Source organism: Actinokineospora diospyrosa, from assembly GCF_024171925.1.
Taxonomy (GTDB): domain Bacteria; phylum Actinomycetota; class Actinomycetes; order Mycobacteriales; family Pseudonocardiaceae; genus Actinokineospora; species Actinokineospora diospyrosa.
Window position 1 is genome coordinate 439,122 of record NZ_JAMTCO010000009.1, and the last position, 42,943, is coordinate 482,064.

A 42,943-nucleotide genomic window follows, 5' to 3' on the forward strand; every position below is an offset into this window, starting at 1 on the left:
TGCTCGAGCGCAGCAGGTAGGTGCGGCCCGCGGCGGCGTCGGTCAGGCCGGCGGTGCTCCCGTGGTAGCGCAGCGTTCCGCCGCTGAGCACGCACACCTGCGGACAGGTCTGGGCGACGTCGTCGAGGATGTGCGTGGACAGGATCGTCACCCGGTCGCCGCCGAGTTGGGCGAGCAGCGCGCGGAAGCGCATGCGCTCGTGCGGGTCCAGCCCCGCGGTGGGTTCGTCCACGACGATCAGCCGGGGGTCGCCCAGCAGCGCCTGCGCGATGCCCAGGCGGCGGCGCATCCCGCCGGAGAGCATGCCCACCCGGCGGGACCGGTGCTCGGTGAGGCCGACCTGCTCGAGCAGGTCGGCCACTTGGTGCTCGCGGGCGCGCTTGTCGTCGATCCCCTTGAGCAGCGCGATGTAGTCCAGGGTTTCGCGGGCGGTGAGGTCCGGGTAGAGCGACAGCTCCTGCGGTAGGTACCCGAGGACCCGCTTGAGCGCGGTCCGCCCGCTCGAGGTGGCGAGGTCGTGGTCGCCGACGAGCACCCGCCCGGCGGTGGGGCGCAGGATGCCGGTGAGGATCCGCATCAGGGTGGTCTTGCCCGCCCCGTTCGGTCCGAGGAGCCCGGTCATGCCGGGCTCGATGCGCAACTCGACCCCGTCGAGCGCGGCCTGCCCGCCCCGGTAGGTCTTGCCGAGGCCCTCGATGACGATCCTCACTGGACTCCCTCCTTGGTTCGCACGCCGTCGCCCGTCGCCCGGCCACCCGCGCGCCAGGCGACGACCACCCGGGCGGCGAGGAAGAACAGCACGGCGCAGGCGAGCACCAGCACCAGGTTGAGCACGGCTGTCCCGGAGCTCGCGGCCGGGCTGAGCGGGCCGCTCTGGTCGCGGTCGGCCCAGATCCCGCGGGCGCCGAGCCAGGCCACCGCCTGGTAGCCGCCCAGCGGGGAGAGCACGGTCCCGGTCGGTGTCGGGATCGGCACCACGGCCGGGCTCAGCTGCGTCGCCCAGAACCAGGCCGCCACCACCAGCACCCGCGCCAGCGCGACCGGCAGCAGCAGCCCGAGCAGGCAGGCGAACGCGGTGATCGCGACCGCCGCGGGCAGCACGACGGTGAGCGCCCCGACCACGGCCACCACCAGCGGCGACACCTGCCCCGCCTGGACCGCGACCACCGCGCCGAGCAGCAGCACGACCAGGAACACCGGGGCCAGCGCCACGCCGAGCGCACCGGCGAGTACCCCCGACATGCGGGTCGTGCGGCGGGCGGGCGTGGTGTCGAGCAGGTCGGCCAGCCCGGGGCGGGTGTGCTGCGTCAGCCGCCCGGCGAGCGCGACCCCCACCCCGACGACGGCGAACGTCGTGACCACCAGCACCGCCGTGCCGACCCGGCCCGCCGGGTCGGCGACCCCCATCACCGCGGGGGAGGACAGCGCCAGCAGCACGGCGAGCGCGGTGAGCGGCGCCAGCGACAGCCACAGCACCCGCCCCCGCGCGGCCATCCGCGCCTCGTACCACGCCGAACCCCGCAGCGCCGACCAGGTGCCGCTCATCTCCGTGCCCCCTCGCTGAACTCGCGTCCATAGCCCAACAGGTGTGCCGCCCGCGCGGCGAGCACGACGGCGAGCACCAGGTCCACGGCCACCCGGACCCCGAGCGCCGGCAGGACCCGCTCGAGCACGAACAGGTCGGCGAACCACGCCGCCAAGACAACCGTGGACGCTCCCGCGGTCGAGCGCAGCGCCACCGCCGCCCACGCGCCCACCCCCATCAGCAGCACCGCCAGACCGCACACCGCCGCCAGCCGCGCGTAGCCCGCCGGGGCGGGCAGCAATGCCAGCGCCAGGGCGACCGCGCTCAGCAGCGTGCTCCCGCCCAGCAACGCGACGCGGCGGGCGAAGGTGGTCGGCAACGGTGTCGGCAGCGTGGTGTGCAGTTCAACCGCGGGTTCACCGGCGACGACCGCGGCCGTCGCCAGACCAGCGACCAAGGGCGCGAGCACCCGGGCGAGCCAGTCGCCGGTGAACCCCGCTCCCGGCGCCGCCAGCCCGGTGACCAGCAGCGCGATCGCCAGCAGTGGCGGCGCGGCGAGCAGGTGCCTGCCCGCGCGGCGCGCCTCGTACCGCCACACCCGCACGTCGTTCACACCTGGGGTGTAGCCGCCGGGCGCGCCGCGGTTCACGCCGGTTCCCACCGCCGCGCGGGCAACTGCCGGACCTGGTGGGTGGCCAGGGCGAACAGGGCGAGCGCGACGACCACCGTCCACGGCGTGGTGCCCCACACGTGCGCGAAGACCCGGCCGAGGCGTTCGGCGATGCCGCCGCGCGACAGCGAGGTCACCGACCCGAGGCACCAGAGCGCGACGGCGGCCGCGGCGCCGACACCGGGGGAGTAGCGGACCGCGCAGACGACCGCGGTGGCCGAGGCGAGCAGGGACTGGCCCAGCCACCCCGCGACCAGGTCCGGCACGCCCGTGCCCACCCCTGCCGCGTGCACCGCGACCGAGCAGCCCAGCGCGAGCAGCACGTCCACCGCGAGCACGAGGACGAGCCGGGCAGCGAAGACGGTGACCGGCGAGATCGGCAGCGCGTGCAGCAGGTCGGTGCGCGGGTCGGCGCGCCGGGTGCAGGTCGCGAGCGACCCGAGCAGCACGGTCAGCACCACGACGGCGGCGAAGCCGTGCGTCGCCATCCGCGGGTCCGGGGTGAGCAGCGCGATCGCCGTGGCCGCCGCGAGCCCCAGCACGCTCGCGGGCAGCAGCAGGCGGGGCATCAGCCGCGCCTGCCACCGGACCAGCAGGGCACCGGTGCGCCAAGCCCGGACCCGCCGCGGGGTTTCGGCCGGACGGGCCTCGGTTGCACGGGGGGCGGGTGCGGCGATGGCGGGCAGCAGCAGCGAGTCGAACGGGGGCGGCGCCAGCGGGGGTGCCAGCGCGTCGGCCGCCAGCCGGGTGGCCGCGGTGAGCCGCTGCCAGGACTCCCACCGCAGGCGGCACTCGGCGCAGGTGGCGACGTGCTGGGGGCGGTCCTGGCCGCGCAGGTCGTCGTCGGCGAGGTGGGTCATGGCGTGCTCCTGGGAGCCTGGGACGGGCTGAGCCGACCGGCCAGCCGTCGTCGGGCGTGCGACATCCTGCTCTTGACGGTGCCGACCGGGATGTCGAGCGCGGCCGACACCTCCGGGTAGGACAGGTCCTCCACGAGCACCAGCACCAGCACCTCCCGCAGGTGTTCGGGCAGCTCCGCCACCGCGGTGGCGAGCGCCTCGCGTTCGACCCCGGCCAGCACCCGGTCCTCGACACCGGGCGCCTGGTCGGCGAGCTCGGCCGCCTCGTCGAGGTCGGTCTCCACCGGGGTGGCCTTGCGCAGCCGGTTGTGCGCCTGGCGGCGGGCCACGCCGTAGAGCCACGCGCGGGCCGAGGCTTCGCCGCGGAAGCTGCCCGCTGACTGCCAGACTGCCAACCAGGTCTCCTGCAGGATCTCCTCGGCGACCCCGGCGTTGGCCGTCAACCGGCGCAGCAGCCGGAAGATCCCGCCGCTGTGCCGGTCGTACAGGCCGCGCAGGGCGTCCTGGTCGCCACCCGCCACGGCGGTCATGAGCTGCTCGTCCGACCCCACACACACCTGTGTAGCAGGTGCCGCCCGCGCGGTTCACGGCTGTGGCGCCGGTCCCACCGCCGGGTGGCTGCCGCCCCGGCTGACGTGACTGCCAGTTGTCCCCTACCGCCTTGAAGCGCCGCCCGAGCAGGGGTTCTGTGGATGTCGGTGGCCAGTCGAGGCCACCGCCGCGCGGGGAGTGACGGAACCGGGGCGCAGGCAGCGCGCTGGGGACCGACGAAGGAGACGCCATGCCAACGATCGAGATGACCGCCCCTGCCGGGGCCGAGCTGGACCTGTTCGACCTGGACCTGGAGGTCAGCGTCGAGCAGATGTCGCTGACGCCCGCCATCACCAGCATCTCGCTGTGCACCCCCGGGTGCACCAGCGCTGGCGGCGGCAGCAACTGCAGCTTCTGCTGCTAAACGGTGCGTCGCGCCGGGTCGGGGGGACGCCCCCGGCCCGGCGCCACCCGACTCGACCCCTGGGGGCTGACCGATGGACCCGCTGTTGCGAGCCTGGCCGGTGTTCCTGGTCCGCGCCCCGCTGGTGCCCGAGGCGGGCGGACCCGGTGTCGCCGACCAGGACGACCACCTCGGCGTGCTGCGCGCCGCCGTGGCCGACCCGGTGCTGACCGAGGCGATCACCCTGGCCAGCCCGACCCTGGGCGCGGTGCTCGCCAGGGTCGCCGCGGGCGGGGCGGCCGGGCTCAAGGCCAAGCAGGTGCGCCGGGCCGCGCTCTCGGTGCTGCGCTACGACATCCGGACCCGGACCCGCCCGACCCCGTTCGGCCTGTTCGCCGGGGTGAGCGCGGGCGGCTTCGGCGCGCCGCAGGTGCTGCGCGGCTCGGCGCACCGGCACCGCACGCACGTCGACATGAGCTGGCTGGCCCGGGTCGTGCACCGCGCCGAGGCCGACCCCGGGGTGCTGGCCGGGCTGCGCGTGCGCGCCCACCAGGCCCTGGTCCACCGCGGCGACCGGGTGGTGCTGGAGACCCCGTCCGGGCTGGGCGCGGTGCCCGGGCAGACGACCCGCTCGTTCGTGTCCGCGCGCCGCTCCCCGGTCGTGGCCGCCGCGCTGGCGCTGGCCGCCACCCCGATCGCGGTCACCGACCTGGTGGCGGTCCTCGCCGAGCGGTTCGCCGGTGGCGCGGCCGCCCCGGCGGCGAAGCTGGTGCGCTCGCTGGTCGAGCAGGAGTTGCTGATCACCGACCTGCGCCCGCCGCTCGACGGCGGCGACCCGCTGCGCCACGTCCTGTCCCGGCTGCCCGAGGGCGACCTGCGCACCCGGCTGACCGAGCTGGACCGGTTGCGGGAGAAGTACGACGCCCTCGCCCCCGGTGAGGGAACCGCGGCGCTGGTCGAGCTGGTCGACGCGGCGCGGGAGGTCGAGCCGTTCGACACGCCGCTGCACGTCGACACCCGGGTGGACCTGCGGGTCACCGCGGCGGAGGCGGTGCGCGAGGAGGTCGAGCGGGCCGCGACCGTGCTGTGGCGGCTCTCGCCACCCCGGTTGGGCATGCGGCCGCTGCGCGGGTTCCACGGCCGTTTCCTGGAGCGCTACGGCGCCGACCGGCTGGTCCCGGTCCTGGAACTGCTGGACACCACCCGGTCCCTCGGCGCCCCGCCCGGCTACGAGTGGCCCCCGAGCGAGGCGGTGGCCGAGACCGCGGCCGAGCCGTCGAGCACCCGGCGCGATCGGGCGGTCAGCCGGTTGGTGCTGGACGCGTCGCGCACCGGGTCGCGCGAGGCCGTGCTGACCGACGAGGTGCTCGCCGAACTCGCCCACGACGACGCCGATCCCGCGGATCTGCCCAACTCGTGCGAGCTCTACGTGCACGTGGTCGAGCGGGCCGATGGCGACTTCCGGGTCGTGCTCTCGCCCAGTCCCGGGTCCCACCACGCCGGGGCGACCACGGCCCGGTTCCACGACCTGCTCCCGCACTGGCCGCACGAGCCGCACCCGGTGCACGTCGAGGGGGCGGTTCTCGCGGACTTGGCCTTCACGCCGCGGTCCGGTCGCGCGGCCAACCTCGCGCACACGCCGCCGACGACCGGGCGGCGCATCGCGGTCGGGCTGCCGGACGCCCCTGGCGTGGAGGAGATCCCGCTGGCCGAGGTCGCCGTCGGCGCGACGCTGGAGCGCCTCTACGCGGTGCACGTGCCGACCGGCCGCGAGCTCGTCCCCGTGCTGCCGAACATGGTCAGCCCCGCCGTCCAGGCGCCCAACGCCATCCGCCTGCTGTTCGAGCTCGGGATGGAGGGGCAGCGGCTGTGGGAGCCGTGGAACTGGGGGCCGATGGCGAACGCGCCCTTCCTGCCCCGGGTCCGCTACGGCCGGTCCATCCTCGCGCCCGCCACCTGGCGGCTGGACGAGCTGCGCGGCCACGACGACGAAGCCGACTTCGACGCGGGCCTGGCGCGGTGGCGCGAGCAGTGGGCCGTGCCCGACCGGGTGCTGCTCGTCAGCACCGACCAGCGGCTGCTGGTCCACCTGGACAACCGGTGGCACCGGCGGTTGCTGCGCGACGAACTGCGCCGCGACCCCGACCTCATCGCCCAGGAGGTCGCCGGTGGCGACGAGACCGTCGGCGACGGCCACACCCGCGAGCTCGTCGTCGCCCTGGTCCCGCGACCGCACCGGGCACGGCCGCCGCACGTCGCGCACGTCGTCGACCGCCCCGCGCGCTCACCGCTGGCGGGGGACTGGCTGTACCTGCTGGTCCACGGTTCCCGGCAGGGGCAGGACGACCTGCTGCGCGACGAGGTGCCCGCGCTCGTGCGACTCGCCGCCGACACGGGCGCCGACCGGTGGTTCTTCATCCGCTACACCGACGCCGACGGCCACCACCTGCGGCTGCGGTTCCACGGCGACCCCGCCCTGCTGTGGTCGCGTCTGCTGCCCGCGGCGAGCGCTCTGCTGGCGCGGTGGCAGGAAGACGGGCTCGTGGGCGCGCACCGGGTGCAGCCGTATGAGCCGGAACTGGAGCGCTACGGGGGTATCGACGCGCTTGAGGCGGCGGAACGCGTCTTCTGCGAGGACAGCGCCGCGGCCATCGCGTTGCTGCGGTTGGCCAAGAGCTCCCCGTTCTCGTTGGACGCCTTGGGGGCGATCTCGGTCGCGTCGTTGGCGCACGCCTTCGGGCACCCGCCGCCGGGGACGCCGTGGATCACCCCCACCGGGGAGGCGGCCGAGTCCTGGCTGACGATCACCGGCACCCGGCGCGACCTGCCGCAGGCCTACCGCGCCGACCCGGCCCGTTGGCAGGGGTGGATCGACCCGGCGGCCGGGTGGCCGGGGCTGGGCGCCGATGGCGCGCCCGTGCTCGCCGCGCTCGCGGCTCGGGACGCGGCGGTGCGCGACTACGCACGGCTGGTCGCCGATCTGATCGCCGAGGGGCGCAGCGCCGCACCGTTGGCGCGCGTGGTCGGCAGCCTGCTGCACATGACGTGCAACCGGCTCCTCGGCGGCTCGTCCGAGCGCGAGCGGGCCGTGCTGGGCATCGCCAGGGGAGCGGTGCAGGACAACGGGAACAGGCGGAGGCACCGAGCATGACCGGCGCAGCGCAACGACTGTCCACAGCGGAGGCGGTGGCGCTGGTGGCGCACCGGCTGGCCGACCCGGACGCGGTCGCCGCGATCGCCGACCGCCCGGACAACGTGGAGCCGATCTACGGCGCGTCCCAGTGGGGGCCGCTGACCCTGGCCAACGGCCTGCCCGGCATCGCGTTGCTGTACGCCGAACTGGCCGCCACCGACGACCGCTGGTCCGCGGTCGCGCACCGGCAGGTCAGCCGGGCCGCCGAGCTGATGTCGTCGCAGGCCGCCAACGGGCTCTACGCCGGACCCGCCGCGTTGCTGGCCGCTGTCCTCCGACTGCAACCGCACTACGCGACTTTGCGCCGCAAGCTGATCGCGTGGGTGGCCGACGACCAGCGGACCCGACTGGAGGCGTGCGCGGCGCGCCGGGACCTGGGCGTGTCCTGGGCGCACTATGACGTCGTCAACGGGCTTTCCGGTACTGCCCGGTTGTTGCTCGACGCCGGTCCTTCGGTGCATGGGGTCGTCGAGGATACCTTGCGGTACCTGGTAACCCTGTGCGAACCGATCACTGTGGACGGTGTGCGCGTGCCCGGGTGGTGGGTGCCCGCCGAGCTGCAGCCGGTCGCGCGGGACGCGGAGCAGTACCCGCGCGGGGACTTCAACCTCGGCCTGGCACACGGCATCGCGGGCCCCCTGGCACTGTTCGCCGCCGCGCTCGACCGCGGCCACGAGGTACCACGCCAGCGCGACGCCATGCGCCGGATCGCCACCTGGCTGCTCGACCGACGCAAGCACGACACGGCTGGCGTCTACTGGCCGTGCAGGCTCTCCTGGGACGAGGAGACACACCCGGGACCTGAGCCGGTCTTCACCCGCGCAGCCTGGTGCTACGGCGCCCCTGGTGTTGTCTCCGCAGTGCACCAAACGGGCCTCGCCCTCGGCGAATCGCAGTGGTGCGCCGCCGCCGTCGAGGGCCTACGGACCACTGTGGACCGTCCAGAGAACGAGTGGAACCTCGACGGCCCAACGGTATGCCACGGCTACGCGGGCCTACTCCAAATCGTGCGCCGAGTCGGCACAACCTCCGGCGACCCCGCACTACTCGCCGCCATCCCCGGTCTGGTCGACCGCACCCTCAGCTACGCCACCCCCGACGCACCGTTCGTGTTCCCCCACCTCGTGCCGGACTCACCCCTGGGCAGACACGCCGGCACCGGCTACCGCCGCCTCAACGTCGCCGGAATGCTCGAAGGCGCCGCCGGGGTCGCCTGTGCCCTGCTGCCCTCAGCCGGGGCCTGGGACACCGCCCTGATGCTGGCCTGAGGAGAACACCATGCCCACCCCACCCGCCCAGCCCACCCACCCCAACCCGCCACCCACCCACTCCAGCCCACCCGCCCAGCCCGCGCACGCAAACCCGCCCACCCATCCAAGTCCGCTCACCCCGCCCCGCAAGCTCCTGCTGGGCGTCAGCGGGTCGGTTGCTGCGCTTGGGTTGCCCGGTTACCTGTATGCGTTCCGGGCCGCGGGCGTCAGCGAGATCATCGCTGTGGTCACCACCTCCGCCCTGCAGTTCTTGCCGGTGACTGGGTTGGCGGCGTTGTGCGACCGGGTTTGCACCGACGGCGACTCGTCGCTCGGCCATGTTGCGCTGGCTCGGTGGGCTGAGCACACGCTGGTGCTCCCGGCCACCGCGCACCTGCTCGGCTGCCTGGCCAACGGGTTGGCCCCCAGCCTGCTGGCGACCACCCTGCTCGCGGTGGACGGCCCGGTCACCCTCGCCCCCGCGATGAACGCGGCGATGTGGCGGCGGCCCGCCGTGCGGCGCAACGTCGCTACCCTGCGCGCCGATGGCCACCAGGTCATCGACCCGGTTCCGGGCGCGGTCTACGAGGTCGCCAGCCGCGCCGTGGTGGCGGGCATAGCGGTGCCGCCGCCCGCGGTTGTGCTTGAGCGGATCAGCGCGTGAACGCCGCGTTTGACGTGCGTGACATCGTGGTCCGCTACGGGCGGCGCACCGCGGTTGACGGGGTGTCGCTGAGCGCCGCGCCCGGCACGATCGTCGCCCTGCTGGGCCCGAACGGGGCGGGCAAGTCGACGCTGCTGCGCGCGGTGTCCACCGCCGTGCCGCCCGACGAGGGGCGGATCGAGGTGTTCGGCCACGACGTCGCCCGCGACCCGGTCGCCGCGCGCGCCCGGATCGGGGTGGTGTTCCAGGAGCGCACCCTCGACCCCGACCTGTCGGTGTGGCGCAACCTGTGGTTCCACGCCCGGCTGTTCGGCCTGAGCAGACCGCGCGCGCGGGCCAGGATCGACGAGGTGCTCGAGCGGTTCGGGCTCGCCGACCGGCGCGAGGACACCGTCGCGCAGTTGTCCGGCGGGCTCGCCAGGCGCCTGGAGATCGCCAGGGCGCTGGTGCACCGGCCGGGCCTGGTCGTGCTGGACGAGCCGACCACCGGCCTGGACCCCGACGCGCGCCGCGACGTCTGGGCCGACCTGCGGCGCCTGCGCGACGAGCACCGGGTCAGCGTCCTCTACGCGACGCACTACCTCGGCGAGGCGGAGCTGGCCGACCACATCGCGATCATCCACAATGGAGTCGTCGTGCGCCGAGGATCGCCTGCAGAGCTCAAGAGCGGGTTAGCTGCCTCGGCCCTTCGACTATCCACTGAAGACGATGCGAGCGCGGCGCGACAGCTGTCCTCGGCCGGGTTCGACGCGCGGGTGTCGGTCGAGGGCGTGTCGGTGCGCTGCGCCCGACCGGAGAGCCACGTCGCCGAGGTCGTGCGCGCGGTGTCTGTCGCGGTTCGCGAGGTGGCCGTCGTGGCGCCCTCGCTCGACGACGTCTACTTCGCCACCACCGAGGGGAGTTCGACGTGAGCGGCACCGCCATCGCCGACGTGGGCCGGGCACTGGGCGTGGTCGCCGCCCGCGACCTGCACCGGCAGGCCCGCCACCCCGGAGTGCTCGTCGCGCAGGGCGTGCAGGTGCTGTTCTTCCTGCTGGTCTACGCGATCGGGTTCGACGGGATGATCGGCTCGGTCGACGGGCTGCCGTTCAGCGCGTACGTCTACCCCGGCATCGTCGCCATCCAGGTGGTGACCCTCGGGGTGAGTTCCGGGCTGACCTACGCCTTCGACCGCGAGTACGGGATGCTGCGGGAGATGCTCGTGGCGCCGGTTCCCCGGCTGTGCCTGCCGTTGGGCAAGGTCGTGGCGACGGCGGTCCTGGCCGGTGGGCAGGCCGCGGTGATGCTGGCCTTCGCCCCGTTGCTCGGGTTGCCGCTGAGCCTCGTCGGTTACCTCGGCGGGGTGCTGGCGTTCGCGGTCGTCTGCGTGGTGTTCGGCTTGGCGGGTGTGCTCCTGGCGACGCTCGTCCCCCAGGTGCAGACGCTGCAGTCGGTGGTGCAGATGGCGATGTACCCGCTGTTGTTCCTCTCCGGTTCGGTGTTCCGCCCGGACGCCGGGCCGGGGTGGCTGTCCGCGGTCATGCGTATCAACCCGATGACCTACGCGACGGACGCGATCCGGCACCTGCTGATCCCCGGGCACGGCGCGTTCCCGCTGTGGTTGGACCTCGTGGTGCTCGCCGGGCTCACCGCGGTGCTGGCCACCGTGCTGCGCTGGAAGGTGGGCCGGTGAAGCAGATCGATTGGCTGACCGACAACCTGGCCTGGTTCGACCCGGCCGTGTGGGACGAGTTCCTGCCCGCCCGGCCGTTCCCCGGCGGCCCGCTGTTGGAGCTGCTCCTGCTGTGCGACACCGTCGACTGTGGACCGTTGACCGGTCGCGCCCTGGAACTCGCCGACCGGATCACCGCGACCGACCGGTTCCGGGCGGGTTTGTACCGCGGTGACGCTCTGTTCACCTACCACGTGTGGCTGCTGGCGCTGATGGGCCGCCTCGGTGCGCCGTCCCCGTTGCTCGGCTCGGCCCAGGCACTGCTGCACGCGGGTATCCGACCACCGCTGGACGGGGTCGCGGCCCTGGAAGCGCGCTACGCCAACGACCTGGCCGGGTTACGCAGCCCGCACCTGCCGCCGCTCGGGCACCTGTACCGGCGCTGGCGGGAGGGCCAACACCTCGACCCGTTGCGGATGGTCGGCCCCGAGTGCTACGCCCTGACCCACGCGGTGTTCTACGTGACCGGGTTCGGCCGCGTCCCGTTGCCGCCAGATGCCGAACTCGACCGCACCGCGCGGTTGCTCGCGGCTGCCCATCTCGCCACCGGCGACCACGACCTCGGCGCGGAGCTGTTCCACACGGCGTTGCTGGCGGGCGGCCCGGCCGGGCTCGCCCCCGCGCACCACAGGTTGACGCGCGCCGTCGACCCGGATGGATATGTCGCGGGTCCGCTGCACAACCCCTCGATCCTCGCCAAGCTCACCGGCCGCAAGACCCAGGCATACCGGTTCGGCACCGGCTACCACACCACCCTCGTCACCGCGCTCGCCCTGGCCGCATGGCCCGCGCATCCGCCAACCGGCAGGGCCGTCGACGAGCTGTCCACCGCTCTCGTCCTCGCTGTGCGCGATCGCGATCTCTCCCGCACCGCGAGCCTGCTGCTCACCGCGGCCGCGGCGAACAAGAACGACCCGACGATCGTCGCGGCCACAACGTACCTGCGGTCGCAGCGCCAACCGGACGGTTCCTTCGGGATCCCGGCCGATCCCGACCTCACCGCCACCTGCGTGGCCGCCTTGGCGGCCGTGCACCGGAACTGACGCACGTCCGCCCGAGGCGGCAAGTCGGGATCCGCAACCCCAGTCGGGGTCGGTAGGGGTGGTCCGCACACCCCGTACCGGAGCTTGACCACTTGGGACACGACCGTCTACGCGCGCGGGCGCGCAGTGATCATGTTGACCCCCAAGGGGATCTGCGACCGGACCGCCAGGCGCCACTGTGGTCCACCGGGTCGCGTGAGCCCTCTCGACCAGCCAACACCACCGGTGGTCCGACCAAAATAGAGCAAACAGCCTTAACCGCTAGGCGGTTCGCCCCCACCCCCGCGCGCCGTTCGACCGCGCGTTGCCCATGTGGGCAACCCAAACCTGCCCCATGGGGCGATCCATCGGATCGGTCGTTGACGCCCGACACGCCTCGGGCCATGCTGGGAAACAGCGGGTTAACCGATCTTCGGGGGGCAAGATCAGGCATTGTCGCGCTTTTTCGGTCAGTTGATATCTTTCTCTGTTCCGGACTGCCGCGCGTGCGGTGACGCGGGTGGATCGAATTCGGCGGTACCGCGATCGCGGGAACGCGCCGTCATCGTCTGACAACAACGAGACCTAGGTTCCGGGCGCCCCGGTGTGCCGCGTCCAGCGGCCCGGTGCGCACGGAACCCTCTGGTGGGCGCCGTGACCCTGGGCAGACGGGGCGGCGGCCGCGGTCCTCGGCGACCCCTGCTGGGATCACCGGGGTGTGGATGTCCGGCGCGCGCCGAGACATCCGGTTCGCCGTGCCGGTCGGCCGGTCGGGAAAAGGGAACAACGCACAGGAGGATGATTTCCCTTGCTGGATCTGGACATGATGACAACGCGACTCAAACCCGGTTTGGGAAAGGTGAACCAGCGCTGGGTGAGTGCGTTGCCCGATCAACTCGCGGCGTTGGTCGGCGAGTGGGAACTCGACCTCGGCGCGGGGTTCGACTCCGGCGCGACCTCGGTGGTGCTCGGCTGCGCCGGACCGCTGGGCGACGCCGTGCTCAAGCTCGCGCCGGACCCGTACGCGCTGGCCGAGGAGGTCGCCGCGCTGCGCCAGTTCGCCCCGAGCGGGCGGGTTCCCCGGGTGCTCGCGACGGCCAGGGGCGCGGTGCTGTTGGAGGCCATTCGGCCGGGAACGCTGGTCGAATTGCTCCCGCAGGCACCGACACCGGTCGAGTACGCCCAGTTCCTGGGAGAGTTGCACGCGGCGGGCGATCCGGCGAGCGCCCCCCGTGCTCTTGGCGATTGGCTGGAACTGCTCTACGCCACCGGTGAGCGCAACGGCGCCGACGTCGCGCGGTCGCGGCGGATCACCACGGGCCTGCTCGCCGACCCGGTGGACCCGGTCCTGCTGCACGGTGACCTGCACCTGGGCAACGTCCTCGCCTCGGACGCCAGGGGGATGGTCGCCAAGAACCCCACGGCCTGCGCGGGTGATCCGTGCTTCGACGCGGCGGACTTCGTGCTCGAGGGCTGGGACCGGGCGGCCATGGTGTGGCGCCGCGACGAGCTGGCGCGGGCCGCGGGCCTGGACGTCGACCGGTTGGACGCCTGGTGCCGGGCACTCGCCCCGCTCGGCGCGGCCCGGTCACCGATCCCCGACCGGGTCACCGAACTGCTGGCATTCGGGCGCGGTGAGTACTGACATGACCACCACCGACACCACCGGCTTCCTCGCCCGTCTGGTCCCCGCCGATCCGCTGCGCAGGAGGCTGATCGCGATCCGCCTCGCGGGCGCCATCGGCAAGGGCGTGTTCATCAGCGGCAGCGTCGTCTACTTCACCCTGCACGTCGGGTTGTCCGCGACTCAGGTCGGCCTCGGCCTGTCCGCGGCGGGCTTCGCCGGGTTGATCTCGACCGTCGTGTTCGGCATGGTCGCCGACCGGGTGCGCAAGCGGACCCTGCTGTTCGTGCTGTTCGCCGCGGTCGCGGTCGGCTTCGGCCTCTACTCCCAAGTGGACGGTCCGATCGGGTTCTACCTCCTGGTGGTGCTGATCGCCCTGCTCGACTACGGGATCGGGCCGACGGAGAACGCGCTGGTGGCCACCCTCATCCCCGACGGGGAGCGGGTCCGGCTCAACGCGGTGATGCGCTCGGTGTTCAACATCGGCTTCAGCCTGGGCATCGGCGTCGCCGCGGTCGCCGCGGTCAGCGACCGGCTGCTGGTGCTGATCCCGATCGGCTCGGCGATCCTGCTCGGCCTCGCCGCCGCGCTGGTCACCCGGTTGCCCGAGGGCGCCCCGGCCCCCTCGACCAGCAGGCCCAGGTACTTCACCGCGGTGCGCGACCTGCGCTTCCTCGGCGTGGTGGGGGTGTCCTCGGTCCTGGCCTCGCACATCACCGTGCTCATGGTCGTGCTGCCGCTGTGGGCGCTCAACCGCACCTCGGTGCCGCCGTTCCTGGTCCCGCTGCTGCTGGTGATCAACACCGCCTTCGTGATCCTGTTCCAGGTGCGGGCCAGCCGCGGCGCCGAGACGGTGGCGGGTGCGGCGGCGACGGGCAGGCGGGCCGGGCTGTGGTTGGCGGCGGGCTGCGCCGCGGTGTCGCTCACCGCGTTCACCGGCAACCTGGCGCTGGTCGTGGCCGCGATCGTGCTGACCGTGCTGTGCCTCTCGGTCGCCGAGGTGATGCAGTCCGCCTCGGCCTGGGGCCTGGCCTTCGGGTTGGCCCCGGAGAACGCCCAGGGCGAGTACCTCGGCGCGTTCGACCTGCACATCACCACGCAGAACATCGCCGGACCGGTGCTGCTGTCCGGTTTGGTTATCTCACAGGGCTTCTGGGGCTGGGCGGGGATCACCGCGGTGGTGCTCGCCGCGTCCCTGCTCATCGTCCCGGTCTCCCGACGCGCCGACGCCGCGATGGCCGCGCGCGCCGAGTCGGGAGAGGTAGCGGAAAGGAGGGGAACGGCATGACCCGAACCGGTCGCGCCTCATTCGCACAAGAACGCTTCTACTTCCTCAACGAACTCCAACCCGGCAACCCCGCTTACGTCCTGGCTTTCGCCTTGCGCATAACGGGTTCCCTCGACCGGGATGCCCTCGCCCGTGCGGTGCGCGGCGTTGTCGCCAAACACGAGGCACTGCGCACCGGGTTCGCGCTGGTGGACGGCGAACTGGCCCAGGTGGTGTCCGATGTCGCCGAGCCGGAGATCACGGTGCTCGAGCACCCGCTCGTCGACCAGGACACCCAGGACCGGCAGTTGCAGGACCTGGTCGCCGCCGAGGCCACCCGGCCGTTCACCCTGGACACCGGGCCGGTGCTGCGCGCCTGGATCACGTCCTGGGACGCCGAGCAGCACGCGCTGGTGGTGCTGGTGCACCACATCGCCTGCGACGGCTGGGCGGTCGGTCTGCTCCTCGACGACATCGCCCAGGGCTACAACACCGGCGGGTGCGGCGCGCCCGAGATGTCTTATGTGGACTACGCGGAGAGCCAGCGGTCCATGTGGCCCAACAGCGCGAAGCGGCTGGCCCACTGGCGGGAGACGATGGCCGGGGCGCCGCTGCTGGCCTTGCGCACCGACCACCCGCGACCCAGCGTGCTCAGCTACCAGGGCTCGGTGCTGCGGCGCCCGGTCGACCCGGAGTTGGTGCGCCGGCTCACCGAGTGGGCGAAAGAACGCGGGACGACGCTGTTCGCCGTCGCCCTCACCGCGTACGCCTGGGTGCTGTCGCGGTACGCGCGCCAGCCCGAGGTGGTGATCGGCGTCCCGGTCGCCAACCGGCTGGACGAGGCCGAGGAACGCCTCGTCGGCTGCCTGGTCAACACCCTGCCGATCCGGGTCGAGGTGTCCGGTGGGCCCAACTTCGCCGACCTGGTCACCAAGACCTGGCGCACGGCGCTGACCGCGTTCGGCAACCAGGACGTGCCGTTCGAGCAGATCGTGCAGGTGGTCGGCGAGCAGCGCCAGCTCAGCCACGCCCCGCTGTTCCAGACCTCGCTGACGGTGCAGAACTTCACCTTCACCGTGCCCGAGTTCACCGGGCTGCGGGTCGTGGAGGTGGACGTCGAGATCGAGGCGGCCAAGTTCGACGTCGGGATGAGCCTGGACGTCTCCACGGACTCGCCGTTCCTGCGCGCCGAGTTCAGCACCGAGCTGTTCGACGAGGCGACCGTCGCGGGCATGCTGGCCCATTACCACACCCTGCTCACCTCCATCGTGGAACCAGTGTCTGATGTGGACAGCGAGCCGACGATGGTCGACGACCGGGAGCGCCGGCTGCTGCTGGAGGGCTGGAACCCGCCGATCCCGGACGAGCCGCTCGAGCACCCCTCCGTCCTGCGCCTGTTCCGCGACAACGCCGCCCGATCACCCGACGCGCCCGCGCTGCGGCACCGCGACGAGCAGGTCTCCTACCGCGAGCTCGACGACTGGTCCACCCGGATCGCCGCCGCGCTGGCCGAGGCGGGCGTGCTCAAGGGCAGCCGGGTCGGCCTGCTGCTGGGTCGGTCGCCCGCGGTGATCGCCGCGATCCTCGGTGTGTGGAAGGCGGGCGGCGCCTACGTCCCGCTCGACCCCGAGTACCCCGAACAGCGCTTGGGCATGATCGTGGACAGCGCCCAGCCGAGCACCGTGCTCGCGGAGGCCGACACCGCCGACCTGGCCCGGCGGTTGGCCCACGGCGTCACCGTGCTCGACGCGCGCACCGCGAACGGCACCGCCGCGATCCAGACCACCTACCCCGAGCCCGACGACCTCGCCTACGTCTTCTACACCTCCGGCTCGACCGGGGTTCCCAAGGGGGTGAAGGTCGGGCACCGCGGCCTGAACGCACTCTGCGATCCCAGTCCCGCTGGCCTCGACGTCGACGAGACCGACCACTGGCTGGGCGCGCACTCGTTCTCCTTCGACGTGTCCATCTGGGAGATCTGGGGCGCACTCACCTCCGGCGGCCGCCTGGTCATCGCCGACCACGCGGACCTGGTCGACCCGCGGCGGCTGGCCCGGATGGTCCACGCCGAGGGGATCACCGTCCTCAGCCTGACCCCGGGCCTGCTCTACCGCGTCCTCCCACCGCTGCAAGAGACACCCGACCCATCCCGGATCCGTTACGTGGCGCTGTGCGGCGAGGCGTTGAGCTGGTCCCGAGTGGCCGGTCTGGTCGACCCGGAGCGGCTGCCCGCGGTGTTCGCCAACGTCTACGGGATCACCGAGGGCACGATCTACAACACCATCGTCGAGGCCCCCGCGGCCGAACTGCACAAGGTCCGCGATGGCGACATCGGCGTCCCGCTGCCGTCGAACCGCTGCTACGTCCTCGACGAGAACCTCGAACCGGTCGGCGTCAACGTGCCCGGCGAGCTCTACCTGAGCGGCGAGGGGATCGCGCACGGGTACGTCGGGATGCCCGACCTCACCGCCGCGCGGTTCACCGACGACCCCTACAGCCCCGGAACCCTTTACCGCACCGGGGACATCGTGAAGTGGTCGCCCGAGGGCACGCTGATCTACTTCGGACGGGAAGACACCCAGGTCAAGGTGCGCGGCCACCGGGTCGAGCTCGCCGACGTGGAGGCGGCCTTCCTCCGGCAACCCGGCGTGCGGTCCTGCGTCGCGGTCGTCGAGGCCGACGACTTGGTCGTCTTCCTCTGCGGCGACGCGGGCGCGCTCGACGAACGGGCGCTGCGCACAGCGGTGCGTGATGAGGTCCCCGGCTACATGGTGCCATCACGGATGCACGCCGTCGCCCAGATCTCGTTGAACGCCAACGGGAAGGTCGACACCCGCAGACTCCTCGCCGAGGCCACCGTCAGCATCCCGGCGCCCCGGACCACCGAGCGCCCGCAACGCGACCAGCTCTCCGCGCGGATCCGGCAGATCTGGGCCGACGTGCTGGGCAAACCCGACCTCGAGGCCACCGACAGCTTCTTCGACGTCGGCGGCAACAGCTTCGCGCTGATCACCGTGCAGCAGCGGATGGCCGAGGCGGGCCTGGAGATCTCGGTGACCGACCTGTTCCGGTTCAGCACGGTCGCGGCGTGCGCGGCGCACCTGCGGCAGAGCGACGACACCGTTGTGGACGACCGGCTGGCGCAACGCAAGCGCGGCCGTGACCAACTCGCCCGACGCAGGCGAGCGATCAGAGGAGGAGAACGTGGCTGACCAGCAGGACGACCTCGACCAGGACCGCATCGCCATCGTCGGCATGGGCATCCGGCTGCCGGGTGCCGGGCGCGACCTCGACCGCTTCTGGCACAACATCGAGAACGGCGTGGAGGCGATGAGCTTCTTCAGCCGCGAGGAGCTGTCGAGCTGGGGCGTGCCCGACGAGGTCATCGACCACCCCAACTTCGTGCCCGCCCGCTCGGTGCTCGACGACTACGACCGCTTCGACGGGCACCTGTTCGGCTACTCACCGCAGGACTCCGTGCTGATGGACCCCCAGCAGCGGGTGCTGCTGGAGTGCGCGTGGGGTGCCCTGGAGCACGCCGGGTACCCGCCGATCGCGCCGGACGGCAACCGCATCGCGATCCACGTCGGCACCGGCCTGAACGTGTACCTGCTGGACATCCTGTGGCCCAACACCCGCGCGGTGAAGTCGGCGGGCGGGTTGGGGATCCTGATCTCCAGCGACAAGGACTTCGCCGCCACCCGCATCGCCTACAAGCTCAACCTGCAGGGCACCGCGTTCTCGGTGCAGACCGCGTGCTCGACCTCGCTGGTCGCCGTCCACCTCGCGGTGCAGAGCCTGCTCACCTACGAGGCCGACATCGCGCTGGCCGGTGCGGCCTCGGTCGGACCGCCCACCAGGCGCGGGCACTTCCACGAGCCCGGCGGCATCTTCTCCCCGGACGGCCGCTGCCGCACCTTCGACAACTCCGCGGCGGGCACGGTCGACGCCGACGGCGCGGGCATCGTGGTGCTCAAGCGCTACGCCGACGCCGTGCGCGACAACGACACCATCCACGCCGTCATCGTCGGCACCGCCGCGATCAACGACGGCGCCCGCAAAGCCGGGTTCACCGCCCCCGGCCCGGCCGGTCAGGCCACCGCCATCCGGGCCGCGCAGGCCGTCGGCGGCATCGACCCGGACACCATCGGGCTCGTCGAGACGCACGGCACCGGGACCGTGCTCGGCGACCCGATCGAGGTCTCCGCGCTGCGCGAGGTGTTCGGCGCCGACCGGGGCGACAAGCCCGCCTGCGCCCTCGGCGCGCTCAAGTCGATCATGGGTCACCTGGACACCGCGGCCGGGGTGGTCGGCGTGATCAAGACCGTGCTCGCCATGAAGCACCGGACCATCCCGCCGGTCGCCCGGTTCACCGAGGCCAACCCGGCGCTCGAACTGGACAAGTCGGTGTTCTACGTGCCCAAGACCGCTGTGGAGTGGCCGGAGATCGACGGCACCCGCCGCGCCGGGGTCAGCTCCTTCGGCATCGGCGGCACCAACACCCACGTCGTGCTCGAACAGGCCCCGCCCAACCCCAACCCGGGCAAGCAGGCGCGCCCGATCAGCGAGTTGCTGCTGGTCTCGGCCAAGACCGAGCCGGTCGCCACCGAGAGCCTCGCCCGGGTGGACGAGCACCTGCGCCGGGTCGAGCCGGAGGAGCTCGCCGACCTGGCGTTCACCCTGCGCACCGGCCGCGCCGAACTGCCCTGGCGCGGGTACGTGGTCCGCACCCCGGACGAGGACTTCAAACCGCTGCGGCCGGTCCGCAAGTCCAGCGCCCAGAACGCCGAGCGCGGGGTCGGCTACTTCCTCACCGGCGTCGGGCGGCTGCCCGGCAGCGCCCACACCTACAACGTCGACCCGTCGTTCCGCGAGATCATCGACCAGGGCTACGCCGACCTGCGCGGCCTCGGCGACGACTTCGACCTGGAGACCCGCGAGCGGGTCGGCCGGTTCTCCGTCGCGGTCGCCTGGGTCGACGCGCTGCGCCGCCGCGGCGTGCACCCCGTGGTGCTCGTCGGCCAGGGCGCCGGAGCGGTCGCCGCCGCGTGCGTGGCGGGTGTCCTGTCGTTCAGCGACGGGGTCCGCCTCGCGGCCCGCCACCCCGCGACCGGCATCGTGCTCGCCCCGCCCGAGACCGCGTTGTACACGGCCGACGGGACCCCGGTCACCGACGACGAGGCCACCGACATCGCCTACTGGGCGGCCCGGTTCGACGAGCCGACCGTCGACTTCGCCGTCCCCACGACCGTGCAGGACCCAGCCGCGTGGCTGGAGATCGGGACCCAGGTCGCCCCGCACGCCGGCGTTGACGCCCCGGCGATGTCCAACGGCTACGACCGGCTGCTCAGCTCCGTCGGCCTGCTCTGGGAGCTGGGCATCGGCGGCCCGTGGGACCCCGTGTTCGACCACGGCCGCCGTCGGGTCCCCGCGCCCGGCTACCCGTTCGCCCCCACCCGGCACTACCTGGACATCCCCGCCACCGCTAAGGAAAGGCACCTGTGATGAGCGACCAGTCGTGGACCACCGAGTTCGCCCAGCTGTGGAAAGAGGTCCTCGGGGTCGAGGCCGTGCACGAGCAGGACGACTTCTTCGACCTCGGCGGGCACTCGCTCAGCGCGCTGCGGCTGAGCACCCTGATCCGCCAAGAGCTCAACTTAGCCGTGCTGCTGCAGCACGTGCTCGACAACCCGCGCTACGGCGATCTGCTGGCCATCGCCGGTGCGGTGTCGCCGGAGCGGGTCGAGGTGGCCCAGGGCGAGCACCGATGACCACCCCGCATGAAGGATTCACGGACTGGACGGCGCTGGCCGCCGAGGTGCTCGGCGTCCCGGCGGCCGAGGTCGAGGAACGTGCCCGCTGGGAGTCCTTCACCGCGCTGGGCGGCACGTCCCTGCAGGCGATCGAGCTGACCGCGCGCGGTCAGCGGTCGTTGGGCGAGGACGTGGACGTGGCGCGGCTGCTCTCGGCGGTTCCCCTGGCACAGGCCCTGTCCGGCGCCCGCGAGTTCACGCCCACGGTTCCCGACCCCGTCGAGGGCCTCGCGCACCGGGAGTTGTTGCCCGGTCAGAAGGCGATGCTCGCGGCGCACCTGGCGGGGCGCGACCAGCCGTACCACCTGATGTTCACGGTGCGCCCGCCGATCGCGTTGACCGTGCAGCGGACGCGGATCGTGCTCCAGGCGCTCACCGCCCGGCACGAGTCGTTGCGCACCATGTTCACCGAGGACGGTCCGGCGGTGCGCCGGATCGTCCTCCCGGTCACGCACACGCCTCGGTTGCTGCTGCAGTCCTTGCCCGCGGGCTCGGACCCGGTTGAGGCCGTGCACGGGCTCTACGGCACGCGGGGGCCGGAGTTGTTGCGCCCCTTCGAGCAGCCGCCGGTCGTGTTCGTCCACACCCGTGTCGGCGGTGAAGGTGGTGATGTCCTCGTGACGGTGCTCGTCCACCACGCGCTGATCGACGGGTGGGGTGTTGGTGTGCTCTGGCGCGATTTCGCCCGGCTGTGTGCGGGTGAGGCTTTGGGTGAGGGCCCGTCGCCGGAGTGGATCGCCGCGCGGTTGGCTTCCCGGGAGGCGTCCGGGGACTTGGAATCGGCGTTGGCCCAGGTGGTCGAGCGGTTGGAACAAGCGCCGTTGGTGGCCGAGTTGCCGACCGACGCGCGTCGGGTCGACGAGGCCGACGGGCACGGGGCGCGTCTGGTGTTCCAGCCTGCCCCGGCTGTGGTCGAGGGGGTGAACCGGCTCGCGCGCGAGTGCCAGGCAACGGTGACGTCGGTGCTGTTGTCGGCGTGGGCACTCGCCGTGGCGCGTCGGCTCGGCGTGGCGGACCTGGTGCTCGGGGTGCCCGCCGCGGGCAGGCCGGAGGCGGGGATGGCCGACCTCGTCGGGTTGTGCACCCGGATCGTCCCGGTGCGGTGCCGGATCGACGAGGGCCGCACGGCCGGGGAGTTCGTGCGAGCCACAGCGGGCGCGGTCGCCGACGCCGTCGCCTACGCGGACCTGCCGTTCGCACGGGTGGTCGCCGCGCTGGCCGACACGGTGGACGCGACCCGCAACCCGGTGGCGCAGATCGGGTTCGCCGCGCACCACGAGCTGGTCCCGGACGAGTTCGACTCGGGCGGGACGTGGCGGGTGCACGAGGGCCACTGCCACGGTTCGGTGTTCGACGCGCTGCTGTTCGTGCAGTCGTGGTCGGCGCGGCCGCGGCTGGCCATCGAGTACGCGACTTCGGCGCAGACTGCCGCGGACATCGGTGAGCTGGTCGAGTCGTTCCAGGCCGTGGTCGAGGAGTTGGCCACGCGGCCGGGTGCTCGCCTGGCCGACCTTGGTGGGCTCTCCGCCGGTCAACGGGCTCTGGTGGCCGAACTCGGCGTCGGCGCGAGCTTCGAGCCGGGCCGGGACGACCTGTGGAGCCGGTTCGAGGCCCAGGTCGCCCGGCGCCCGGACGCGGTGGCCGTGGTCGACGGCGCGCTCACGCTGACCTACCGGGAGCTCAAGGCGCACGCGTTGGCGCAGGCCGACCTGTTGCGGGAGTGCGGGGTCCGGGCGGGCGACCGGGTGATCCTCGAAGTGCCGCGGTCGGCGGCCGAAGCCGTTGCGGTGATGGGGATCCTGAGTGCGCGGGCGACCTATGTCGCGGTGGACAGCTCGGCCCCGCCGGGGTGGCGCCAGCAGATCGTGGCGGCGGTGTCACCCGCCGCCCGGATCGGCGGGGACGCGACCTTCGCGGGAATCGCGCAGTGCTCGCTGGCGGACCTGGGGCAGGTGCGTGGCGACCTGAGCGATGAGCGGCCAGACCTGGAACCGGCGGCCGCCTACATCTCCTTCACCTCGGGCACCACCGGCGTCCCGAAGGGGGTGGTCGTCCCGCACGGTGCCGTACTACGGCTCGCCGACGACCGGGAAATGTTCGCTGACCCGGAAGGCGCGCGGGTCCTTCGCTTGTCCCCGTTGGCCTTCGACGCGTCTACTTTGGAACTCCTGGTGCCGTTGGTGAACGGCATGGCTGTCGCGGTGTACCCGCCGGGAGAGCCGACGCCGAACGGTTTGGCCGAGTTCCTGCGGTCGGCGTCGGTGAGTCACGCCTGGCTCACCTCGGGTCTGTTCCACATCGTCGCTGACCACCAGCCAGCCGCGTTCTCCGGGCTGCGCCAGGTGTTCACCGGCGGGGGAGTGGTGTCGGCCGTGCACGTGCGCCGGGTGCTGGACCGGTGCCCGGGACTGCGCGTCACCAACGGGTACGGCCCCACGGAGAACACCACGTTCACCGCTGTGTTCCACGTGGACGGACCCGATGAGGTGCTGGATCCGTTGCCGATCGGCCGCCCGGTGCGTGGCACCGGTGTGTGGGTGGTCGACGAGCACGACCGGCTCGTCCCGCCCGGCGCGGTCGGTGAGCTGCGGACCACCGGGTGGGGCCTGGCCGACGAGTACGTCGGTGACCCCGCCCGGACCGCGGCGGCCTTCACCGAGCGCGCCGGGAACCGGGAGTACCGCACCGGTGACCTCGTCCGCTGGGGTGCCGACGGTGCCCTGCGGTTCCTGGGTCGCGCCGACCGGCAGGTCAAGATCGCCGGGCACCGGGTGGAGTTGGTCGACGTCGAGCGCCGGATCAAGCTGCGGCCCGGTGTGCTGGACGCGGTCGTGTTCCTCGCAGGCGAACGGCTGTGCGCGGCGCTCAGGGCGGACGCGGACGCCGTGGCCGAGGTCCGGGCCGCGGTCGAACCGGAGTTGGCCTCCTACCAGCGGCCGCAACGGTGGTTCGCGGTGGGGGAGTTCCCGTTGGACCGCAACGGGAAGGTCGATCTCCGCGCGTTGGCCGAACTCGCGGTCCCGACCGTCGCGACCGCACCGGTCACCGCGGGCCCGGTGCCGGACCTGGAGGAGTTGATCTGCGGCGCGTGGGTCGAGGTGCTCGGCACCGAGGACTTCGACCTCGAGGAGGCGTTCTTCGACGTCGGCGGTGACTCGCTGACCCTCGCGCTGGTCCGGCGGCGGTTGCAGGAACAGCTCGGTGGGCGGCGGATCTCGCTGACCGACCTCTACCGGTTCCCCACGGTGCGGACCTTGGCGACGCACCTGCGAACAGTGATGACGGGGGTGGCCTGATGGATCCGGAGATCGCGGTCGTCGGCATGGCGGGGCGGTTCCCGGGTGCGGTCGACCTGGACGAGTACTGGTCGACCATCGTCGCGGGCCGGGTGGGCCTCACCAGGATGACCCGCGATGACCTGCTCGCGGCCGGGGTGTCGGGGGACGTGGTCGACGCGCCGTCGTACGTCCCGGTCCGGGGCGTGCTCACCGACCCGGAGTACTTCGACTCCGAGTTCTTCGGCATCCCACCGCGGGAAGCCGACATCATGGACCCGCAGCACCGGCTGCTGCTGCAGACCGCCTGGGACGCCCTGGAATCAGGCGGCCTGACCACCAACCAGGCATTCGGTCGAGTCGGCGTGTTCGCGGGCGCCGGTTATAACTACTACCTGCAGCAACAGGTTCTGGCCCGACCCGACATCGTCAGCGCGCACGGACTGCTCTCCATCGTGCTGGGCAACGAGAAGGACCACCTGGCAACCAGGATCGCCTACCGGCTCGGCCTGCACGGCCCGGCCATCACCGTCCAAACGGGATGCTCGACGTCCCTGGTCGCGGTGCACCTGGCGTGCCAGAGCCTGCGCGCCGGGGACACCGATGTCGCCCTGGCGGGCGGGGTCTACACGGCGTTCCCGCGGCTGTCGGGCTACGTCTACGAACCGAAGGGGATCATGTCGCCGGACGGGTCGTGCAGGCCGTTCGACACGACCGCCAACGGGACCGTCCCCGGCAGCGGCGTCGGCGTGGTCGCCCTCAAGCGCCTGGCCGACGCCCGCCGCGACGGGGACCTGGTGCACGCGGTGATCTCCGGCTCGGCGATCAACAATGACGGCGCCGGGAAGGTCGGCTACACCGCCCCCGGGGTCGCGGGCCAGATCGACGTGCTGACCAGGGCCTACGAGTCCGCCGGGGTCGATCCCGGCACGGTCGGCTACCTGGAGGCGCACGGGACCGCGACCGAGGTCGGCGACGCCATCGAGTTGGCCGCGCTCGGTGAGGTGTTCACCGGGACGGCGACCTGCTCGCTCGGCTCGGTCAAGGCCAACATCGGGCACGCGTCGGCCGCCGCCGGGGTCGCGGGGCTGATCAAGGTCGTGCTGGCGTTGCGCGAGCGGCGGATCCCCCCGCTCGCCGGGCTCAAGGAACCTCGCGAGGAGCTGCGCGGCTCCCCGTTCACAGTGGACGGTGTGGCCCGGGACTGGGTCGCCGGTGCGCAGCCGCGGCGGGCGGCGGTGAGCTCGTTCGGGCTCGGCGGCACCAACGTGCACATGGTTGTGTCCGAAGCGGAACCAGTCGAATCCACCACCGCGCCGGGATCGGGCGTGGTTGTCGTGTCCGCGCGCACCGAGGAGGCACTGCGCGCGGCCGCCGAGCGCCTCGCCGCGCACCTGCGCGGTAAGCCCGAACTCGCGCTCCCGGACGTCGCGTTCACCTCGCAGGAGCACCGCCGCCACTTCACCCACCGCATAGCGGTCGCGGCCTCGGACGCGGCGGGGGCGGCAGAGGCGCTCGACGTCGCCCGTGGTCACACGGTCCAGCGTCGGCCGAACGTCGTGTTCCTGTTCCCCGGCCAAGGCGCGGAGGCCCCCGGCATGGCCGAGTGGCCCTACCGGCACTACCCGTCCTTCGCGGCGGACATCGACGAGGGCTGCGCGCACCTGCGCGACCTCCTCGGCCTCGACCTGCGTGACCTGCTGGTCGGCCGCGACGAGCACGGGCTCATCCACCGCACCGATGTCACGCAACCGGCACTGGTGCTGCACGAGTACGCCCTGGGGCGGTTGTTGCGATCCTGGGGCGTCCGACCGGCCGCCCTGATCGGCCACTCCGTCGGCGAGTTCGCCGCCGCCTGCCTCGCCGGGGAGCTGACCCTGGCCGACACGATGCGCCTGGTGGTCGAGCGCGGCGCGCTGATGCAGCGGGCACCCGAGGGCGGCATGGTCGTCGTGCTCGCCCCGGAGCCCGTGGTGCGCGACCACCTCGCCGACCTCGACGGCCTGGGCATCGCGTCGGTGAACGCCCCCGAGGTGGTCGTGGTGTCCGGCTCGACCGACGCGCTGGCGGTGCTGCGCGAGCGGCTCACCGGCGCGGGCGTGACCCACCGCGTGCTGCCCGCCCAGCGCGCGTTCCACTCGTGGATGATGGCCGAGGCCGCCACCGGGCTCGACGCGGTGGCCGCGACCGTCGAGCAGCACGCGTCCTCGGTCGAGGTGATCAGCAGCGTGACCGGGCAGGTGCTGCCCAAGGGCGGACGCCGCCCGAGCGGGTACTGGGCCGAGCAGCTGCGCAGCCCGGTGCGCTACCAGGACGCGATCGAGACGGCCGCGGGCCTGGGGCGGGTGGTGTTCGTCGAGGTCGGCCCCGGGACCGGGCTGATCGGCAGCGCCCGGCAGATTCCCGCGGCACGGGAGGCGGCCACGGTCGCGGTCCAACCCCGCCGCGGCGACCTCCTCAGCGGCGCGGGCGGGCTGTGGTCGGCGGGGATCGACCTCGACTGGTCCGCCGTGCGGGTCGCGGACGGGGTCCAGGTCCCGCTGCCGACGTACCCGTTCACCAGGACCCGGCACTGGCTCGACAGCGCGCCCCAGCCCCACCCAGCCCAGCCCGACCCGGTGCCGGTGGAGCCTGTCGTGACCGACGCCCCGGGATCGGTGCTGGGGCAGGTCATCGACCTGTGGCGCTCGATGCTCGGCGTGGCGACCATCGAGGCGGGCTCGGACTTCTTCACCCTCGGCGGCGAGTCGCTGCTGTTCCTGCGGATGATCTCCCAGGTCCAGCGCAGGTTCGGCGTGTCGGTGGAGATCGCCGAGCTCGCGGCGGCGCCGACCCCGGCGGCGATCGCGGCCCAGGTGGAGCGGGCGTGAACCCCCTCGACCCCCGGCCGGTGCACGAGCTCATCTGCCGCCAGGCCGAGCGCACCCCGGACGCGGTGGCCGTGCGCGACGGCGACACCGTCCTGACCTACCGGGAGCTGCTCGACGCCGCCGCGGCCGTCGCCGGGCAGCTCGCGGGCGAGGGAATCGGCCCCGGTGCGGTCGTGGGGTTGTGCGTGCAGCGCAGCGCGCGGCTGGTTGCCACGGTGCTGGGAGTCCTGCTGTCCGGGGCGGCGTACCTGCCCGTCGACCCGGCGCACCCACCGCACCGGGTGGCCGCGATGCTGGCCTCGGCCCAGGCGAGCCTGCTGCTGGTCGACGGGAAGTCGCCGCTGCCCGACGATCACCCCGTCCCGGTCCGGTCGATCGACGAGCACAACGGTGCCCCGGCGCCGCGGTGGCGGGGCTACGTCGCCGGACCCGAGGTCGTGTGCTGCGTCATCTTCACCTCCGGGTCCACCGGCGAACCCAAGGGCGTGGAGATCACCCACCGCGCCCTGGCGATCCGGCTGGTCGGGATGCTCGACGAGCACCAGGTCGACTCCAGCGACGTCCTGCTGCAGAAGGCCCCGTACACCTTCGACGTGTCGATGTGGGAACTCCTGCTCGGTTTCCTCGCGGGCGCCACCCTCGTCGTCGCCCCACCGGAGGCGCACCGCGACCCCGAGGCGCTGGTGGAGTTGATCGTGCGGCACGGGGTGACCGTGGTGCACTTCGTCCCGTCGATGCTCGCCCTGTTCGTCACCGAGCCGGGGTTCGAGCGCTGCCGGTCGCTGCGGATGGTCCTTTGTGGAGGGGAGCCGCTGCCGCCGCGCCTGGTGAACACCCTGGGAGCCGCGCTGCCCGCGGTGACCGCGTACAACATGTACGGCCCGGCCGAGGCGACCATCGACGTGACCGCCTGGAAGTGCAGGCGCCCCGAACCCGGCGCCACCGTCCCCATCGGCCACCCCCTGCGCGGCGTCCACGCCCACGTCGTCGACGAACACGACCGACCGGCGGCCTCCGGTGAACTCCTGCTGGCGGGCGACTGCCTGGCCAGGGGCTACGCCGGTCGCCCCGACCTCACCGCGGACCGCTTCGCCGAGGTCCCCGGCATCGGCCGCGCCTACCGCACCGGCGACCTGGTCCGGCGCGCACCGGAGGGGCACCTGGAGTACCTCGGCCGGATCGACACCCAGGTGAAGATCCGCGGCCAACGCGTGGAACTGGGCGAGGTCGAGTCCACCCTGCGCACCCACCCCGCCGTGCACGACGCCGTCGTCGCGTTGCGGGACGGCCGCTCCCTGGTCGGGTACGTCGTGCTGGAGGCAGGCGCCGCCCTCGACGAGCCCGCTCTGCGCGGACACCTGGCCGAGCGCCTCCCCGAGTACATGGTGCCGACCCGGGTCGTGGGGCTGGCCGCGATCCCGACGACCGCGCACGGCAAGGCGGACCGGGCCGCCCTGCCCGCACCACCCAGGAGGCGGTGACGGGGTGGTGCGCGGCCGGTCCCGGTGACCGGGGTAACGGTCCGCGCGGATCGAGCGACGTGATCATCACTACCGCGAGAGGCGAGGAGTAGCAGGTGACCTACCAGGGACCGCCCACCGGCGGGCAGCACCAGCAGCCCGAACCGTCCGCGAAGATCGCCATCAACACGCACGGCCTGCTCGGCGTGGTCCTGATCCTGGTCGCGGTGGGGATCGCGATCTCCAAGCACTGGGACGTCCCCTGGCTGTACTTCCTGGTGGGCATCGTGGGGTACGCGGGCGCGGTGCTGTTCCTGACCTTCCAGATCAGCCAGTCGGAGCGGCCGGTCCGGGTCCACCCGCCCGGGTACCGGTTCACGCTGCTGCGCTGCCAGTACGGCGCGCACCTGACCTTCCTGTTCCTCATCGGCGGGCTGCTGCTGCCCTTCGACGGGTTCTGGCTGGGGGTGGCGATCTTCATCGCCTCCCTCGCCGCGGGGATGGCCATCCCGTTCCTGTTGGTGCGCCAGCGCTAACCCCACCGGATTGACGTTCGCCGCGACCCCCATCTGCCGTGTTCCGGGCAGGTGGGGGTCGCGGCGTGCGCGTGGATAGCCGCAGCTAGAACCCACTTCGCCGTGCCTATGAGGGGTCTTCTAGACGATCTATAGGGACCGGCGTCCGATCTGGAGGGAGGTTGCAGGTCGATCTCCCATCCTTATCTCGCAGGGGCATCCGTTCGGTGCCCGGGATAGGGAAAGCGAGGATCCCCATGGGCAGCACGCGTGCGGTCCGCACCGCCGTGCCGGTGGCCGTCTTGGGCGCTTTGACGTTCTTCGGCACCGTGCACGCGGGGGCCGACCCCGTGGCTGAGCCGGGGGAGGGCCGCGCCGAGGTGCTGGCCCGCGCGCGGGCGTGGGTGGACCGGGGCGTGCCCTACGGGATCAACGACTTCACCGACGGCTACCGCCGCGACAGCTCCGGGTTCATCGCCATGGCCTGGTCCCTGCCCGACAACCCCACCACCCGCACCCTGCCCGAGCACGGCGTCCGCATCGACAGGGACCAGCTCCAGCCCGGTGACATCCTGCTGTGGACCAGCCCCGACCCCCGCGCCCCCGGCCACGCCCGACTCTTCGGCGGCTGGAAGGACCCGGCGCACACCGTGTACTGGGTGTTCGAGGAAACCGCTCCCCAGGCCCGCTACCACGAGTACACCTGGGCCGACACCGCCCCGGCGTTCGTCCCCTACCGCAGCGACGCCTTCCCCGGCGGCCCGGCCACCACCGACCCCACCACGCCCACTCCCGCCCCGCCTACCTCTCCCACCCTGCCCACCCCGCCTACCCCGGTCGTGCCCGCCCCGACCACAACCGACACACCCGCCCCGACCAGCCCCGCCGTCACACCCGCCACAACGCCTCCCGTGATCACCACAACCGAGGCGACGAACGACGAAGGGGTGTCCCGCGAACGGAACACCCCTGGCCACGCCTAGAGAATCACATCCGGTCCGTCACAGCGCCCCCGGCGGCACGACCTCCACCTTCGCCCGCGGCCCGACCTCCACCGCGGCGCGAGAACGCCGACGCAGACCGGGAAGCACCGCCAGCAGCACCAACGTCGCCGCGGCCGTGTACGCCACCGCCATCGTCAGGCTCATGCTCAGCGGGGTGGTCCCGCCCAGCGACACCAGAGGCGCCACCAGCGGTCCGACGGCGAACGACGTGGTGCCCAGCAACGCGGCCGCCGTGCCCGCGCGTTCACCGTGGTCCGCCAGCGCCAGCGCCGACCCGTTCCCCTGGGTCACCCCGCCCACCAGCATCAGCAACGCCAACGCGATCAGCAGCGGCACCAGCCCGCCGCCCACCAGCACGGTCACCAGCATCGCCACCGCGGCCAAGGCCGTGACGACCGTCCCGACCGTGTACATCCGCTCCGGGCCGGCGCGCCGCACCACCACCCGGTTGATCTGCGCGCCGATGATCGACATCACCGCGTTCGCCGCGAAGCAGACGCTGAACCACTGCGGCGACAGGGAGAAGCTCTCCTGCAGCACGAAGCTGATCGAGGCGAGGTAGGTGAAGAACGCGACCCCGCCGCAGGCGCCGACGACGAGGAAGCCCAGGAACAGCTTGTCCCGCAACACCACGCCGAACTGGCGGCCGCTGCCCTTGGCGTGCCTCGCCTCGGGCGACAGGCTCTCCGGCAGCGACGTCCACGCCAGGACGAACAGCGCGACGCCGATCCCGGCCAGCACCGCGAAGATGCCGCGCCAGCCCATGAACGGCGCCAGCTGCCCGCCCACGACCGGGGCGACGATCGGGGCTATCGCGCCCACCATGGTCAGCATCGCCAGCAACCGCACCAGGTCCACGCCCTGGGTCAGGTCCCTGGCCACGGCGAGGGCGATCACGATCCCCGCCGAACCGCACAGGCCCTGGAAGAACCGGGCCGCCAGCAGCAGTTCGATCGACGGCGTCACCGCGCACACCAGCGACAGCACCGCGAACAGCGCCACCCCGACCAGCAGCGGCTTGCGCCTGCCGAACCGGTCGCTGAGCGGGCCCACCGCGAGCTGGCCCAGCGCCAGCCCCAGCATGCACGCCGACATCGTCGCCTGTGCCAGGCTCTCGCTGGTGCCGAGGTCGGTGGCGAGCTGGGGCAGCGTGGGCATGTAGAGGTCCATCGAGATGGGCCCGAACATCTCGAGCAGGCCCAGCACGACGGCCACGCGGCGCAGGCTCACGGGGACCGCAGGATCCGCCGCAGCCACGACAGCCGGGTCGCCTCGGCCGTGCGCGACACCTCCGCGTCGGGGGAGAAGCCGGAGAAGCCGTGGTACCCGCCCGCCCACACGTGCAGCTCGGCGTCGCCGCCGGTGGCCCAGATCCGCAGCGCGTACTCGGTCGCCTCGTCGCGGAAGATCTCCGCCGCGCCCACGTCGATGAACGCGGGCGGCAACCCGGACAGGTCGGCCATCCGCGCCGGGACCTGGTACGGGGACGCCTGGTCGGTGAACCGCAGCTCACCCAGGATGGCGTCCCACGCGGTGTCGTTGTTGTTGCGGTCCCAAGCGCCCAGCCCGTCGTACTGCCGGGTGGACACGCTCTCGTTGCGGTCGTCGAGCATCGGGCACAGCAGCACCTGCCCGGCGATGTGCGGGCCGCCGCGGTCGCGCGCCAGCAGCGAGACCCCCGCGGAGAGGCCACCACCGGCGCTCGCCCCGGTCACCACGATCCGCGTCGGGTCGACACCCAGTTCCTCGGCGTGCTCGGCGAGCCACACCAGGCCCGCGTAGCAGTCCTCGACCGCGGCGGGCGCGGGGTGCTCCGGGGCGAGCCGGTACTCGACCGACACGCCGACCGCGCCGAAGCGCAGCGCGTCCTCGATCAGCCCGTCGACCCCGAAGAACCGGTTGCCCAGGACCATCCCGCCGCCGTGGATGCAGTAGAAGGCGGGCGCGTTCGGCGCCAGCTCGCGCGGGCGCACGATGGTCAGCACGATGTCGGGGGCACCGTCGGGGCCGGGCACGGTGCGGTCCTCGACGTCGACCGGGCGGTCGCCGACGATCTGCTCGAGCGGCGGGACGATGGTCGCGAAGTGGTCGCGGTTGACCAGGATCGTGTCGGCGCGCAGCGGGATCCGCTCGACCAGGTCGAGGAACATCGCCAGCCCCGGCTCGAGCTCGGGGTCGTAGGGCACCGGAGCCACGGGTTCGTACGTGCTCATTTCGCCTCCAGACCCAGCACCCGGCGGAACCACGAGTCGCGGGTCGCGAGCGCGGCCTGGCTCACCGGCCAGTCCGGGACGTACATGTCGAACCCGTGGAACGCGCCGCTCCACACGTGCAGCTCCGCCTGCCCGCCCACCGCCCAGATCCGCAGCGCGTACTGGGTGTCCTCGTCGCGGAACGGCTCCGCGCTGCCCACCTCGATGAACGCGGGCGGCAGCCCGGAGAGGTCGGTCGCGCGGGTCGGCGCCGCGTACGGCGAGACGGCGTCGGTGCCGACCGCGTCGCCCAGCAGCGACTGCCAGCCCGCCAGGTTCGACTCGCGGGTCCAGGTGCCGATGCCCTGGTACTGGTGGCTGGCGACGGTGGTGTTGGTGTCGTCGATCATCGGGCACAGCAGCAGCTGACCGGCGAGCGCGGGACCACCCCGGTCCCGGGCCAGCAGCGCGACACCGGCGGAGAGGCCGCCGCCCGCGCTGCCGCCCATGACCACGATCCGGTCCGGGTCGACGTGCAGCTCGGCCGCGTTGTCGGCCATCCACACCAGCCCGGCGTAGCAGTCCTCCACCGGGGCCGGGTGCGGGTGCTCGGGGGCCAGCCGGTACTCGACGTTGACCGCCACGACCCCCAGCTCCAGCACCAGGGCCAGCAACCGGGGCACGTCCATGTTGCGGTGGCCGACCATCATGCCGCCGCCGTGGATGTTGTAGAGGCCGGGCACCCGCCCGGTGACCCCGCGCGGGGAGATGATCGTGATCTCCAGGTCCGGGGCGCCCTCCGGACCGGGGATCAGCCGTTCGACGACCTCGACCGGGGCGTCGCCGACCGCCTCGGCGGCGGGCGGGAACATCGCGGCCATGCCCGCGCGCATCGCCGGGATCGTTTCCGGGGTGAACGGCGGGGCGTCCGGCATGACGATCTGGGCGAGCGCGGGCTCGATGTCCGGGTCGAACGGGACGGGTGTGGGGGACACGGCGGGCTCCTGGTGGAGAGGGGGTTGCGGGGGCGGGTGGGGCGGATCAGGGACCTTCGGGGTTGACCACGTCGCGGTCGACCCAGAACGGCTCGACCAGCTCGCGCAGCTGCTGCGCGCCGACCTTCTCGACCAGCTCGACCGCGGCGAGGTTGTCCTCGAGCTGGCTCTGCTTGGTCGCGCCGAACAGCGTGGTGATGTTGGCCGGGTGGGTGAGGGTGAACGCGACGGCGAGGCGGGCCGCGCTGGTGCCCAGCCCGGCGGCGACCTCGGCGACGGCGGCCGCGTTGGCCTTGATCCGCTCCTGCACGCCGCCGGGGTCGCGGCCGATCTCGCGGCCGGTGGTGGACCCGGCGAGCAGGCCGCCCTCGAGCACGTCGGAGGACTGCATGGTGAACCCGTCGGCGAACAGCGCGGCGAAGGGCGCGCCGTCGGGGATGCTGCGCCGACCGATGCTGTACTTCAGCTGCGCGATGGCGGGCCCGTCGACGCCGCGCTCGGCGGCGATCTCCTGCAGCCGCCGGATGTTCGTGGCGGACCAGTTGTTGACCCCCCACGCCCGGATCTTCCCGGCGCTCCGCAGGGCCGCGAGGTCCTCGACGAGGTCCTCCAGCACGATGTCGTCGCGCCGGATGTCGCCCAGGATGACCAGGTCGGCCACGTCGAAGCCGCCGCGCAGGAACGCGTTGTCCAGCTGCGGGCCGAACCCGTTCTCGCCGAAGCCCTCCAGCCACAGCTTCGCCGACACGAGGTACTCCTCGCGCGGGATGCCCGAGGCCCGCATGAGCGCGCTCCAGATGACATCGGTGAACACCGGCGTCATGCCGGGCACGCTGTAGACGCCGACGTCGAACAGGTTGACGCCCGCGGCGACGGCCGTGCGGATCATCGCGACCGCGTCGGCGAAGTCCATCCGGTCGTAGGTGTGCCACGAGCCGAGCGAGAGCTGCGAGATCTCCAGGTCGGTCGTACCCAGGCGGCGGCGGGGGAGAGTGGACACAGTGCTCCTCAGGTGTCTTGGGTCTTCTGGCTGGGTGGGGCAGCGGTCAGCGCGGGGAACGCGGCCCCGCCCGCGCGGGGCGGGGCGTCGGTGGCCGACTACGGCAGCCGGGGGTCGATGACGGCCTTGACCTCGTCGAGGCGGTGCATCGCGGCGAGCCGCTCGGAGGCGGCGGAGAGCCCGACCGGGGCGCCGAACAGCTCGTCCCACGGGAACCGGTCGCCGAACGCGCCGAAGAACTCGATGGCCCGGTGGTAGTCGGAGATGTCGCCGTTGAGCGAGCCGGAGATGGTGAGCTCCTTGCCCATCACGGTGCCCAGCGGCAGCGGGGCGGAGGTGGGGCCGGTGCTGCCGACGATGACGACCTGCCCGCGCTGCGCGGCCATCGCCACGGCCTCGGGGCCGACGGTGGGGGCGCCCGCGAAGTCGAGCACCAGGTCGGCGCCGCGGCCGTCGGTCAGCTCGCGGACCCGCTCGATGATGCCCTCGGAGCCCGCCGCGATGTCGACCACCGCGCTGGCGCCGAAGCGCCCGGCCAGGCTGAGCCGGGACTCGGGGGCGCCGACGGTGATGACCTGCGCGGCGCCGGAGATGTGCGCGACGGCGGTGGCGAAGATGCCGAGCGCGCCGGAACCCTGCACCACCACGCGCTTTCCGGTGAGTCCACCGACGTAGGTGAACGCGCGCAGGACGGTCTTGGCCGCGCAGCCCGCCATCGCCGCCCAGGTGCTCGGGACGGACTCGGGCAGCAGCAGCTTCGCCGCGCGCGGCACCACATAGGCGTACTCGCACAGGCCCGCGGTCGCGTACGGGGCGACGTCGGAGCGCTGCAGGAAGCCGTACCCGCGGCGCGAACACGCGACGGGTTCGCGCAGCACCACGCAGCCGTGGCACTCGCCGCAGGTGGATTCCGACCAGCCGATCCGGGCGCCGACCTCGATCTCGCGGCCGAGCGCGTCCTTGGTGCCCGCGCCGACGGCGACGACCTCGCCGACCATCTCGTGGCCGAGCACCATCGGCAGCATGCCGGGGAAGCTCATCTTCCCCGACCAGATCTCCACGTCCGTGCCGCAGAGCGTGGCGCAGCTGACCCGCACCAGCGCCGCGCCCGGCTCCACCTCGGTGGGCAGCGGGAGTTCGGTCAGGCTCAGCGGCTGGCCGTGCTCGGTCAGCACCGCCGCGCGGGTGGAGGTGGGGACGGTCATCGTGGTCCTTCCGGTGGCGGTACTGGGGACCCGGCGCGGCGGGTGGGCGGCGCTGGTTCCCGTTAGTCTACGACTGTTGACTAAAATGTCGAGACTGCCGCCACACCCGCGCGCCGGGCGCGGGCTCAGACGAGCAGTTGGCCGCCGTCCACCGGCAGGCTGGTGCCGGTGATGTGCGCGGCGGACTCCCCGGCCAGGAACACCACGGCCGCCGCGACCTGGGCGACCGGTGCCAGCTGCCGCAGCGGGATCCGCTCCAGCCACGCCTGGCGGGCGGGGGAGCCCTCGGGCAGGCCCATGGCCAGCATCGGGGTGAGCACCGGGCCGGGGGCCACGGCGTTGACGCGGATGCCGTGCTCGGCCAGTTCGATGGCGGCCCAGCGGGTCAGCGCGTCCACCGCGGCCTTGCTGCTCTCGTAGCCGCCCATGCCCGGGGTGGGCTGGCGGCCGCCGATGGAGGACAGGTTCACCACCGCGCCGCCGGTGCCGCGCTCGACCATCCCGCGCGCGACCAGTTGTGTCATCAGGAAGGTGCCGTGCACGTTGGTGTTGAGGATGCGCAGCATGTCCGCGCCCGCGAGCTCGAGCAGGCGCCCGTGCACGGTGAGCAGGCCAGCGTTGTTGACCAGGACGTCGACCGGGCCGACCGCCTCGAGCGCGCCGGTGATGGAGTCCTCGTCGGTGATGTCGAGCTCGACCCAGCGGGTGCCCAGCTCGGCGGCGGCCTCCTGGGCCCCGGCGATGTCGGTGAGCACGACGTCGTCGCCGAGCGCGGTGAAGGCGGCGGCGATCGCGCGACCGATCCCACCCGCCCCTCCGGTGATCAGAACAGTGCGGGCAGCGGGCATCGTCAATCCCCCAAGTGGGCAGTTGTCAGCCGGTCAGTATACGAGCGTAGAAAAACGATTGGTCCGACCACAAGGGGCGCCGACGCTACGCAAGGTTGCGGTTCGGTGTCGGAAGCGCTTCGCCGCCGTGACCCTCGGGACGTATGCCCAGTACACGGGATTCTCCGTCCAAAGGTGGGATGGATCGTCGACGAACGTGGAGGAAACCGCTGGTCACTGGAGCATTGCTTTTTTTGCCGACGAACGTAGACTATCCCGCACCACGGTGAGCCAGGTCTCACTTCTTGATCATCCATGCACGGGCGAGGCGGCCCCGCTGTTGCGGAGCGTGACCCCACCGGCAGTCCAGCACCCGAGAGAAGGCTCGATGACCAGGACACGGACAACGGCATTGGTCGCGGTGGCCGTCGCGGCCGCCACCGCGCTCGCCGCATGTACCAGCGCGGGCAGCAACAACCCCGGTGGCAGCACCGGCGGCGGCGGTGGGGGCGCCGAGATCACCGAACTGAAGGCGGGCGTCTTCCTCGACGTCACCTCGTGGGACCCGGCCAGCGCCGACATCGGCTTCGACGGTCCCTACCTGTCCGCGGTCTACGACCCGCTGGTGGCGCTGGACAACGAGGCCAAGCCGATCCCCGCGCTGGCGACCAAGTGGGAGTGGTCGGCCGACCGGCTCACCCTCTCCATGGACCTGCGCACCGGTGTCACCTTCGACGACGGCCAGAAGTTCGACGCCGCCGCCGCGGTCGCCAACCTCAAGCACCTCAAGGCTGGCGTGCGCTCCGGGCAGGCCTACCTCAACGTCACCGACGTGAGCGCCAAGGACGAGGACACCGTCGAGCTCAAGCTGTCCAAGCGCGACGACTCGCTGCTGTACTTCATGGGCCTGGGCCGCAGCTGGATGGCCTCGCCCGCGGCGATCGCGGCCGACGCGCTGGCCAAGGGCCCGGTCGGCTCCGGCCCCTACAAGTTCGTGGCCGACAAGTCCGCCCCGCAGTCGCAGTACGTCTTCACCAAGAAGGACAACCACTGGGACAGCGCCACGTACCCGTTCAAGGACGTGCAGCTGCTCCCGATCATGGACCAGACCGCGAGCTTCAACGCGATGCAGTCCGGCCAGCTCAACGCGCAGTTCGCCAACGCCGCGAACCTGCCCAAGGCCAAGGAGGCGGGCTGGAACATCTCCTCGAAGCCCTCGTCCTGGGTCGGCGTGCAGTTCGCCGACCGCACCGGCGCGCAGGTCAAGGCGCTCGGTGACGCCAAGGTCCGCCAGGCGATCGCCTACGCCTTCGACTCCGCGGGCATCCTGCAGGCCGTCGGCAACGGCGCCGGTACCGCGACCAACCAGCTGTGGCCGGTCGACGGCAAGGTCTACGACAAGTCGATGGACGGCAAGTACCAGACCAATATGGACAAGGCCAAGCAGCTGCTGGCCGAGGCGGGTTACGCGGGCGGCTTCAGCGTCAAGATGCCGATGTCGCCGATCTTCCAGGCCTGGCAGCCCGCCGCCAACCAGACCTTCGGCGACCTGGGCATCAAGGTCGAGTGGGTCGACATGGCCATGCCCGACTACCAGAAGAACGCGCCGACCTACCCGATGTTCCTCGCCGTGATCGCCATGAGCGGCAACGACATGGCGACGCTGTCGGACCAGGTGACCACCGCGCAGTGGTACAACCCGAACCCGTCGGTGGACAAGTTCCCCGAGGTCAAGGCCCTGGTCGACGAGGTGGAGAAGGCCGAGCCCGCCGCGCAGACCGAGCTGCTCAAGAAGCTCAACACCAAGCTGGTCGACCTGGCCTGGTGGGACGTCTGGTACCAGGCGGACAACATGTACTTCAGCGCCAAGGGCATCAAGGTGCAGCCGGTCACCGGCATGATGTTCCCCACCCTGCGGTTCATCCAGCGCGGCTGAGGCCACCAGTTGCTCCGGCGGGTCCGCCCCACTCGGGCGGGCCCGCCGGTGAGGAGCCGAGACTATGTTTTCCTTCATCACCAAGCGCCTGCTGTCGGGCATCCTGCTGCTCGCGGTCGTCACGACCGGCACGTTCTTCATCGCGCACCTGGCCATCGGGGACCCGACCCCCGGTCTGCTCGGCAACAGCGCCACCCCGGCCCAGCAGGCGGCGATGCGCGCCAAGATCGGCGTGGACCGCCCGCTGCTCACCCAGTTCTGGGACTGGCTCTCGCACGCCGTCACCGGTGACTTCGGCACCTCGTGGCGCACCTTCACCCCCGTCAACGACGACCTGGCGCTGCGCCTGCCGGTGACGCTGTCCGTGGTCTTCTTCGCGACGGTGCTCTCGGCGATCTTCGGCGTCATCATCGGCATCGCCTGCGGCCTGCGCCCCGGCAGCGTGTTCGACCGCGTCCTCAAGTTCGCCTCGGTCGTGCTGTTCGCGCTGCCCGGCTACTGGCTGGGCATCGTGCTCGTGCAGCTGTTCGCCCTGGGCCTGGGCTGGTTCGACGCGACGGGCTACGTGTCCCCGGAGATCTCGGTCGGCGGCTGGCTGCGGTCCATCACCCTGCCGTCGGTGGCGTTGGCGCTCGGCGCGATCGTGATGATCGCCGAACAGCTGCGCAACAGCTTCCTGGAGGTCAACAACCAGGACTTCGTGCGCACGTTGCGCGCCAGGGGGCTGTCCAAGCGCCGGGTCACCCGGCACGTGCTGCGCAACTCCGCCCCCGCGGCGCTGACCGTGCTGGCGATGATGTTCGTCGGCCTGCTCGGTGGCGCGATCATCGTGGAGCTGGTGTTCAACCTGCAGGGCATCGGCATCCTCACGCAGCAGTCCTCGCAGAACGGCAACATCCCCGTGCTGCTCGGCCTCACCGTGATGACCGTGGTGTTCGTCGTCGTCATCAACCTCCTGCTCGACCTCGTGCTCGGGTGGGTCAACCCGAAGGTGCGCGACCGATGACCGCTGCCCCGTTCCCCGCCAACCTCGCCCCCGTCAAGCGGGTCTCGCTGTGGCGGCGCTTCCTGCGCCGCCCGGCCGGTGTCATCGCCCTCGTGGTGATGATCCTCATCGTGCTCGTCGCGGTGCTCGCCCCGTGGCTGGCGCCCTACGACCCGAACCTGGTCAAGCTCCGGATCACCAACGTCGGGCCCGGCGGCGACCACATCCTCGGCGGTGACTCCGGGGGCCGCGACATCCTCAGCCGCCTGATCTACGGCGCCAGGACCACGCTGTTCGGCGCGGCCATCACCTGCGTGTCCGCGGTGCTGATCGGCGTCCCCGCTGGCGTGTGCGCCGGGTACTTCGGCGGGGTGACCGACCGGGTCCTCACCTGGATCAGCGACGCGCTGCAGTCGATCCCCGTGCTGCTGATGCTGATGATCGTGGCGGCGGGCACCGGCCAGTCGTTCCCGGTGCTGATGGTCGTGCTCGGCCTGTTCATGGCCCCCGGCTACTACCGGATCACCCGGGGCCGCGCGCAGGCGGTGCGCAAGGAGCCCTACATCGACGCGGCCCGCGTCTCCGGCGTGACCAACCCCCGCATCCTGCGCACGCACATGGCGCGCGCGGTCTACCCGCCGATCGTGGTGCAGTCGGCGCTGACCGCGGGCCTGGCCATCGGCATGCAGGCCGGTCTGCAGTTCCTCGGCATCGGCTCGGCGCAGACGCCGTCCTGGGGCCAGATGATCTCCAACGGCATGCTGGTGATCAACACCCACGGGCTGATCCTGCTCTGGCCCTCGATCGCGCTCGGCCTGACCATCGCCTCGCTGGCGTTCATCGGCACCACCCTGGCCGACCTGATCAGCATCCGGGTCGAGCAGCCCACCCGGCGGATGCGGCTGCGGGCGCGCCAGGAGCTGGCCAAGGCGCCCGCGAGCGCCGAGCTGCCGGACCGGGTCGCCAGCGGCACGCACGCGCACGAGGTCGCCGACTGCGCGCTGCGCATCGACAACCTGCGGGTCGGCTACCCCTCCCCGGCCGGGGTCAAGGAGGTCGTCCGCGGCGTCTCCCTGGACGCGGGCCCCGGTGAGGTGCTCGGCATCGTCGGTGAGTCCGGCTCGGGCAAGACGCAGACCATGTTCGCCGTGCTTGGCCTGCTGCCCATCGGCGGCACGGCGGTCTCCGACGGGATCCACGTCAACGGCAAGGAGGTCGGCGGGCTCCCGGCGCTGGAGCGCGCCGCGCTGCTGGGCCGCTCCATCGGCTACGTGCCGCAGGAGCCGATGACCAACCTCGACCCCAGCTACACCATCGAGCGCCAGCTCGTGGAGCCGCTGCGCCAGGTCCAGGGCATGTCCAAGGCCGCGGCCAAGGCCAGGGCCCGCGAGGTGCTGGTCCGCGTCGGCATCACCGACGTGGACCGGGTGCTGCGCTCCTACCCGCACCAGATCTCCGGCGGCATGGCCCAGCGGGTGCTCATCGCGGGCGCGGTGTCCGGGCGGCCCTCGCTGCTGGTCGCCGACGAGCCCACCACCGCCCTGGACGTCACCGTGCAGGCCGAGGTGCTCGAACTGCTGCGCGAGCTGCAGCAGGAGTACGGCATGGCGCTGGTCATCGTCACGCACAACTTCGGCGTGGTCGCCGACATCTGCGACCGGCTCGTGGTGATGAAGGACGGCCGGATCGTGGAGACCGGCGCGGTCGAGCAGATCTTCCGCAGCCCGGCCGACCCCTACACCGCCGAGCTGATCAGCGCCTCGCTCGACGACGCCGACGGCCGGGTCGAGCTGGACAAGGCCCACGTGGGCGGAGAGGACGGTGCCCGATGAGCCCGCTGCTGAGCGTCGAGGACCTCGTCGTCGACTACCGGCTGGCCCGCAAGGTCCGCTTCCGCGCGCTCAAGGGCGTGTCGATCACCGTCGACCAGGGCGAGTGCGTCGGCCTGGTGGGCGAGAGCGGGTCGGGCAAGTCGACCCTGGGCCGGGCGCTGCTCGGCCTGGCCCCGGTGGAGTCCGGTCGGATCACCTTCGACGGCCAGGACATCACCCACGCCAAGGGCGCGGCCCGGCGCAAGCTGGCCAACGACATCCAGGTCGTGTTCCAGGACCCGTACGGCTCGCTGGACCCGACCATGACCGTCGGCGAGATCCTCGCCCAGCCGCTGGTCGTGGCCAAGACCCCGCGCCCGGGCGCGGTGGTCGAGGAGATGCTCGAGCGGGTGCGGCTGCCGCTGGACTCGGTGCACCGCTACCCCAGCGAGTTCTCCGGCGGCCAGCGCCAGCGCATCGCCATCGCGCGGGCGCTGGTGCGCAAGCCGCGGCTGATCGTCTGCGACGAGCCGGTGAGCGCGCTCGACCTCACCACCCAGGCGACCATCCTGGACCTGTTCATCGACCTGCAGCGCGAGACGGGCGTGGCCTACCTGTTCGTCTCGCACGACCTGGGCGTGGTGCGGCGGGTCTGCCACCGCACCTCGGTGATGTACCGGGGCGAGATCGTCGAGTCCGGGCCGACCGCGGCCGTCACCGAGGCACCGTCCGACCCGTACACCCAGCGGCTGCTGCTGGCCGCTCCCGTCGCCGACCCGGCGCGCCAGGCCCAGCGCCGCGCCGCCTGGCTCGGCCTTCGCGACTCGGCCTGACCGGGTCAGCATTGGAGCACGGCCATGCCGAAGGTCATCGATCATGATCAGCGGCGCCGGGAGATCGTCGAGGTGTCCAAGCGGCTGATCGCCGAGGGCGGTTTCGAGGCGGCGACGATGCGCAGCATCGTCACCGCGGCGGGTTTCGCCAACGGCGCGCTCAAGCACTACTTCGCCAGCAAGGACGGCATCATCGCGGCCACCTTCGACAGCGTTCTCGCCGAGACCGCGCAGCGCGCGTTCGACCTGGACCCCACCCTGGGCCCGGTCGCCGCGCTGCGCGGCTTCGTCGAGGCCGCGATGCCCCTCGACGCCGAGCGGATCAGCTCGGCGCGGGTGCTCCTGGTGCTGTGGGGCCACTCGGTCGCCAACCCCGAGCTCGCCGCGCAGTACCGCGAGCTGCTGACCAACTGGCGCGCGGAACTGGTAGCCAGAATCGGGGCGGTGTGGGACCACAGCCGCGACGTGGTCGCCGCCGGTGTCATCGCCGACGAGATCATCTCGGTGACCATCGGCGCCAACGTGGCCAGCCTCATGCACCCGGTCGGCGCACTGGTGACCCGCTACACCGACTACATCGACGCTCTAGTCGCCCGAGTGGCGGGCTGAACCCCCATCGCGGTTGTTCCCCCGGCCTCCCTCGCCTCGCGGGGGAGCGCCACTTCCCCTCTCACCCGGCGCGCCCCGGATACCCAGAACCCGCCGGTTCCGCCCTGCCCCGCGCAAGATCATCTGTCGCAAGAGCCCCCGATATACAGCCTAACGAGGGATCCCGACAGAACCGGGTCAGCGATTGGGGCCTGTGGACAGCAGAACACGTTGTGGACAACCACCTGCCAGCCCACCGAGCCAGCCTCTGGACACTCGGACCTGACCGTGCCAACGCGCCCTCGGTCAGGTCCGCCCCAGCCCACCCACTCGGCTTCTGGACACTCAGACCCAGCGGCGCCATCCCAGCTGCCGTCAGGTCCACCTTGGCCCACCCACTTAACCCCCTTAACCCCGCGCTCCTCAGAGCCGCCGTGCCAACTCGCCCCCCGCCAGGTCCGCCCCACCCCACCCAAGCCAGCCTGGACACTCGGACCAGCCGGTGCCAGCCTGCCCTTCGTCAGGGTTCGCCCTAGCCCACCCACTCAGCTCCTGGACACCCGGCCAGCCGGCGCCATCCCAGCCCCGTCAGGTTGGCCCCACCCCACCCACCCGGCCCGCGGACACTCGGACCCTGCGCTGCCAACTCGCCCCCCGTCAGGTCGGCCCCAACCCACCCACACCCGGCCCCCTGGACCCCCGGACCCAGCGGTGCCAACCCAGCCCCCGCCAGGCCCGCCCCAACCCACCCAGCCGACCACCGGATTCTCGGAAGCGTCGGTGCCATCTCAGCCTCCGTCAGGTCAGCCCACCTCACCTGCTCAGCCCCGCGCTCCTCGGAGTCGCCGGTGCCAGCCCGGCTGCCGTCAGGTCACGGTTCCAGCACCTGGACACTCGGACCCAGCGGTGCCAAC

Annotated in this window: 33 protein-coding genes (1 of these 33 running past the window's edge); 22 read left to right on the forward strand and 11 right to left on the reverse strand. The window is 72.4% G+C overall.

Features of this window, described 5'->3' with window-relative positions:
* The 5 genes in view from LV75_RS20135 to LV75_RS20155 are tightly spaced (at most 32 nt apart) and all read right to left on the reverse strand, a layout consistent with a single transcriptional unit that may run on beyond the window.
* On the reverse strand, nt 1-709 hold the 5' portion of the coding sequence (locus LV75_RS20135; RefSeq protein WP_253888491.1) for an ABC transporter ATP-binding protein. It extends 167 nt beyond the left edge of the window; 709 of the gene's 876 nt are visible here — the first part of the coding sequence; it begins with the start codon at nt 707-709; its stop codon lies beyond the left edge, outside the window.
* Entirely contained in the window at nt 706-1,545 is an 840-nt protein-coding gene (locus LV75_RS20140) for a hypothetical protein (protein ID WP_253888492.1), read from the reverse strand. Before LV75_RS20140 ends, LV75_RS20135 begins: the two co-directional genes overlap by 4 nt.
* Nucleotides 1,542-2,138, reverse strand: a complete 597-nt coding sequence (locus LV75_RS20145; protein WP_253888493.1) for a hypothetical protein — start codon at nt 2,136-2,138, stop codon at nt 1,542-1,544. The genes LV75_RS20140 and LV75_RS20145 overlap by 4 nt, the downstream gene beginning before the upstream one ends.
* Before the next feature lie 32 nt (nt 2,139-2,170).
* Nucleotides 2,171-3,055, reverse strand: coding sequence for a hypothetical protein (locus LV75_RS20150; protein WP_253888494.1), 885 nt, complete (start codon nt 3,053-3,055; stop codon nt 2,171-2,173).
* Entirely contained in the window at nt 3,052-3,585 is a 534-nt protein-coding gene (locus LV75_RS20155; RefSeq protein ID WP_253888495.1) for an RNA polymerase sigma factor, read from the reverse strand. The genes LV75_RS20150 and LV75_RS20155 overlap by 4 nt, the downstream gene beginning before the upstream one ends.
* A 251-nt stretch (nt 3,586-3,836) precedes the next feature.
* Here LV75_RS20155 and LV75_RS20160 point away from each other — a divergent pair, with 251 nt between their 5' ends.
* The 17 genes from LV75_RS20160 to LV75_RS20240 all read left to right on the forward strand — a co-directional run bounded on the left by LV75_RS20160 (nt 3,837) and on the right by LV75_RS20240 (nt 29,636).
* Nucleotides 3,837-4,010 (forward strand): gallidermin family lantibiotic, encoded by a 174-nt coding sequence (locus LV75_RS20160; RefSeq protein WP_253888496.1) that lies wholly within the window; start codon nt 3,837-3,839, stop codon nt 4,008-4,010.
* A 73-nt stretch (nt 4,011-4,083) separates the two neighbouring features.
* The gene (locus LV75_RS20165) at nt 4,084-7,140 is read left to right on the forward strand and encodes a lantibiotic dehydratase (RefSeq protein ID WP_253888497.1); all 3,057 of its coding nucleotides are present in this window, start codon (nt 4,084-4,086) and stop codon (nt 7,138-7,140) included.
* Nucleotides 7,137-8,450: a lanthionine synthetase C family protein gene (locus LV75_RS20170; protein WP_253888498.1), complete on the forward strand. Its 1,314-nt coding sequence runs from the start codon at nt 7,137-7,139 to the stop codon at nt 8,448-8,450. The genes LV75_RS20165 and LV75_RS20170 overlap by 4 nt, the downstream gene beginning before the upstream one ends.
* Nucleotides 8,451-8,460: 10 nt before the next feature.
* The gene (locus tag LV75_RS20175) at nt 8,461-9,096 is read left to right on the forward strand and encodes a flavoprotein (protein WP_253888499.1); all 636 of its coding nucleotides are present in this window, start codon (nt 8,461-8,463) and stop codon (nt 9,094-9,096) included.
* The gene (locus tag LV75_RS20180; RefSeq protein ID WP_253888500.1) at nt 9,093-10,007 is read left to right on the forward strand and encodes an ABC transporter ATP-binding protein; all 915 of its coding nucleotides are present in this window, start codon (nt 9,093-9,095) and stop codon (nt 10,005-10,007) included. Before LV75_RS20175 ends, LV75_RS20180 begins: the two co-directional genes overlap by 4 nt.
* On the forward strand, nt 10,004-10,768 hold the full coding sequence (locus tag LV75_RS20185; RefSeq protein ID WP_253888501.1) for an ABC transporter permease: 765 nt from the start codon (nt 10,004-10,006) through the stop codon (nt 10,766-10,768). The genes LV75_RS20180 and LV75_RS20185 overlap by 4 nt, the downstream gene beginning before the upstream one ends.
* The gene (locus LV75_RS20190) at nt 10,765-11,850 is read left to right on the forward strand and encodes a DUF6895 family protein (RefSeq protein ID WP_253888502.1); all 1,086 of its coding nucleotides are present in this window, start codon (nt 10,765-10,767) and stop codon (nt 11,848-11,850) included. Before LV75_RS20185 ends, LV75_RS20190 begins: the two co-directional genes overlap by 4 nt.
* Nucleotides 11,851-12,703: 853 nt before the next feature.
* Nucleotides 12,704-13,474, forward strand: coding sequence for an aminoglycoside phosphotransferase family protein (locus LV75_RS20195; protein ID WP_253888503.1), 771 nt, complete (start codon nt 12,704-12,706; stop codon nt 13,472-13,474).
* 1 nt (nt 13,475) lies between these two features.
* Entirely contained in the window at nt 13,476-14,741 is a 1,266-nt protein-coding gene (locus LV75_RS20200) for an MFS transporter (protein WP_253888504.1), read from the forward strand.
* Nucleotides 14,738-17,932, forward strand: a complete 3,195-nt coding sequence (locus LV75_RS20205) for a non-ribosomal peptide synthetase (protein ID WP_253888505.1) — start codon at nt 14,738-14,740, stop codon at nt 17,930-17,932. The genes LV75_RS20200 and LV75_RS20205 overlap by 4 nt, the downstream gene beginning before the upstream one ends.
* Nucleotides 17,925-20,225 (forward strand): type I polyketide synthase, encoded by a 2,301-nt coding sequence (locus LV75_RS20210; protein WP_253888506.1) that lies wholly within the window; start codon nt 17,925-17,927, stop codon nt 20,223-20,225. Before LV75_RS20205 ends, LV75_RS20210 begins: the two co-directional genes overlap by 8 nt.
* Nucleotides 20,225-20,491 carry a phosphopantetheine-binding protein gene (locus LV75_RS20215; RefSeq protein WP_253888507.1) on the forward strand — a complete coding sequence of 89 codons (267 nt, stop codon included), beginning with the start codon at nt 20,225-20,227 and terminating at the stop codon, nt 20,489-20,491. The genes LV75_RS20210 and LV75_RS20215 overlap by 1 nt, the downstream gene beginning before the upstream one ends.
* Complete coding sequence (locus tag LV75_RS20220) at nt 20,488-23,829, forward strand: non-ribosomal peptide synthetase (protein ID WP_253888508.1); 3,342 nt, start codon at nt 20,488-20,490, stop codon at nt 23,827-23,829. Before LV75_RS20215 ends, LV75_RS20220 begins: the two co-directional genes overlap by 4 nt.
* Nucleotides 23,829-26,678: a type I polyketide synthase gene (locus LV75_RS20225; RefSeq protein ID WP_253888509.1), complete on the forward strand. Its 2,850-nt coding sequence runs from the start codon at nt 23,829-23,831 to the stop codon at nt 26,676-26,678. The genes LV75_RS20220 and LV75_RS20225 overlap by 1 nt, the downstream gene beginning before the upstream one ends.
* Nucleotides 26,675-28,159: an amino acid adenylation domain-containing protein gene (locus tag LV75_RS20230; protein ID WP_253888510.1), complete on the forward strand. Its 1,485-nt coding sequence runs from the start codon at nt 26,675-26,677 to the stop codon at nt 28,157-28,159. The genes LV75_RS20225 and LV75_RS20230 overlap by 4 nt, the downstream gene beginning before the upstream one ends.
* Before the next feature lie 95 nt (nt 28,160-28,254).
* Entirely contained in the window at nt 28,255-28,674 is a 420-nt protein-coding gene (locus LV75_RS20235) for a hypothetical protein (protein ID WP_253888511.1), read from the forward strand.
* 236 nt (nt 28,675-28,910) lie between these two features.
* Nucleotides 28,911-29,636, forward strand: a complete 726-nt coding sequence (locus LV75_RS20240; RefSeq protein ID WP_253888512.1) for an NlpC/P60 family protein — start codon at nt 28,911-28,913, stop codon at nt 29,634-29,636.
* Between the two features lie 18 nt (nt 29,637-29,654).
* Here LV75_RS20240 and LV75_RS20245 read toward each other — a convergent pair whose 3' ends face one another.
* From LV75_RS20245 to LV75_RS20270, 6 genes are all read right to left on the reverse strand, one after another.
* Nucleotides 29,655-30,887: a multidrug effflux MFS transporter gene (locus LV75_RS20245; protein ID WP_308211012.1), complete on the reverse strand. Its 1,233-nt coding sequence runs from the start codon at nt 30,885-30,887 to the stop codon at nt 29,655-29,657.
* Nucleotides 30,884-31,870, reverse strand: a complete 987-nt coding sequence (locus LV75_RS20250; RefSeq protein WP_253888513.1) for an alpha/beta hydrolase — start codon at nt 31,868-31,870, stop codon at nt 30,884-30,886. The genes LV75_RS20245 and LV75_RS20250 overlap by 4 nt, the downstream gene beginning before the upstream one ends.
* Entirely contained in the window at nt 31,867-32,844 is a 978-nt protein-coding gene (locus LV75_RS20255; protein ID WP_253888514.1) for an alpha/beta hydrolase, read from the reverse strand. The genes LV75_RS20250 and LV75_RS20255 overlap by 4 nt, the downstream gene beginning before the upstream one ends.
* Before the next feature lie 46 nt (nt 32,845-32,890).
* The gene (locus LV75_RS20260; protein ID WP_253888515.1) at nt 32,891-33,844 is read right to left on the reverse strand and encodes an aldo/keto reductase; all 954 of its coding nucleotides are present in this window, start codon (nt 33,842-33,844) and stop codon (nt 32,891-32,893) included.
* 98 nt (nt 33,845-33,942) lie between these two features.
* Entirely contained in the window at nt 33,943-35,049 is a 1,107-nt protein-coding gene (locus LV75_RS20265) for a zinc-binding dehydrogenase (RefSeq protein WP_253888516.1), read from the reverse strand.
* Between the two features lie 125 nt (nt 35,050-35,174).
* Complete coding sequence (locus LV75_RS20270) at nt 35,175-35,897, reverse strand: SDR family NAD(P)-dependent oxidoreductase (RefSeq protein ID WP_253888517.1); 723 nt, start codon at nt 35,895-35,897, stop codon at nt 35,175-35,177.
* 367 nt (nt 35,898-36,264) lie between these two features.
* On the opposite strand from LV75_RS20270, the gene LV75_RS20275 reads away from it, so the two are divergent.
* The 5 genes from LV75_RS20275 (at nt 36,265) to LV75_RS20295 (ending at nt 42,050) form a co-directional block, all read left to right on the forward strand.
* Nucleotides 36,265-37,812, forward strand: a complete 1,548-nt coding sequence (locus LV75_RS20275; RefSeq protein ID WP_253888518.1) for an ABC transporter substrate-binding protein — start codon at nt 36,265-36,267, stop codon at nt 37,810-37,812.
* A gap of 64 nt (nt 37,813-37,876) precedes the next feature.
* A complete protein-coding gene (locus LV75_RS20280; RefSeq protein WP_253888519.1) occupies nt 37,877-38,818 on the forward strand; it encodes an ABC transporter permease in 942 nt (313 codons plus the stop codon).
* The gene (locus LV75_RS20285; protein WP_253888520.1) at nt 38,815-40,629 is read left to right on the forward strand and encodes a dipeptide/oligopeptide/nickel ABC transporter permease/ATP-binding protein; all 1,815 of its coding nucleotides are present in this window, start codon (nt 38,815-38,817) and stop codon (nt 40,627-40,629) included. Before LV75_RS20280 ends, LV75_RS20285 begins: the two co-directional genes overlap by 4 nt.
* Nucleotides 40,626-41,441: an ABC transporter ATP-binding protein gene (locus tag LV75_RS20290; protein WP_253888521.1), complete on the forward strand. Its 816-nt coding sequence runs from the start codon at nt 40,626-40,628 to the stop codon at nt 41,439-41,441. The genes LV75_RS20285 and LV75_RS20290 overlap by 4 nt, the downstream gene beginning before the upstream one ends.
* 24 nt (nt 41,442-41,465) lie before the next feature.
* Nucleotides 41,466-42,050, forward strand: a complete 585-nt coding sequence (locus tag LV75_RS20295) for a TetR/AcrR family transcriptional regulator (protein ID WP_253888522.1) — start codon at nt 41,466-41,468, stop codon at nt 42,048-42,050.
* Nucleotides 42,051-42,943: the final 893 nt, after the last annotated feature.

Excerpts from the sequence above, each read along its gene's own strand:
- LV75_RS20140 (WP_253888492.1), bottom strand. The coding sequence starts at position 1,545 with ATGAGCGGCACCTGGTCGGCGCTGCGGGGTTCGGCGTGGTACGAGGCG.
- LV75_RS20150 (WP_253888494.1), bottom strand. The coding sequence starts at position 3,055 with ATGACCCACCTCGCCGACGACGACCTGCGCGGCCAGGACCGCCCCCAG.
- LV75_RS20155 (WP_253888495.1), bottom strand. The coding sequence starts at position 3,585 with ATGACCGCCGTGGCGGGTGGCGACCAGGACGCCCTGCGCGGCCTGTAC.
- LV75_RS20160 (WP_253888496.1), top strand. The coding sequence starts at position 3,837 with ATGCCAACGATCGAGATGACCGCCCCTGCCGGGGCCGAGCTGGACCTG.
- LV75_RS20165 (WP_253888497.1), top strand. The coding sequence starts at position 4,084 with ATGGACCCGCTGTTGCGAGCCTGGCCGGTGTTCCTGGTCCGCGCCCCG.
- LV75_RS20170 (WP_253888498.1), top strand. The coding sequence starts at position 7,137 with ATGACCGGCGCAGCGCAACGACTGTCCACAGCGGAGGCGGTGGCGCTG.
- LV75_RS20175 (WP_253888499.1), top strand. The coding sequence starts at position 8,461 with ATGCCCACCCCACCCGCCCAGCCCACCCACCCCAACCCGCCACCCACC.
- LV75_RS20200 (WP_253888504.1), top strand. The coding sequence starts at position 13,476 with ATGACCACCACCGACACCACCGGCTTCCTCGCCCGTCTGGTCCCCGCC.
- LV75_RS20205 (WP_253888505.1), top strand. The coding sequence starts at position 14,738 with ATGACCCGAACCGGTCGCGCCTCATTCGCACAAGAACGCTTCTACTTC.
- LV75_RS20215 (WP_253888507.1), top strand. The coding sequence starts at position 20,225 with ATGAGCGACCAGTCGTGGACCACCGAGTTCGCCCAGCTGTGGAAAGAG.
- LV75_RS20220 (WP_253888508.1), top strand. The coding sequence starts at position 20,488 with ATGACCACCCCGCATGAAGGATTCACGGACTGGACGGCGCTGGCCGCC.
- LV75_RS20225 (WP_253888509.1), top strand. The coding sequence starts at position 23,829 with ATGGATCCGGAGATCGCGGTCGTCGGCATGGCGGGGCGGTTCCCGGGT.
- LV75_RS20240 (WP_253888512.1), top strand. The coding sequence starts at position 28,911 with ATGGGCAGCACGCGTGCGGTCCGCACCGCCGTGCCGGTGGCCGTCTTG.
- LV75_RS20250 (WP_253888513.1), bottom strand. The coding sequence starts at position 31,870 with ATGAGCACGTACGAACCCGTGGCTCCGGTGCCCTACGACCCCGAGCTC.
- LV75_RS20265 (WP_253888516.1), bottom strand. The coding sequence starts at position 35,049 with ATGACCGTCCCCACCTCCACCCGCGCGGCGGTGCTGACCGAGCACGGC.
- LV75_RS20270 (WP_253888517.1), bottom strand. The coding sequence starts at position 35,897 with ATGCCCGCTGCCCGCACTGTTCTGATCACCGGAGGGGCGGGTGGGATC.
- LV75_RS20275 (WP_253888518.1), top strand. The coding sequence starts at position 36,265 with ATGACCAGGACACGGACAACGGCATTGGTCGCGGTGGCCGTCGCGGCC.
- LV75_RS20280 (WP_253888519.1), top strand. The coding sequence starts at position 37,877 with ATGTTTTCCTTCATCACCAAGCGCCTGCTGTCGGGCATCCTGCTGCTC.
- LV75_RS20285 (WP_253888520.1), top strand. The coding sequence starts at position 38,815 with ATGACCGCTGCCCCGTTCCCCGCCAACCTCGCCCCCGTCAAGCGGGTC.
- LV75_RS20290 (WP_253888521.1), top strand. The coding sequence starts at position 40,626 with ATGAGCCCGCTGCTGAGCGTCGAGGACCTCGTCGTCGACTACCGGCTG.
- LV75_RS20295 (WP_253888522.1), top strand. The coding sequence starts at position 41,466 with ATGCCGAAGGTCATCGATCATGATCAGCGGCGCCGGGAGATCGTCGAG.